A 49,602-nucleotide genomic window follows, 5' to 3' on the forward strand; every position below is an offset into this window, starting at 1 on the left:
AATGCTCGCGGTGCGAGGTGTTAGCGCACGCTTCGCGAGCCAGTGGAATGGTTATCTGAAATACTAAACGTCTTGAATAGCCCCGATGGGAGTGGCATTCTTTTATAAACCCGTCAGGTTTGTAAAAGATATAGCGGACAGCGGGACTAAACGTTTTATGGAATGCAGAATATCTGCTTCTAAAAAAAATTATTCTTTGGGTTGAGACTTTTGAATTTTGATTTTATTAATCCAGTGTTCGTTGAGTTTGTCGAAATCGATGGCTTTTTTGGCTTCTTGTCTGGAGAGTTGGCCTTGGTTGAATGCAGCATTTAAGATTCCTTCTATTTGGTAATCTTCTTTTACGTCGTAAGGTTTGTATTGCGTTTTTAAATTGATGTCGAATAAATAAGCGGTGGAGTTTGCCCAAAAGGCTTTCCAACTGCTTTTGTATTCTTTAATTAAATCGAAAGTAGTGCTTCCGGTTTGGCGGTAAATTAATTTTACTAATATTTGACCGTCTTTACGAGATAGTTTTTTTAAACGTGGTTCGAATTCTTCTTCTAAATATTTTTCTACAATTTTAAAGTATTTCTTTTTTTCACGATTGGTTTTCAGTTTTGCCATCGTGGCATTTAACTGTGTTAATTTATCTGCCGTAATTTTTGCATACGGATACACCTTAAAAATTCTTCTCTTTAATATTAACTTGGCTTTTTTATCTTCGTCGGTGGTGTAAACGTTATCGGGCGTGAAAATGATTTCTCTTAATTCGATGGAATATATAATAGACGAGTCTTGTGCCGTCATTCGTAATGTATCGGTTTCGGTTTGGGCAAACGAAAAAGTAGCGATGAATAATAAAAAACTACTTAATAATGATTTGTACATGATGATTGATTTTAACTTTTTAACTTACTGCAAAAAGTAAACCAAAAATATCGAAATTATGCGAAACTCTAATATCTTATTTTTAAATTAGCAAAAAATTATATTTTAAGATGAGTACAAAATCGATATTAAAGAAGTCGTCGATGACTTTTTTGGAAAATTATTTGAATAATGCCTCTCCAACCGGACATGAAGCGGAAGGACAAAAAATTTGGATGGACTATCTAAAACCTTACGTTGATACCTTTATTACCGATACGTATGGAAGTGCCGTTGGTGTTATTAATCCGGATGCTCCTTATAAAGTAGTGATTGAAGGTCATGCGGATGAAATTTCGTGGTATGTGAATTACATTACTGATGACGGATTAATCTACGTGATTAGAAACGGAGGTTCGGATCATCAGATTGCGCCATCGAAGCGTGTGAACATTCATACGAAGAAAGGTATTGTTCGTGGTGTTTTTGGTTGGCCAGCGATTCACACACGTGGAAGAAGCGGAAAAGCAGAAGAAACGGCAAAAATTGAAAACATATTTATTGATTGTGGTTGCTCAACGAAAGCCGAAGTAGAAGCTTTAGGCGTTCATGTGGGTTGTGTGATTACATATCCTGATAATTTTGAGATTTTAAACCACGATAAATTTGTGTGTAGAGCCATTGATAACCGCATGGGTGGTTTTATGATTGCCGAAGTAGCGCGTTTATTAAAGGAGAACAAAAAGAAATTACCTTTTGGATTGTACATCGTAAACTCGGTGCAGGAGGAAATTGGTTTGCGTGGTGCCGAAATGATTACCCAACGCATTAAACCAAACGTTGCAATCGTAACCGATGTTTGCCACGACACCACTACTCCAATGATTGACAAAAAAATTGAAGGCGATTTAAAAATGGGACGCGGACCTGTGATTGCTTACGCTCCAGCGACACAAAACGTGTTACGTGAAATGATTGTGGACACAGCAGTTGAAAACAAAATACCTTTCCAACGCCATGCGACTTCTCGCGTTACGGGAACCGATACCGATGCTTTTGCATATAGCAATGGCGGTGTTGCCTCAGCTTTGATTTCGTTACCGTTGCGTTATATGCACACCACCGTAGAAATGGTACACCGCGACGACGTAGAAAATGTAATTAAATTGATATACGAAACGCTATTGAAAATTGAAAATAACGAAACGTTTAGTTATTTTAAATAATAAAAATGTCAGTTCGAGCAAAGCGAGAACCGATTTTTACGCATAAAACCTAAAATCCTCATTTGTTTGAGGATTTTTTTTGTGATTTTTTTTCAGTTTTTGAAAATATGCAGAAAAACTACAGCAACTAGGTGGTGAGAATTTTGTTATATTGTATTGTATTGAATTTAAACTCATTATACGCAAACAACTACTAATTAATAAGTCTGATTTAGTTTAACTTACTAAAAAGTAATATATTATTTAAAAAAAATAAAACTGTATCAATATGACAAATGAAGAAAAATTGCAGAAAATAATAGCTGCATACACACCTTTGGATTATACAAAAATTAATCTTAAAAGAACAATTAAGGACAATTACATTGCTACTGAATTCAAGGATAATTTTTGCGATGATATTTGCATTACTTGGCGAAAAATTAATGCTACGCAATTACGAAATGATATGTTTGTAAATTTAAAAACTGGCGAAGATATTTTAATAATCCTTAAATACATTATGCTATGAAGTTAAATACCACTCTACTATTTATTGCTGTATCAGTAAATTTAATTAACAAAGCTGTTGGACAAGACTTTATTAGAATTGGAGCAGCACATGATTTTTCAAAAAACAAAGTTGTTCAAACTTTTTCATTTGACTTCAATAGGACAGAAAAAATAGATGAGAAAAAAGGTAGATTTCTACTTTTCGACCATAATAATTTTTACATACTTCCTACTTCAGATGTTAATATAGGCGATGGTATTACTTCATCTGAAAACAATATTTTGTTTCAAATTAATATGGGTAAAGCTTTTTATGGAAAAGAATGGAAAAATAAAGACAATCTAAGAACATCTGCTTGGAATAAAGCGATGGAATTTAATCCATCTTATAATTCTGACAAACTTTTTCAAGAAAAATTAGTTTTTGGACAATTTAAGTTTTTAGTCAATCTAATTTCTCAGAAACATAAAGATAAGTCTGAAAATACATATATACAAAATGTACATTCATTAACTTTTGGTGGGTTTTCAAATATTGGCTACAGATATAGCAAAACATATGACACAGATAATTTGTATTCAAATGCAGGAATATTGATGGACTACAAAACTAGAATTTTAAATTCTAAAAATGTAGACAACTGGATTTTCAAAGTGACGGGGAATTATTATCATATAATTTCAGATGTCCAACAACTGACAAATGATAATTTTGGAGGAATAATAAAGTCATCTATTGACAGGCTGATTTTTAAAAATACATACATTGGACTTTCTCATAAATATGGAAATGACAATCCAAATTACAAATACGTTAACACATTGGAGATATCTACAAAAATAAGGTATTGACAAAAAAGACACCTAAACCTTGTGCCACAATAAGAACTTTCTATATTAATTCAAGTACTGCATTTAAATCAAAGTTTTGACATAGTTAACACAAAAACATTCATAGTCCTCATTTGTTTGAGGATTTTTTTGTGCTTTTTTGAAATTTTAACACAAACTGCAGAAAAACTACAGCAATTAGGCGGGGAGAATTTTGCTATATTGCAGGGAAAAATCAAACTTAACGAGTAAGAATTTATTTAATTAGTTTTGTTAAATGTATAAACGAGTTAATAGTTATTTTCGAAAAACCCTATAGAAAGCAAAATTTATTAAATTCCTAAATAATTATTATATTAGCTAAATTATTAAATAATTAAAATGAGTAAATTTGAAGATGTTTTGATTAGCGAAGTTGACGACATTATTACGTTACCTTTATTACATACTTGTGATGCATATTCATTGAGAAATATTCTTGAAAGTATGACATTAATTCCAAAAAAATGTGATGTTTTCAGTATAGATTTACTTTACACTTATTATGGTTTACCTTCTTATAGACCTCATGTAGAAAAAGCAACTACAAATCCTGCTTATTATATGATTTGTTTAATTTTAGAATCTGACCAATTTAATGATTTTCACAAAATCTTTCCATTTGATAGTGGTGCATTTGAAAAAGTTCCTGAAATGAAAGAAAGATTTTTTCATCATCAAAGCAGTATTTCTGAATATGAACTCAAAAGCACAATTAAAAGTGCAAAAAAAGTAATTAAAACTTTTTATGATACAAATGACAATTATTTATCTCAAAACCCTCAAATATCAAAAAAATTCAGTCAATTTGATTTTGAAGCTATAAGTTACAGTAATTTAATTAATAATAGCACAGATGGTTTATTAGACGATAGAGCATCAAGTATAGAAATAATTTTTGATAAAAAAATAGAACTAAATAAAAGTACAGTCAAACAAATTATTATTCCAAACTGTTTTAAAGATGACATTAAAATTATGTCATTACTTAAAGATAATTTTGACATTGACAATCCTTTAGGATATGATACGTTTAGAGGTAATCCAAAAGAATATTTTGGATTAATAAGATCAGAATATCTTAACTTTTTAAAAAACTAAAAATGAAATTAAAAGGATACATCAAAGCTATAAAAGAGAATTGCTTCGCTATTCCTATTTACGGCGATGGAACTTCTTACTATTATCATAATATTAGTAACGATTTTAAGATTTTAAGTTTTGAAAAAACCGAAATTTTACATGATTATTTTATCCAAACTTATTTATCAAAAACATTTGACATAAATTCTACCGCTGCTTTAATTTTTGTTGGTTTTGAAAATTTTATTTTATATAACAGTGCTGATGAAGTAATTGACGAAGTAATTTTTTTTCTAAAAGATTTATCTAAAGATGATGAATATGTAAATATTAAAAAAGAAGCTTTTGAATTACAAAAAATTCTCTTTCCTAATAAAGTAATTGAAAATGAAATAGAAAACATAGATTTTACTATTAAAAAAATTAGCGTTAATAATGTAGATAGTAAAGTTTTTGTAAAATATTCATTAGAAGATTATCTCGAAGTAGAAAATAATAGAATTCAAAACAAAGATTTGGACAATATAAAAGAGAAAATAATAAAAAGACAAATTGAAAACTCAATTTTAGATAAAACTTTATTTAATGAAAATAAAGAAGTTCTATTTGAATTGTTTTGTAACTATCTAACAGATAATAGATCAATCTTTGAAAGTTTAATAATTGATACAAATATTGGAAAAAGCTTTACATCATATCTAAGTGAAAAAAGTAAATCTTTTAAACCAATTGAAATGACTTTGGAAGAAGAACTGAAGTTTAGAGTTAATGAACGAAGAAAAAAATTAAAAGATTTCAACTACCAATTTAATTTTGATTTTCTGAAAGAAAATTTAAATAAGGAACTAGCATACAAAAGATATGGAATAGATATAAATTACACCCCTCATTATATTGATCCTAATAGATCAAAAATCATTATTTTTATTGATGATAAAATATTATCCGAAGAGATAACTTTAGAAGAAATAAAAAAAAGTGAAGCAATCAAATCCGAAAGACAAAAAATTAGTAAATAAAACAAAAAAATCCCGCTTTCGCGGGATTTTCTTTTATCTTCTTTTACGAGCGTCTTTGACCAGTTTTATAATTTCTTCTGATTTAGATTTCTCGGCATACTCTAAAATAGAAACACCGTTATCGTCTAAGGCTCTGTAATCGGCGCCTTTTCTAATTAAGTACAGCGTAATTTCTGATTGTTTGTACATAATAGCGTACATCAAAGGCGTTTTACCGCGTTCGTCTTTTTTGTTTACATCTACTCCTAGTTCTACTAACTCTTGTACTTTTGTAAAATCGCCTTTACTAATGGCTACATTTAACTGTGATGGCGATGGTTTAGCAACGGCAACATAAGTTGTGTTTGTTGTTGTGTTTTCACTTGCTTGTAACGCATTTGTAAACAACATGGCTACTGCGGGTAAGATTACCCAAAATCTGTTCGTTTTTTTCATGATGATTGATTTTTAATGATTGATATGAATAGGACGAACTCTTGTAGTATTAGTTACAGCTTTTTAAAATTCTAACATAACTTTAACAAACGGCATGAAAAAAAGCCGATGAAACACCGACTTTTGCTTTTACTGTATGATTGACTATCTATTCTGTAAATAACTCAAAACGTTTTGCTCAATTCTTTCATTGATGTTTGAAATATCAGCTTTTACGAATTTTTCTCCAATGATGTTTTCGAATAACTCAATGTAACGTTCTGAAACCGTTTCTATGTATTCGTCGGTCATGTTTGGAATTTGTTGTCCTTCTTTTCCTTGGAACCCGTTTTCAATTAACCAACGACGTACGAACTCTTTTGACAATTGTTTTTGTTCTTCGCCATTCGCTTGTCTTTCTGCATAACCTTCTGCATAAAAATAACGAGAAGAATCTGGTGTGTGGATTTCGTCGATTAATACAATTTGTCCGTCTTTTGTTTTCCCGAACTCGTATTTCGTATCTACAAGAATTAAACCGCGAGATGCTGCAATTTCAGTTCCTCTTTGGTATAACGCTCTGGTGTATTTTTCTAAGGTTAAGTAATCTTCTTCGGTTACAATTCCGTTGGCTAAAATAGCTTCGCGTGAAATGTCTTCGTCGTGCGAACCGTTATCCGCTTTCGTAGTTGGCGTGATGATTGGTGTTGGAAATTTATCGTTTTCTTTTAAACCTTCTGGCATTTCCACACCGCAAAGGATTCTTCTTCCTGCTGCATATTCACGCGCTGCATGTCCTGATAAATAACCACGAATTACCATTTCTACTTTAAACGGCTCACATAAATGTCCTACCGCCACGTTTGGATCTGGAGTTGCTACTAACCAATTGGGTACAATATCAGAAGTTAATTCCATGAATTTAGTAGCGATTTGATTTAGGATTTGTCCTTTGTATGGAATTCCTTTTGGTAAAACCACATCAAATGCCGAAAGACGGTCGGTAGCGACCATCACTAATAAGTCATCATTGATATTGTAAACTTCTCTAACTTTTCCACGGTAAACCGATTTTTGACCTGGAAAATTGAAATTGGTAGTCGTAATTGTATTCATTATGTTGTGTTGTTGTTTGTCGTGCAAAAGTAAACTATTTATTTTCTTCCAAAAATTATTTAATAAAAAAAGAGAAGCTCTTTCGAACTTCTCTTTGCATTTTTTTTTACTTCTATTTAAACATAATGTTATACGTAACCCCAACACCTAAAGAACGAATGGTAATGTCTTCGGCAAAGGTGTTTTGGTAATAACCGTAAATATTCCATTTTTTGTTGTGATATCCGATTTGGGGATTAAAATACAATCCGCCTGAATTATCAACGTTAGTTAGGAATCCGTAACCAAAATCGGCACCTACAAAAACGCCTTCGGTTTGAAAATAGTAACGGGCAAAACCAGCTAATGGAATCACTCCGAAATCATCAACCTCATCTTTTCCAAAAAAATGATTGTACCCAGAAGCAATACCAATTCCAAAATGCGGATTGAACAAATATTGTCCTCTCACATCCACTCCCACATTGAAAGACGCAATATCTTTTGCATCTCCCATTGGCACACCAGCAGTTAATCCTGCTTTAAACCAAGAATTCCTAGTTGTGATATCCACTTCTGGAATTTCTTGTGCATAACTTAAACCATAACATAACGTGGCTACAAACAAAACGACTTTTTTCATACTTGTAAATTTTAGGGTTTACAATTGGAACGATGAAAATTGGGGTTTTATTTTTGCAATTGGCGAATTATAAGATTTTTTTAACTTTTATGAGGTTCTCATTTTTGAGGAATAGGAATAAAAAACTAAACCCCTCGAATTCGAGAGGTTTAAATTATAAGTAGTTTATTTTCTAAACACTTATCTAATCATTATTCTCAATACTCTTATACGCATCAATAATTTTCTTCACTAATCTATGACGAACGATGTCTTTATCATCTAAGTAAATGATTCCGATGCCTTCTACATCTTTCAATACTAAAAGCGCTTCTTTCAATCCCGAAATTGTTCGTCTTGGTAAATCCACCTGACCTGGGTCTCCCGTGATGATGAATTTAGCGTTTTTTCCCATACGGGTTAAGAACATTTTCATTTGGGAATGCGTGGTATTTTGCGCTTCGTCTAAGATTACGAAAGCGTTATCTAACGTACGTCCACGCATAAAAGCTAATGGTGCAATTTGTATGATGCCTTTTAACAAATAGTCTTCTAAGGTTTGTGGTGGCAACATATCGCGCAACGCATCGTATAAAGGTTGCATGTACGGATCTAACTTTTCCTTCATATCACCCGGTAGAAAGCCTAAGTTCTCCCCTGCTTCCACAGCCGGACGCGTTAATATAATTCGCTTAACTTGTTTTTCCTTTAATGCTTTAACGGCTAGAGCGACACCTGTATACGTTTTTCCAGTTCCTGCGGGTCCAACAGCGAAAACCATGTCATTTTTGTGCACATAATCGACCAATTTTTGTTGGTTAGGCGTCATGGCTTTGATTAACTTTCCTCCTATTCCATGCACTAAAATCTTATCGCGGTCGTGCATGTGTTCGGCATCATGTTGATGACTCGTTTCTAAAACCCTCAAAATAACATTATCATCAATACTGTTGTAACGCGTAAAATGATGCATCAATCTTTTGAAGCGATTTTCAAACTCATCCAAGATTTCTGGCTCACCAAACGCTTTAAGAGTAGTTCCTCGGGCTACGATTTTAAGTTTTGGATAATACTTCTTAATAGTTTCAAGATGAGCATCTTGCGCACCCCAAAATTCTTTTGGAGCAATGTCGACTAATTCAATGATTCTTTCGTTCAAAGGCTTTCTTTTTTTAATTATTTTTGAAACGCTAAAATTATAGTAGCTTTGCAATCAAATTTAGTAAAAACTACTGTTGGATTTCAAATAAGTTATAAACAAAAAAATGTCAATAATTACTTTAACTACCGACTTTGGACACAAAGACTACTTCGTAGGTGCTTTGAAAGGAAAAATATTGTCGGAACAGAAAGAAGCCGTTATTGTAGACATTTCGCACGAGATTGATTTATTCAACACATTAGAAGCGAGTTACTGTATTGAAGCCGCTTATCACAACTTTCCAAAAGGTACCATTCATATTATTGGCGTAGATAGTGAACGTGTGGGCGATACCCAACATATTGCGATGCAATGGGACGATCATTATTTTATTTGTGCCGATAACGGAATTTTAAATACCTTAATTCAGAAGAAAATTCCACAGAAAATCGTAGCCATTACCATCCACGACCGATTGAATACAGATGTTAGCGATATGGATGTTTTCGTAGCAGTGGCGTGTCATATTGCACGAGGTGGTTTATTGAATGTGATTGGTAAAGAAATTCCATCGCTGAAACCTGTAAGTGTGTTAACCTCATCGATTACTGATGATTTATCGGAAATAAAAGGACAAATCGTTTATATTGATTCGTTTGGAAATTGCGTTACTAATATTTCGCAAAAGCAATTTAACGATACGATTAGAGGTCGAAAGTTCGAAATCGTTATTAAAAACAAAAAGTTCAGTCGTTTGCACAAAAGTTATTCAGATTTTCCTGTTTCTGATGTGAAACAATTGAAAGATTTAGAAGGTGATTTCTTAGCGTTATTCAACGAAAACGGCTATTTAGAAATTGCGATATATAAAAGTAACCCAAAAACGGTAGGTTCGGCAGCGACCTTGTTAGGATTGCATTTTAGAGATACGGTATCCATTAAATTCAAATAAAAATATGTTCATAAGAATTGTAAAAATGCGTTTTCAAGAAGACAAAATCGAAGCTTTTTTAAATAATTTTGAAGAAGTGAAACACCACATACGAAACTTCGAAGGAAACCGTTTCTTAGAATTGTATCAAGACAAAAACGACAAACGTATTTTCTTTACCTATAGTTATTGGGAAAACGAAGAAGCATTAGAAAATTACAGAAAATCGGCTTTGTTTGATGGCGTTTGGACATACACAAAAACTTTATTTAGCGATAAACCAGAAGCTTGGAGTGTGGATAGATTGGTAACATTAGAATAAAACAGTTAAACAAATAAACGTTTCAACAGTTAAACAATAAAAAATGAAAGCATTATTATTACGAGAAATAAAATCCTTTTTTGGTTCGCCGATTGGATATTTAGTCATCGGGATTTTTCTTTTACTCAACGGATTATTTCTTTGGGTTTTTGAAGGCGAATTCAATATTTTAAACTCGGGTTTTGCCGATATGAGTCCGTTTTTCAAATTGGCACCATGGATTTTAATTTTCTTAATTCCTGCCGTAACTATGCGTAGTTTTTCGGATGAGAAAAAACAAGGAACGATTGAATTGTTGTTTACCAAACCGCTTTCTAATTGGGACATCGTAAACGGAAAATTCTTAGGTGCTTTGGTTTTAATTGTTTTAGCGATTGTACCAACAATTATTTATGTGTTAACGATTTCGCATTTTGGAAATCCGCAAGGCAATATTGATATGGGAAGTACTCTTGGTTCGTATTTCGGATTGTTATTCTTAATTGCAGCTTACACGGCAATTGGAATTTTTGCTTCTACTTTATCAGACAATCAAATTGTGGCGTTTATAATTGCTGTTTTTTGTTGTTTCTTTTTCTATTTCGGATTTGATGGCATTGCTTCTTTCCTTGGAAATTACAGTTCAATGTTTGCTGCTTTAGGAATGGATTATCACTTTAAAAGTATGAGTCGCGGTGTGTTAGACACACGTGATATTGTGTACTTTGTGAGTGTGACGTTTTTATTTTTATCGGCAACGGTTTATCAACTTAAATCTTTGAAATGGTAATGAAAGAAAACAAATCAAAAGCTTTAAAGCAATTAGGAATTGTATTTTTAGCCATCATCGTTATCAATTTAATCAGCAACTTCTTTTTCAAGCGTTTCGACTTAACGCAAGACAAACGTTATACTTTATCGGAAACGACATTAAACATTATAAAAGATGTGGAAAGTCCGTTATACATTGAAGTGTATTTGGAAGGAAATTTTCCGCCAGAATTCAAGCGTTTACAAAATGAAACCAAACAACTTTTAGAGGAATTCACAGCTTATAATTCGAACATTATTTTCAACTTCAAAAATCCGATTGAAAAAGAGGAAACGCGAGTAGAAAAAATGAAAGAATTCTACGCGAAAGGCATGCAACCATTGAGTATCACTGTGGAAGACAAAGGAAAACAATCGCAAGAAGTAGTTTTTCCTTGGGCACAAGCGACTTATGGCGATAAATTCACGAAAGTGGCTTTATTAAAAAACTTAATGGGTGCTTCTACTGAAGAAAAAGTAATTAGTTCGGTGCAGCATTTGGAATTTGGTTTTGCGGAAGCCATCAATAAAATTTCGAAAGAAAAACAAAAGAAAATTGCCGTAATCAAAGGCAACGGAGAAGTTTTAGAACCTTTCATGGCCGATTTCTTAAGAACAGTTAAAGAAAGTTATTATATCGGACCTTTTACATTAGATTCGGTAGCAAAACAACCAATACAAACTTTAGAAGCGCTAAAAAAATACGATTTAGCAGTAATTGCAAAACCAACTGAAGCTTTCACGGAAGAAGAAAAACAAGTATTAGACCAATTCATCATGAATGGTGGAAAAACCTTGTGGTTAGTCGATGTAGTTTCAGCAGACATGGATAGTTTATACAACGAAACTGGTACTATTTTAGCATCGCAACGCGAATTGAATTTGACTGATATGTTCTTTAAATACGGTATCAGAATCAATCCGTTATTGGTAAAAGATGAATATGCAACGCCTATTAAATTAGCATCAGGAAATCAAGGAAGCGAAACGCAAATGCAAGAATACAGTTGGAAATTTTCGCCTTTCGTTTATCCAACTTCTACCAATCCAATCGTGAAAAACATGGAAGGGATTAAGTTTGAATTTGCTTCTCCAATTGAAATCTTGAAAAACGATATTAAGAAAACCGTTTTATTGAGTTCGTCTGAATATTCGAAAACCATTGGAACACCAACGCCAGTTTCCTTAGACATGGTTACAGAAGAAACTACAGAAGAAGAATATTTAGGAAAAGGATTGCTTCCAGTAGCGGTTTTAATGGAAGGAAAATTCAAATCGATGTATCAAAACCGTGTGTTACCTTTTAAAGACAATTCGTTCCAAGCGATTGGAAAAGAAAACAAGATGATTGTAATTTCGGATGGTGATGTGATTAAAAATCAATTAGACAAAGGAGTACCTTTAGAATTAGGTTTCGACAAGTGGACCAATCAACTATATGGCAACAAAGAGTTCTTAATGAACTGTGTAAATTACCTTTTAGACGACAACGGACTTATTAACATCCGAAGCAAAGATGTCGATTTACCACTTTTAAACAAAGAAGAAGTATATAAAAATTATACTATGGCACAAATGGTAACTGTCGGATTACCAATAGTTATTTTGGCTATCTTTGGGTTTTTATTCACGTTCTTACGCAAAAGAAAATACAGCCGCTAGTTGTTAATAAAATTGTTTTTGCGTTTGAGCAGAATTAGAATATATTTGTGAAATATAAAATCAAATCACGATTTTAAAATACAAGATGATGAAGTTTATAGTATCGAGTTCGTATTTATTAAAACAATTACAAGTTTTAGGAAGTGTTATCAACAGTAGTAACACCTTGCCTATCCTTGATAATTTCCTTTTTGAATTAGACAACAACCAATTAAAAGTTTCAGCTTCTGATTTAGAAACAACAATGACGGCTACGTTAGAAATTGATTCTACAAGTCAAGGAAGTGTTGCTATTCCAGCAAAACTTTTATTAGATATCTTAAAAACATTCCCAGAGCAACCGTTAACATTTACAGTAGAAGACAATTCAACTGTAGAAATTAGCTCAAACTCGGGTAAATATGCAATTGCTTATGCACCAGGAGAAGAATTCCCTAAAGCAGTAGTTTTAGATGATCCTTCAAAAACATTAGTTCCTGCGGAAGTATTAGCAACTGCAGTAAGTAAAACGATTTTCGCTGCTGGAAACGATGATTTGCGCCCTGTAATGAGTGGTGTTTTCTTCCAATTTTCACCAGAAGGATTAATCTTTGTTGCAACAGACGCTCACAAATTAGTAAAATACGCTCGCACCGATGTAAAAGCATCACAAGTAGCTGATTTTATTATGCCAAAGAAACCTTTAAACATTTTAAAAGGAATTTTAGGCGCTTCTGATGCAGAAGTAACTATCGAATATAACGATTCAAATGCAACGTTTTCTTTCGAAAATTATGTATTAACTTGTCGTTTAATCGATGGGAAATATCCAAACTACGAAGCGGTTATTCCAAAAGAAAATCCAAACAAATTATTAATCAACAGAGTTCAGTTTTTAAACTCGGTTCGTCGTGTAGCTATTTTTGCTAACAAAACAACGCACCAAATTCGTTTAAAAATCGCTGGAACCGAATTGAATATATCAGCAGAAGATATCGATTACTCTAACAAAGCAGACGAGCGTTTGACTTGTGATTACCAAGGAGACGATATGCAAATCGGTTTCAACTCACGTTTCTTAACCGAAATGTTGAATAATTTATCAAGTGATGAAATCCAATTAGAAATGTCAATGCCAAACAGAGCTGGAATTTTAACTCCAGTTGACGGCTTAGACGAAGGCGAAACAGTTACGATGCTTGTAATGCCAGTAATGTTGAGCAACTAATTTACAATATTTGATTTTATAGTCTAACTTAAAATCTTATTACCAACCTTAACTAACTTAAAAACCACTTAGCTCAGGCTTTAGTGGTTTTTTAATTTTATTGGAACACAGATGAAACGGTTTTTTCTTTAAACACATAGTTTTTCACAGAGCTTCACCGAGATTTTTTGAATTGGATTGTGTTGAGAGAGCTACACAGAGACGTTTCACTTTACATAGTTCACAATAGACTATGCGCATCGTTTGTCATGCTGTTAAGCATCTCTTGAACGAGTGATACTTTTTTTGAAAGCAAAGAATGTAAAAGAAAACTCTGTGCTAAACTTAGTGAGACTTTGTGTAACAACTCCAAACAAAAAAACTTTCAACTTCTAACTTCTAACTTCTGACTTTGAATTATCTTTGTAAATTAAATTTAGAACATGATTCCACAAGAAACTATAGTTGCATTAGCTACACCGTCTGGAGCGGGTGCGATTGCTATTATTCGATTATCTGGTAAAGACGCTATTACGATAGCCGCTGACGTATTTCAATCGGTTTCTGGGAAAGATATTACGAAACAGAAGACGCATACGATTCATTTGGGACATATTGTCGACCCTTCGACAAGCTCAGAACAGGCTGGCAAAGTGTATGACCAAGTGTTACTTTCTATTTTCAAAGGTCCGAATTCGTACACTGGGGAAAACGTGATTGAAATTTCTTGTCATGGTTCTACTTTTATTCAACAACAAATTATCCAATTATTGCTTCGTAGAGGCGCTAAAATGGCTCAAGCAGGTGAATTTACCTTGCGTGCTTTTTTAAACGGGAAACTAGACTTATCACAAGCAGAAGCGGTTGCTGATTTGATTGCTTCGGATAACGAAGCGTCTCATCAAATTGCGATGCAACAAATGCGCGGTGGTTTCAGTAACGAAATTGCCAAACTTCGAGAAGAATTATTGAATTTCGCTTCCTTAATCGAGTTGGAATTAGACTTTGCAGAAGAAGATGTCGAGTTTGCCGATAGAACACAATTTCATGATTTATTAGAACGCATTGAGTTTGTTTTAAAACGATTAATTGATTCGTTTGCTGTTGGTAATGTGATTAAAAACGGAATTCCTGTAGCCATTGTAGGCGAACCAAATGTTGGAAAATCGACTTTATTAAACGCTTTATTAAACGAAGAACGCGCCATTGTTTCTGATATTGCTGGAACAACTCGTGATACGATTGAAGATGAATTGGTTATTAATGGAATTGGTTTCCGATTTATAGACACAGCTGGAATTCGTGAAACGAAAGATGTGGTAGAAAGTATCGGAATTCAAAAAACATTTGAGAAGATTGAGCAAGCGCAGGTAGTTTTGTTTATCTTGGATGGAAGATGGATGATGGAAGCTGGAAGTTTAGAAGCGGTAAAAATTGAATTTGAAAAAATTAAAAACAAGTTTCCATTAAAACCTTTAGTAGTCATAGCTAATAAAGCTGATTTGCTTTCAGAAGAACAAAAAAACAATATTCAAGCTACCATTGACGATATACTTTTCCTAAGTGCCAAACAAAAAGTTGGTATTGATGAACTTAAAAATACATTACTCTCTTTTGTAAACACAGGTGCGCTTAGAAATAACGAAACGATTGTGACCAACACACGCCATTATGATTCTTTATTAAAAGCTTTGGAAGAAATTCAGAAGGTGAAATGGGGATTAGATTCGGGAATTTCATCCGATTTAATGGCGATTGATATTCGAAGCGCGTTGTATTTCTTTGGTGAGATTACTGGAGAGGTTACGAATGACGAATTGCTTGGAAATATTTTTGCGAACTTCTGTATCGGCAAATAATGTAAGATAAATTTTACAAAAAATACATCAAAAAACCATAATAAACCCGCATTTTCTGCGGGTTTTTCTTTGTTTTCAATATTTTACAATTTTGTAAAATTATGCACTATTTTTTATAGATTTGTACCTTCCTTGTACCTCGATGAAGGAAAAAAAATTTAATTTTTTAAAAAAGTGAAATTATGGCGCTTATTTCTTCTTATTGATAGGTGAGTAAATTTAACAGGAGGTGAAATTATGGGTGAAATTATGTCTAAAATAATGCAAAATGAAGACAAATATTAGAATCAAAAAGAAGTGCGAGTACTGTAAAGAAGAATTTGTTGCGAAAACAACAAAAACTAGATATTGTTGTCATAGATGCAATCAAAAAGGTTACAAGCAAAACATGAAACAAAATAAAATTGCAACTACTGAAAAAGCAACTAAGCTAGACATAATTAATGTAGATGAATTAAACAAAAAGGATTTTCTAACCGCCAAAGAAGCGGCATACATTTTGAACATGTCGTTACGAACAGTTTACCGATTGATTCAATCGAAAGAATTAAATGCTTATAATTTTTCTGAAAGAAAAACTCTTGTAAGAAGAAAAGATATTGATATGTATTTTGACTTAAGTTTAAATGACATCAATATTGATAAAAGCCATTTAAAAGAATTGATTAATTTAGAGAACTCGTATACCATGGATGAAGTTCAAAAAAAATATAATATTTCTAGTAGCGCATTGTTTAATTTAATTAAGCGTTTGGAGATACAAAAGAAACAAGTTGGAAAACACGTTTTAGTTAGAAAAGAAGATATTGATAAAATTTTTGCTCCATGATAAAAGTTACACTGAGAGAAAAGCCGCTAAAATCTGATAAGTTAAGTTTATACTTGGACTACTATCCTCCTATCACACATCCTGATACTGGAAAAAAAACAAGACGTGAGTTTTTAAACTTATATATTGAAAAAAATCCGAAGACACCAGAGGCAAAAAAGCAAAACAAAGAAACCTTGCAAATGGCAAAAGGTGTTCGTTCCAAAAGAGAAGTTCAACTACGAAATAGAGAGTTTGGATTTAAAGAGAATGTAAACATCAGTATTGATTTTCTAAATTTCTACAAAGACATTGTTACTGGATATTACAACAAAGGAAGTAAATCGCAATACAATAACTGGCAATCGTCATACAATCACTTTGAACATTTTTGTAGTGATAAGATAACAACTGCCGATTTGGATTCCAATTTTGTAAAGCGCTATAGAAACTACTTATTGAATGCCGAAATCAATCGCAATTTAATGGAAGTAAAAAATCTATCTCGAAATACTGCATCAACCTATTTCAAGCATTTTATTTATGTTCTTAGAGAAGGTTATAAAGAAGGATTCATTGAAAAAGATTTGGCCAAAAATGCCGAATACATAAAAGAAGAAGAAACCCAACGTGAATATCTAACAGAAGAAGAACTAAAAAAACTTTGGAATACTCCAATAAAAAAAGAAGTAATCAAACACATGGCAATGTTCTCGGCATTGTCTGGACTTCGCTTTGTTGATGTTAGAAACTTACAATGGAAAAACATATACCAAGACAAACATCAGGGTTATTACATTCAATTGAGAGAACAAAAAACAAATTCCACAAAAAATCATCCTATTAACGAAACTGCCTACTCGATTTTAAAAATGCAGAATACAAATGAAGGTTTCGTTTTTAGAAATATTGAATACACTCAAGTTTCACGCCCCTTGAAAGAATGGTTAACCGCTAGTGGAATCAAAAAGAAAATTTCTTTTCATAACTTTAGACACAGTTACGCTACATTGCAACTTGCCAATGGAACCGACATTTATACCGTTTCGAAATTGTTAGGACATAAAAACGTAACAACCACACAGATTTACACCAAAGTATTAGACAAAAATAAAATTGAAGCTGCTAACCGTATTAAATTAGACTTAGATGGAATTTCTTAAAGATCATAAAAAAATAACTGAAAAAGAAGTAAATACTTTAAAAGAGTATATAATTGATAATTTAAAAAACAGTTTTCAAAAAAATAGAACTTCAGAAAAAGCAATCGAAAAATTAACTAACGACATACACAACAATCTTATAATTAAATCTCTTATTAGCAGATATACTGGTTATTTTGAAAATTGTTATCGAACGCTATTAGAACATAATACATTATATGATCCTAAAAGAACCGATACTATTTATAATACTTTAGAAGAAGAAGTATATGAAATTTTTCAACCAAAATTAGAATTGGCAATAAAACAAGAATATACAAAAGAAGACCTAATTGATTTAAGCTATGAAGAATTTGTATCTCATTTATTAAAATACGCTGTTTTAAAAAATGTCTACAATAAACTAAATTCTGAAGAAGTTTATTTTAAGGAACTTTTGGAGCTTTTCTATGAATTAGATGATTACAGCCAGTTTGATAATTCTCTTCTTAAAGATCATATAGAATTAATAACCTATGGAAGAGTGCAAAAAATATATTTACATTATGGTAAAAAATTAAAAGCTGTTAACACTGATATAAAGAACTCAATAAAAGAAAACCAAAAAGAAATTTCTTCTAAATTTAATAATGAATTATATTCTAAAATAGAAAATTTCAATGAAGACGAAAAAAATATAATTCTACATGCATTTTATAAAGTCATTGAACTTAAAAAATCTCAAGATAAAAAAATAGATTTAGTACAATTCTTAAGAGTAATTAGAATTTGCCAAGGAATTGATGATATCGATTTATTTCATGAAAATTACACTAAGAAATTTTACAAACAAGTTTCTGAAGGTCTTGATTACTCTTCAAATACAACTTATAGGAAAAAATTAAAAAAAGATTTAACAAACAAATTAAAAGATTTGCAAGTTCCTGAAGTTTATAATTACATTAATGACTTAAAAGATTAATCAAAATTTATTATTAAAAAACAGTGTTTTAATATAAAACATGCTTTTAATTAATTGAAAATCAAAAAAATAACTTTCTAAAAGCTTTCTAAAGACTTTCTAAAAGCAAAATTTTACATCAAATTACAAAATACATTTGGCTCAATATTTAAAAATAAAAAATATGAGTCAACAAATTTACATGCTCTCAGAAGAAGGAATAAAAGTACTTGTAGAGCAAATTACGGAGAACATTAAAAACGAGTTACAAATCCAACCTCAAAAGGTAACTCCAGAAGACGAATTCTTAAACATCGATGAACTATCCAACCTCATTGGATTAACGAAGCCGACTATCTATGGTCACGTGCATCGTAACACCATTCCTTTCATCAAGAAAGGTAAGATGCTTCGATTTTCAAAAAACGACATTTTACATTGGTTGCAAGATGGTAAAAGCAAATCAAAAGCTGATATTGACAATCAAGTAAACGAGTATTTAGCTAAAAATCCGCTTTTTAAGCGTTAATCTAACGTAAAACTTACGCTTATGGAAAATTATCTATATACCTGCGCGTATTGTGGAAAACAATACAAACCTAGAAGACGAAGAAAGCAAAAGTATTGCAGTAACAGTTGCAGAACTAATGCGTTCAATGCAAAGAAAAAGAACAGCCTTGTTAAGCCAGAAACCAACAAACCTGAAAACCAATTACAGAAAATTGATAAAATGAGTTGGGCTGGCGTAGGAAATGCAGCCGCAGGAACTTTAGCTGTAAATGCTCTATCTAGTTTGCTAACTAGAGAAGAAAATAAACCTGTTACAAAAAAGGATTTTAAAGAAATCAAAGAGTTATTAATCAAACGCTTTCATCCCATTTCAAATATGCGACCTGATGCCTATGGAAATCAACCCTATTATGATTTGGAAACAAAAAGTGTTGTTTACTTAAAAGCAGGGAATTATGGAATTTAAAAATATAGAAGAAATAGAAAAATCTATTGACAGTGTTGTTTTAAACGACAAACAAAAAGCTATCAAAGAGCTTCACGAGATTATAGAACTATTACCCAATGAAATAAGTAATCTAATCGACTTTGGTTTTCGAATAAACAGAATTCCGAAAGAATATATGTTAACTTCAATTTTGTTTGCATTTAGTAATGCTGTTGGACTAGCCTACGAACTACAAGCTTTAGGACATAGAAACTATGGCAACTTGTTCTTTGCTATTGTTGGAAATCGTGGCGATATGAAATCATTGCCAATGAAAATTGCAACTAGTGTTCTCAATACAATTGACTCTGATACTTACAAGGAAGGTAATAGTTCAGAATCAGAAAATTTAAAACAGAAAAAATTATTAATCCAAAATGCAACTATTCAGGCAGCGCAAACTTCTCATAGTTATAATCCATATTCAGTTGGTATATTTTTGGATGAAATTATGTTCTTAGTTGAAAAAATGGGGAATAAAAACAATTCGGATGGAATGGCTTGGAGAACATTTCTATTAGAAGGCTACAACAACTCAACAATTGACATATTAAGACAAACTACTAGAAGCTTCAGAATTGACAAAAGTTACCCTACTTTATTAGGATCCATTCAAGAACAATTTTTACCAACATTGTTTGGAAATGGTAATCTTGAAAGCGGTTTTATAGATAGAATATTATTTACTACCAAATTAACTGAAAACAATATTTTATCAAAAGAATCAATCCCAAGAGAGGTAATAGGAAATTATGAAAACTTACTCACCAGAGTTTTTAGTTTAAGAAAATTAATAGAAGAAAATGAAGAAATCGAAAGTGAAACACTAGAATTAAATGATGAGGCTGAAAACTTATTATTCAACTACATTCAAAACTTGATTAATCAACAAAAAAAATCAGATTCTATAATCAAAGCATATTTATCAAAATTACAAATTAGCATTTATAAACTAATAATATTGATTCACGCCATTAGAAGTAAAAATTATATTGCATCTATAATAAATTTAGACACTATAAAACTAGCTATTAGAGTTAATGATTTTTACTTCTTAAACTTCAAAATCATCAATTCAGAAAAAGAGAATTCTAAAGACCTAGAATTCAATATAAATGCAGCAATCCGAAAAGCAATTCAGAATAATGCTTCTCAGTCAGATTTTATAAAAGTATTTGGAGTTCCTAAATCCACATTATCAAGAAAATGGAATGAAATTATAAACAACATGGAACTTGAAACTAAATAGTAAAAAGCTCATAAACACTGATTTTACAGTATCTGACAAATTATTCAAATTAAGTTTCAAGTTCCACAATTATTTAAATTATGTTTACTAAAGTCGCCCAAAATCTAAAATTCAATCCCAAAAGAAATTACAAGTTAGTAACTCCTTGTTGCCGCAAAACAAATACCGACGGTAAGTTTGTCAACTATATTGATTATGAAGATTACTATGGTTATTGCCATTCTTGTGGAGTTGCAACTTTACCACCTACAATCTATTTAAATGAGTTTGGTGAGGAGTTTATATGGAATAAATTGGAAAACAAATACATAAAAAATACAATTTCACAAGTTGCAATTCCAGTTGCTGCAAGTTGCAATAAAATTGCAATCCCACAACAATTCATTCCTGAAGAGGAAATATGGTCAAATTATTATACAGAACCTGAAAACAACTTGTTGCAATTTCTTAGAAAAAATTATGATAACGAGTTAGTTGAAGACGCTAAAGAAGTTTATGCAATAAGTACTTCAGATGACGGTGGTACGATGTTTTGGAATATCAACAAAGATTTAAAAATTCAAAAGCTTAAAATTGGATATTATGATAAAAATGGAAGGAGAAAAGATCATTTTAAAGTTCCTTATCTAAACAAGGATGGCTATATCTCATGTTTATTTGGCGAGCATATTTTAGGTTATAACTATTATCAAGACAAAACCGTAATTTTAGTTGAAAGTGAAAAAACAGCAATAATTGGTTATATTTTGATGTCTAAATACATTTGGCTAGCATACGGAGGTTGCAATGGTCTTACAATCGAAAAAGCTCAAATATTAAGGGGTTTTAGAGTACTAATTATTCCAGACATGAGTGAAAATGCCGTAATGGTTGCAACCAAAAAAGTTGCAGAACTAAGACAAAACGGCATTGACATCAAACTTTGGGATATGACAAATGGTAAAACCGATGACCAACTTAATAAAGAAGAAATTTACAATAATGATTTAGAGGATTTTTTTAGGGTATTAAAATTTCAATAAAAATATTTTAAGTTGTAATTATTTAACGGAATACATTTTGATTTTATCGTTATCTTATTAAATATTTACTCAACAATAATCATCAAAAGTTTCACCTCCAAGCCATTCAAGACCTTGTAAAATAGTAAATTGTTTTTCTGCTCCTTGTTTTTCGAAAAAAGTTCCAAGACTAGTATGAACAAAAACATTATTTTGAAAGGTAATCTCAGCTAAAGAATAAGGTTTTATTGGATTTTCTTCACCACTTTTACACATAATCCACAATTTATCTTTGTCATTAGAAATTGCAAAGTGTTCAATTATTGAATTTGTATATTGATTTCGGGAAAATATATCTCCAACCTTCAAATTTTCAGAATAGTCTGTTATCGGCTTATTAGTGATTTCTGTTGGACAACACGGAAATTCACTTGGAGTTTTCCAATTACTTACTTTTTGAACGGCATTAGGAGTTAAGGAATTTATAAACTCAATTATCTCGTCAAAATGTTCTTCAAATTGATTAGGTACACTTCGTTTAAAAATCCATTCTCCTAAAGAACCTCCATTTGATGGTTTATCACTTTCCGTCCAAGCCAATAATCTTTCTTTGCTTAGTTGAGCCTCTTCTTGACTAACTGTTGTCATCCATTTATAATCAGGATTTTGAAATTTATCTCGAAAATCTAAAGGATTATCAAGAAATGCTTCTACACTTCCACAAATAAATGCTATACGTTTTGCTGTTATTGGATTAAGTAAAATGTTTTCTAATCTTGTTACCCAACGTAGATTTTCTGGCCGATTATTTTGTTTGTTTGTGTCTATATGGTCAACAACATGTTCTTTTGTGGGTGGTTCACCATGAAAGGCTGAAGCAACTATTCGATGAACTCTAACCGAAGCTATCTCTAAATAACCTGACTTTTTATTAAGTTTACCAAAAGTCCAATTATTATCGGTTGGTCTAGGTCTTTTCCCATTAATAGGATAACGAAGTACTGCTCCATTGTCACGAACAGAATAACGCTCATTCTTGTAAATGCACTCGTATTCTTCTTCAAAATTGTTTACAGTGACCATGAACTAAGAATTTTTGGATTCATCAAAATCAACCAATTCAATTTTAGTACCAAGAGCTAAACTAATTTTCGAAAGTACATCTAAACCAACAGAATATCGTCCTTGTTCAATTCGACTAAGGTTAGCAGCATCTATATTAGCTAGTTGGGAAAGTGTTTTAGCTTCAATATTTTTTTGTTTTCTTAATTTTCTAATTTTATTTCCTATTCTTACTCTTTCTTGATGAAGATAAATTCTTTCATCATCCTTTTCTCCTTTTACCCCATTTATTGCTAATCCTTCGATATAAGTCATTTGTATCCATATCCAATATTGCATACCCATACCTGTATTTTCTAAAATATTATCATTGAAATATTTTTCATAATAATAAATTAATCTTTCAGTGTAATGTTGTTGAGTTTGTTTTGTTATTGGAAAAAAGGTTTCCCAGATGAATTTCTCTCCGTCATATGCAATGACTTCAATATTAAAGTCATCTACAAATTTTGCTTGTATCATAATTTTTTTGCCGTATTTATCGTGTTGTCGCCACTTTTAATTTTATGAAACAAATATAAGTATAAATTTTATAATTGGCAAATATGCCAATTATAAAAACATATTAAAAATAAAAAGCATTATTACAATTCAAAAACCTCCTTAAACTTGCTCTTCAACTCCAGTCTCAATCCCTCAAAACAATCCAATAACTTATCATGCATCTTTAAAGTTGCAACCGTAATTGATTTGTCTATAATTGGTAGTTGGTTTGCCGTAATGTTTATTTGCTTTTCGTTTGCTAAAGTATCTTTTATATCAATGGTTGCAACCTCTGGTTGTAATTCAGTTGCAACGGAACTTGGATAAAACAATTTAATCTCTTGAATACCGAAACGAACTGCGTAAGCTAATATTTGGTATAAATCGGATTGTGAAATTTCTTTTTCAGATCAAAATCATCATAATAAACTAACTTGAATTTGTGTCAACAAATATTGTTTAAAAATTTATAATCTTAATTAAAAACTTGTGGTTTTCATTTTTAAAGTATTATCACCAATGTTATAAGCATAAACCGAAGCTGGCAAAAAAGTTAACATTAAATCATCTATTTCTTTTGTACCTAGTTTGTCAATCGAAGTAACTAATGAACTCATAAAATCATTGCTTTTACAAAACTGAATTAAACTAGCCAATTCCTGAGGCTTTTCAAAATAACGATTACTCCATTTTATTTCTACTCCCCAAACTGGTTTAAACTTTTTATCATCAACTAATACCAAATCCACTTCGCCATCTTTCCAACGTGCATAGGTTAAATCCAAATTTTCACGGTGCATCCATTGTGATAAAATAGCAGTTTCTACCATATTACCCATTTCATCATCTGTCCCTTTTATTGGAGAAAACAAAGCCGTTCGCAATGAAGGATTAGTTAAATAGACTTTAAAACTAGTTACCCTTTTCATTCTTTTGGCATTAATATCTACTTTATTCAGCACTTTAATTAAAAAGGCTGCTTCTAAATATTCTAAATACTTTTTCAATGTATCCTTTTGGATTCCGCTTTCCTTTGACATGGCTTCATACGAAAACTCATTACCTGTATTGTAAGCAATGTAAGTAAAGAAACGGTTGAGTTCTTGAACATCTTTTATTCCATACAAACTTGGTAAATCACGCAACAAAACTTTATCCACTATGTCGTTCTTAACATAGCGTCCCATATCCTTTTGAATTTTTTCAGACAAAACAACTTCAGGATATCCACCAAAATTGAGATACTGCAAAAATTCAGTATTTAATTCATCTAAATTAAGCGGTAAACAATACGGAATTTCCATTTTACCATATTGGATGTGTCCTTTTTTGATTAAATGATTTTTATTTTTTAAATGAATAAACTCTTGAAAAGTAAGCGGGGGCAACATAAAATCTGTAAATCTTCCTGCTCCGCTTTCTGTACTATGCCATTTTAAAGCTGCGGCAGCCGAACCAGAAACCACAAATTTAGTTTCAGGATAGGCATCAACCAAAACCTTTAAATGACGTTCCCAATCCTTCAAATATTGAATTTCGTCAAAGAATATATAGCATCCCTTTAAATCTGATAATTGAAGCGATTGCAAGCATAAATCAAGTATATCCTGTAAACTGAGTTGCACATAAATTGGGTTGTCGATCCCTACAAAAAATATACGTTGCGGATTGATACCGTCTTCTATAAGTTGCTCTATAGTGTGAAACATCATTACGGTTTTACCTACCCTTCTTGGTCCCATTAAAACAACAGCTCTTCGAATATCAGTTTCTTGAACGAAAGGATAAAATAAATCAAAATACAAACGTTTTGACATTTCTTTGTAAAGCGATGGTATTTCTTTAGTGACCCACCAAGGGTTTTCGTATTGCAAACGCTCTACTATTTTATCTTCAGGAATAAGTCTTGAATTTTTCATTTTTTTCTTATTTATACAAATATAAACAAAATAAGCAGATTTAAATCTACTTATTTTTCAAAATTTAATAACATTAAGTAATTATAAAGCTTTTTTTAAATTTATTTAGTAATTATTTCATGGTATTTAATACAAGGCTAAAGCAGAAATCATATTAAAGGCAACATAACTCCCAACTTATAAACATTGTAATAAGCCTTTATAGGTAGTCTGTTTTCTTTAATATTTTCTATGCTCAAGACATCCAATCCATTTTCCATATCAGGATAAATAATCAAACAATCAATGTTTCTATCATCTGTTACATTTAATTCTTTTCTTACTTTATTCAATCTTGCATAACCTGCAACCTGACGAATGTCTTCATGTAAATGACCATTTTTGTATTTAAGTTTGTATTTAGCATCTATGACCATTTGAAAATTTGGTTTAGATACTAAAATATCTAAAAAATTTCCATGAGTAGAAAATTGATAATGTATCGCTTTTCTATCGTTTGGATTAGCTTCAATCATTTTACTATAGGTATATAACTCAAATAATCTTGGCATATCTATCCAAAAAGGTGGTGTTGCCACTTTATCTTTAGTAGTTTGAGTGATATTATAAGCAAATCTTTTCAATATCATTTTTCCTAAATCTATGGCATTTGCATAATCTTTATAAAATGGATTGTGCTTAATATGCTTTAATTCATAATCATTGACTTGATTAGAAATAAGTTCAAAAGCTGGGCGGCAATAATTAATCGTATGTTGTAATTCTATAAATTTATCACCGAAAAGTTTTTCATGATTTTCGATATAGCTGCTTGCAAATTGCAATACTTTTTTTAGAAAACGATTTTCTGGATGATCTTCACCAAATTGTTGGTATTCACAAAAGGTGTTCGTTAATCTATTTTTAAAAACATTTTGTTTGATGTGTTGCCCTACTAAAATTTTACCCTTAACTCTATTATTTAAGTTTTCTTGAACTTTATAATAATTTTTCTTCAGCCCTTTCCTAACAATAGCTTTTACTAATTGTAGGTACTGAACAACCAAAAATGGCGTTAGTTTATCATCTTTTTGCTGAATTTCAACAGGTTTAGCAACCCAATCTATTTGTACCAAACCTTTTAATTCATTATTACTTTCAGGAACATTAGTAACTTGTAATAACATTTTTAAATAATCCAATTCTTCAATTTCTGTTGGAATATTTTCAAAATCATTCTTTAAAATCTCTTCTTCAGAATCAGTAATTGCATCAAATATTTTAGACGTTCTAGTGTTGAGTTTAGGTTCTACATATAAGTACCTTCCTGTGTTACCTAACCAATCTAAACCAATACAATAATCCGCTTTTAGTTCAAAACCTTGTTCTTTCTTCTCAAAAAGAAAACAATGACTACTATCATTAAAACGTTTAGATTGAATAGCATCATACAACAAAATAGTCTCGTTCAAAGAATCTGAAGACAATTCATTGAAAAGAATTTCGATACTATTATGTTCTGATAATCTAAATTCCATTATAGGAAATTCTTTAATTCCTCAATTTCCTTTTTAATATCTTTACCTTTACCTAATAACACACCATCTTTTACATATTCTAATAATATAGGCTTGATTTCATATTCAAATCGAATATCCATTCCAGCTCCATTATCTTCATTGGATTTATCTATAAAATATGAATGACCTAATTGAACATCTTTAACTTCAAATTCTGGTGAGGTATGTTCTTTGAATAATTTTTCCACTGCCAAGAAAAGTGCTTCATGGAAATTTTCTAATCCTTGTTTTTCTTTTAGATTTTCAGGCAAAATATCCACAAACGCAAAACGTCTTCTAATAGCATAATCAATATGTCCTACCGAGCGGTCTGCCGTATTCATTGTACCAATAATATAAAGATTAGGTGGTAAAATCAATTTATAATCCTCATCTACAGCATACATAGACTCAACAGCTTCACCACGATATTCTAAAGCATAAATTAATTCACCTAACACAGACGAAAGATTAGCACGGTTAATTTCGTCTATAATTAGTACATATTTATTATCATAATCGTTTAATGCATTTTCTGCTAGTATACCCAATGTTTTATTTTCTGCTAAATAAATAATTCCATCACTTTCTTCACTCGTTTTTGCTACAATTCCTCGTACAAAATCTTCATAAGTATATGATGGATGAAATTGTACTAAACATATATATTCATTTATGTTCTCTATATTCTTTTCAACTTCATGAATTGAATTAAGATGATTATCATAAAAATATTTTGCAACGGCATCTTCGTAGGGTTTAAAACCTCCTGTTCTACCTTTAATCTCCCATAATTTACCCTGAAAAGATTCAATTATTTTATTATATGATGGTCTCCAAGGCTGACTAACATCACTTTTTAAGATAACAACATTATCATCAAGAGAAACAACTTCAAATGGAATTTTACTCTTACTTTCTATTTTTTGATTAATTTTTAAAGTAGATTTAATAAAATCTTTTGTCAACTGTTTGGTAACAATAGTTTTAGAATTTATTGTATTTGACTTAATAAATTCTTCAGCAATCTCTTTAGCTAGCTTAGTTTTTCCAGTTCCAGGAGGACCTTGCAAGATGATTTGTTTTTTGTATTCAAGTAATTCAATCATTTCAAATTGTTTTTGATTTTGATTAATATTGTCATTGATTATTTGCTCTTTAAAATTCTTAAACTCATTAAGGATAAATTCATAATCAAATTTTTCAATAAAATTAAGTTTATCTGACTCAGGATTTCTAAGATATTTTAATCCAAATTGAATTTTACTTCCAAATCTTAAAAATAACTGTTTTGCAGATTTTTGATTTTTATGGGAATTATTATAAATAGCAAACCATAAATCTTCTCTTCCTTGGTTTTGAGCTCCATCATAATCAACAAAATTATATTTTGTAATATTTTTTAAATTTAAATCATGTTGCAGCCTTTCAATAATAGTTTTAAAGTATAAATTTACTTTTGTTCGATATTCATCATAAATCAATGGGAATAGCACTCGGAAATTTGAACCCCATGATTGAAAGACATTTTTTTCAAAATCTTGAGTTATGATTTCTTTTTGTTGATTAACAACTTCATTAGAAAGCTTTACATTATTAATTAATTCATTGATAAGTTGGCTTCTTAACTTTACAACTGGTTGAGAATTAAGGTGTTTTCTATTATAATAATCGTATTGTTGTTTTTTTAATTCTAAAACAGGTAGAGTGTTTACAGTTTCTAATAGATATTTCTCCTCTTTAAAACATTTTGAAAAATGATTTTGAAATTGTTCCGCTTTCTCAAGATCAAATTTTATACTTTTAAGAGCTTCATGTCTTTTTTGTAATAAAAAATCAAATGATTGTTCAAATACAGGATTTAAAATTTCATTTTCAAATAAATTAAACTCAACTTCAGGAATTTCAATACATGTTGAATTGTTTCTTGGCATCCACCATTTATTATTTTCCTTGTCAAATTTCTCGGGATTTTTAGCTTTGAACAATACTAAAAACTCTCTAGAAACCCAATTATTTTCTTTGTGATTTTCATTAAAAAATAAAGGTCTATTATCCATGAAAACACCGATAATATCAATTTTTTTATTTGAATTACAGATATATAGAATATCACCTACATCTGCATTTATAAACAAATTAAATTGAGTAGTAACACTTCTCCCTTTAGATGGAGTGTCTTGGTGCACACAGGCTAAATTATTCTTTAAAATTTGTTCGTACTCACTAGATGTAAAAAAATTTTCACCATGCGAAATTTTAATTATTCTCACTTTTTTATTTATTGTTATGATAATTTAAAGTATTAATTACTTTTCTCTTAAGTTAAATGAATGTCATCATGATTAAAATCAGGAGGTGTATTTTTAAAGGAATTTGTATCTTGACCAAATACTCTCGTTTTTTGAAATTCTCTTAATTTTTTAACATCAATTTTACCCAATAACACTACATTGTTTTCTCCACCTTTTAACCTTAAAATATCTTTTTCTTCAGTCTTTTTTGGAGCAGTTATTCTTGAATCACCAAAATCTGAACTATTCGCTTGAACAAAATAGCAGTGAACATCTCTTGAAACTGTTTCAACAATATTTGAGAAATAATTTACATCATTGTTATATTCAGATGCAAACAACAAATCTACTTTTGACTTAAATAATGCACGATGTTCAATATTTGCTAACTCATAACAATTATAATTTGAAAAGTAAATTCCTTTCCATACAAATAAATTATACAAAGAAATTTTAGGTGTTGGAATTACTTTTCCCTTACTTAAAATCAATTTTGTTTCTCCAGGTGAATAATGATTCTTCAATCTTAGATTTACAATTACATCCTTTATCCCATTATGTTCAAAAGGAAGGCAAGTAGCAAGTAAATTATAACAAATGTTATTAATTCTTATATGCTCTAAGCCTATAATAATCATTCTTTGCTTTCTTCTTGATTCATCAACAATTACTGGTAACCATCTAGCAGGAACACTTACTTCTGGCAACAGAAGAACATCTGCTTTAACTTTTTCGGCATCGTTTAAAACATCAATTAATTCCTTTCTTCTTTTTTTATCAGTATTAGATGTTGAAAATAGCGATTTGTAAATATTATCAGAATTAACTTTTATGTTGGCAACTGCAACTTTAAACTCAGGGTCTAATTGTCCTGAATTTGGAATAAGTAATTTGTTATAACCCAACTTCTTCTCATTACAACTTCTGTATCCATCTATTAATTCAAAATAATTTTGCTTTAAGGTTTCTTTGTTAGATGTTGAATTATTTATGTGATTGTTTCTTAATTGATAATTTACATTATAAAAATCATCAAAAACTTCATCATAAATTGTTTGTTTAAAGTTATCTTGAAATCCATTAACTTCAAGTAAATATGAATCATTTGGCGCATTGTTTTCTAGTAAATGGAATAAAAATTTATTAATATTAAATTCATAATAATAAATAAATCTAGGCGCGTACTTTAATTTATGTTCGTTAAATTTTAAACTTTCTAACGACAAGTTATCTAAAGTTCTTAAAAAATTATAATTGACTAAATTAACTTTATTTGACGATACAATTTCTAAATAATTCAAAAGAGGTACAACAACCAAGCTATTTCTTAAAAGATTTGAAAATATATAGTCTTTTACAGACTTATCAATTAAAGTAAAATCTTTATAAAACCATGAAAAGTTATAATTTGAGCATCTATTCTCCCAAGTATTTGCATTTATGAAATTTGGATTTAGTGCTAGTGAAAGTGAGCAACAATTTATTAAGTATTCTCCTAAATATTTTTTCACTTTTTTTATAGTGTCTCCATTTAATTTTGTTTCAGAACTATTTTTAATTTTGTCAATTGAAGATAATGTTTCTTTTAAAAAAGACCAAAATGCTTCCTTATCATTAGTTATTACAAAATAAGTTAGAACCTTTTCCCACATTGAGGAAAATTCAAGATTTACTATTCCTTTGAAAAAAGTTAGAATCTGTTCCGTTGTCTTTTCATCCTTTGAGCTATCTGATAGTAAGCTAACTTTAATTTTTTTTGCTAAAAAAATCGATGCACCGTACTTGCTCTGCTTTATATCAACAACGCTTCTTAGTTTATTAATTGTATCCGAATAAGTTAATTCATAAACACTTTCGTCAAAATCGTTACTAATATCATCCTCATTTGGTAAAAACCAAAATGCACTACTATTTTGCTCAATTTTTTTCTTAAACATGTCAAGAACTGACTTTGACTCTTTACTTTCAAAGGAGTAAACAGCTATTTTGTCCTTTTGAATTCTAATTTTTTCATTTTTGGAAAAACTGTATATCAAATCAATATTTTCTTCTTTTTTATCATTTCTTTCAATAATATTAGAATTGAAAATTTTTCTTTGTACAAAAAATTTATCCATAAATTGTTCTAAAGAAGATTTAAATTTTTTATTAGAAATTTCTTTAGAAATTTTAGTATTTGATAATACTATCTGAATATCATCGACATATCTTCCATAATAAGCTGGAGATAATTCCGTTTTTATTAAAGTATCAAAATCTTTTAAATACCAATTTGCAAGAATACCTGATGACAATAATCCAATTGGTAAAATAAAATTGCGCTTTTCTTTTTCTGGGAAAATACTTGAAAATTTATCATGGATTCTAAATAAATAAGGAGTTAATAAGATTCTATCTGAATTTAATCTCTCTCTAATTGTTCTCTCTAATTTATTAATTAAATCAATATCAAAATTAATGTTATAGTAATACTCTTTTATGTCAACTGAAATAATTACAACGTCTATATCTTTCTCAAGAATATTTTTTGCAATATCAATACCGGTATCTCTCCATTTTTGATATTGTTCAAAATATGGTTTAAATAATCTTAAACCTTCTTCAACTTTTCCATTTTCTGAATTTAACTCAAGAAAATAGGCAAAATTATCTTTACTGTAATCTTTATGTAGAGTATAACCTTCCTCTAAAATCCACACAATAGAAATTAAATATATTTCAATATCACCTTTAAAGAAATAGTTTACCTTCTCTAATTCGTAATTTTTATCAGTAAAATTATTTGAAATAATTAAATCTTCATTTCTTTTAGGTCTACCAAACTTTTTTGGTGCTATATCATAATTTATACTTTTAAGAAGATTTTCGAAGTAATCATTATTATCTACAGGAGAATTTAAAAATATAACTAAATCATCTAATCTCTTATCAAAATTATCAGCAGACTCAAATGCTGCTAACTCTTGTCTTAAAAGTAATGAGAAGTTATCATAATAAACATAACTCTTGAATTTTCTGTAAGCTAAATCTATTTTTTCTCTCGTAAATCTCATATCTAACTCTTTTTATATTCAACCTTATCCTCCGCAACCATCCCCAACTCACTATTCTCAACCTCATAACCACCCACCGTAACCTGCCCATTCATCAACATAGGCAACAACCAATCACGTAACGAGGCGAGTTCTTGGTTTTGTTTTTTAGTTTCTGCAATTCTTTTTGATATTGACTTGTAGATTTTATCAAATTCATACAACAATTCTTTAGGCGGTATTTCAGCCTTGTACCAGAACATACCGTCAAGATTTAAATGGAGAACAATAGTTCCTGAGGCGTACCATTTTATATAATTATGGTAATGATTTGAATTAAACAGCATCATTAAATACGATTCAGTAAGTTTTTTACTTGGAATCACTTTTGCTATATCCATAGATATTACTAGCTCCGAATAATAATCAGGGACAATAATTGCTTTTCCAATTATATCCGCATTTCTTGTTACATCCGTAATCGCTATTAATAAATCACCTTCAGAGATTAAGTTTTTCTCTGCATATTTACCTGAAAACTTTTTAATTCCCTCAGGTTTATATGTTCCATCTAAATTAAATGAATTAAGACTTATCATAGATACACCATCCCCTTTAATCTCCGAACTTTTATAAGAGATACCTCTTTGGATACTTAACTCATTGCCTAACTCTTTCACCTCCCATCCCTCAGGAATCTCCCTTTTCAATTCCTCATTCCAAACCATTTTACCACCAGAAGTTTTATAGGGTTTACCATTAGCATTTGGAAAATCAAACTGAACAAACCAATAATCATACAAAGTCTTAGCCATAGCTTCTAACTCTGCATTGATTTTGTTGTTCAACTCGATTTTAGCATCTAAATCAGAAAGGACTTTGGCGATTTTTTGTTGTTCTAATAATGGCTTATATATTATATCTATTTCACCAAAATTTTTCAGAATAATTCTTGGCAATGCACTACCAGAAACATATTTTTTAGCAACTGTTTCTTTTACAGAATTAGAATGTAAATAGTATTTTAAATAATCAGGGGAGATTTTTTTTAGGTTAGGTCTAAGAATTCCTATTGATGATAAAATTGCTTGTTTTTTTTCTTCTTTAATTACAAAAACATGTTTTAAATAACTACCATCTTTTGCAATTAAGACATCATTAAGCAAGGGAACACAATCGTTTCTTAACATCTTATCATATTCCTCTTCTGATATATATTTACAATCAAGATATGAAAATCCATTGTGTTCCATATCTTTTACAGATAGCATAGGTAAACCATTATCAATACCGACAGGACTATAATGAGAGCCATCTGTAATTCTTTCACAAACGGTATTTAATTTTACAAAGTTCAAATTAGTCATATTTCAAACCTTTCAAATTATTCTTTATTTCCTTTTCCAACTCTTTACTTTCCGCAAACAAATTGGCTAAATTACTTTCAAACGTTTTCATTTTAGCATTAAACTCTTCTGAAGATATATCCACATGTTCAATTTTAACCTCAAAATATTGCCCTGCGCTAAACGAATAATTTTTGACTTCAATTTCGGCTTTGGTTACTACCACTGATAAATCCTCAACGGCTTGTTTGTTATTAAACGTATCAATAATGAGTTGTTCTTCTATTGGAGTTAAAACGGTGCGTTGGTTTTTACCTTCTTTTACGGTTTCGCCTAATTTAGAAGCATCTAACAAAACAATATGTTCACTATCCGCTTCTTTGTCTAAAAACAAAACCGAAACATTAGTTCCAGTACTAGCAAAAATATTAGAAGGCATACTCACCACACCTCGTAACCAACCATTGGTAATCAAACGTTCTCTGATTTTCTTTTCAATACCACTTTGAGCCGTAATAAATCCTGTTGGCAACACAATAGCCGCTTTACCTGTATCACTCAAACTAAACATAATGTGTTGGATGAATAACAAATAAATGGCCATCGATTCTTTTTTGGTCTTCGGAATATTAGGAATCCCCGCAAAGAATCGTTTTTTAAATACATCTTTCTCCAAATCGGCATGAAAATCAGAAAAATCCAATTTAAATGGGGGATTCGAAACGATATAATCAAACTTAGTATCTAAATATGTAGGTTGCGCTATGGTATTGGTTTTAATGATGTTTGGTATCGAATGTGTTAAGTTATTCAATACCAAATTCAAACGCAACATATTACTCGATTTCTGCGAAATATCTTCCGAATAAATCGTACAATTTTCTTCTCCAATTTGATGGGCTAAACTCATTAAAAGCGTCCCCGAACCCGCACTTGGGTCATATACTTTAACTCCTTTTACAGGGGTTGGCACCATAATTTGTGCCATAATACGAGCTACCGCATGAGGCGTATAATATTCGGCATACTTTCCACCAGAGTCGGTATTGTAATCCTTGATTAAGTATTCAAAAATGGTTGCAAAGAAATCGTATTTCTGCTCAAACATCTCTTCAAAACTAAATTCAAACAACTTATTAATTAACGCTTTAGCAAAAGCGTCACGTTGCGAACTATCCGAAATAAACTGCGTTAATTCATCAAACAAAGTATCTTTTGCTCCCGAGAAAGATTTTACCGAGAATACTTCGGCATTTTCAATCGAAATCTGACGTAAGGTATCGTCAAAGGTTTTCGCAAAATCACTGTCGTTTTGTTTCACAAACAAATGCGAAATCAAATGCTCTGGACGTAAACGAGGAATATTAGGGTCTAAACTCGCAATTAAGAATTGGTATTCGTCTTCACTTAAATCTAATAAAGCTTTGGAGAAATTCTCCGCTTCGTCTAATTCTGGTTTTTCTTGTTTCACCGCATAGCGAAACTTATCATTTAAGAACTTGTATAAAAATACTTGGGTAATAATTTTAAATTCGTTTCCATCATTTCCCAAGCCATAATTTGCACACACACTTTTTAAGTTGTCAATCAGTGCTTTTGTTTTGGTCATGAAGTTAATATCCTGCGTCATTTTCTATCGGTATTGGTATTGTTGTAAATATTCGTTCACTATTAAATTATTGATGGTTTCAGTAGTAGGAAAATCCAACGGAATGTTTTCATTTTTCTTAAATTCCTGAACCACTAATTGCAATAAATAACGTTTAAAGAAAGCTTCATTTTTCATGATGTCTTCTTGTCCTTCTAATTTGTTATCTACTTGTTGTTTTACCTGCATTAATGCTTTATGCAATTGCATTTCTTTAGCGTTAAGTGTAGCTTTTTCGCTCAATCGCTTATGAATTCGGGTGTATTTTTCATCATTAATATACTTTGCTTTTAACAGTGCATTTTTACGATTTAGTTCTTTGGCTTGGTCGTAGATTTTTTGGAGTAAATGCATGTTTTCAATCATGTCGGCTTGCGTAACTTCACTCAGATTTTTCTTTTTGAAAATACGTTCTAGCTCTTCACGCAAACTTACAAATTGTGGATCGATTTGGTCAAAATTGTTTTGAAGCGATTCCCTTGTTTTGCGTAATATATTTTTGAACTCATCGGCTAATACTAACTCGCTTTCATCTACTTTGATAAATTGAAAGATGACATCTTCTAAAGCGGTGTTCAATAAATTAGCGGAAGCTTCTTCATTACCAATGCTTTCCACAAAATTTAAGTTATCTAATCGGCTTTGTGCTTCTAGTAACAAGCGATTCCAAATATCAAAATCAGCTATACCATCTAAAGCTTCATAACCATTAACTGCAATAATGTTTTTCAATTCTTTAGCCGTACGCAAGGCTTTAATTAATCGCAATAACTCGTTTTTGTCGGTAAGTTGGGCAATTTGTTGTGAAAACAACTCTCTATTTTGCGTATCGTAATTGAAAAGCGTTTCTTTAATTTCCTGAATTTCCTTTTGGATTTCTTCTTCCGATTTAAACAAATGCGAATACATTTCCATTTCATCGCCTAGCTGTTCTTGCAATTCATCAAAATACATTTTATTGGTTCGGTCAAAAGCTTTTGAAATATCAGCAAAATCAACTACATAACCGTATTGATATTTTTTATAAGGTCTATTAACACGAGTCAAAGTTTGTAATAAATTGTGGTCTTGAATAACACGAGCCAAATATAATTTCTTCAATCGTTTGGCATCAAAACCAGTAAGTAACATATTGTAAACAAACAACAAATCAACTTTACCCTTTTTGTAGGTAGAAATTAATTCTTTACGAATGGCTTTGTCGTTTTCATCATGCAAGATTAAAGCAGCAGTCAATTTTGGTTCATCGTGATTACCATATTTTTCAGGCGGTTCGGCTGCCATTAAAATACTAGCATCGGTTTCTTGTTCTCCATATTTTTCCTCAAACAATCTAAATAATTCTTTCGCTTGATTCGCTGAATCACAAACTATCATTCCTCCTAAAGAAGTGTCTTGTTGTTCACGTCTGAATTTAATTAAATCCGTTACGATATAATCTAGTAATGGTTGCGCAAATTTTGGATGTGCATAAATCTGACGTGTGCTAATATCGCCTTGCAAAACTTTGATTTGATCCATTACTTCTTTCATTTCCATTTTGAAATTGCCTTCAATTTGTTCACGAATCAATCGTAAGGTATAACCATCAGCAATTGACATGTTGTAGTAATACTTGTGAAAGTAATTACCAAATAACATTTTAGAATCGTACTCTTTAGCAACTTCTTTTAATAATGGCGTTCCAGTTAAGGCAATAATCACAGCAGAACGGTCTGAATTAATCAGATTCGCTAAATAATTCCCTTTGGGATTATAACTTCTGTGTGCTTCATCTAAGAAATAAACACGTTGGATGTTAATGTCATAGCTAATATCCTTAACAGCAATAGCATCTTCCGAAAATTTCTGAATATTCACCACCGTAATTTCAGGAACTCCGCTATCATTATGAATCGCACCCACTACTTTTAAGTCGGCTATAAAATCTTGCTTGGAATTTACTTGTTTTACTTTCAAACCTCTATTAGCAAATTCGCTTGAAGCTTGAATTAATAAATCCAATCGGTCAACAATAAAATAGAATTTTGGAATGACTTGTTTCTTGGCGAAATAATCCGTTAAGTGCTTAACATTATAATACGCCAAAGCCGTTTTTCCTGAACCTTGCGTATGCCAAATAATCCCTTTGTTTTGTCCTGCATCAATTTTAGTTGCAATAGCTTGTGTGGCAAACAACTGAGGATAACGCATGATATGCTTTTGATACGCTACTTTTCCTGTTACTTCTTCTTCCACATAAACAATAGCGTATTGTAAAACAAATTTCAAACGTTCTTTACTAAATAAAGAAGTTAAAATTCGATTCGTTGGTGTATTCGGTTGTTTATTGGTAATGTATTCAGGGCTATTTTTAATAACAATCAAGTTGTTATCTTTTAAAAGTTCGTTTTCAGTTTTTTCGTCGACATCCTTCAACTTTTGTTGTACTGGATAATCTAAATCTTCTCTGAAATAATTGAATTGAACGTTCTCATAAGCTGGCGTAGCATAGAAAGCCCCAAAAATAGGTTCTACGATTCCATCTTCATATTCCATATTGTTAGAGAAAACCAACAACTGCGTAATATTAGCAAAACGTCTAAAGTGTTTGTTTTTGAAACGCTCATTAATTCGAGTTCTTTCTTTGATAACGCCTTCTTGATTATGTGGTTTTTTTACTTCAATAAAAGCCAAAGGCATACCATTAATTAAAACCGTAATATCAGGTCGAAATTCTTCGTCACCCGATTTACAAGTTAATTCTGTGGTAACGTGAAATTCGTTGTTGCTGAAATTTTCAAAATCAATTAATTTAACTCCAGAAGTCGAAGTCAATCTCTCGTAAAACTTTTTTCCCAAGTCTTCATAATCCAACTCCAGATTGATTTCATCTAAAATTCGTTGAGCCTCTTGTTCGGTTATTCCATTTAAAGCCGAAATCTTAGGAATGAAAATCGAAGAGAAAATATTATTACTTTCAATTCTATTCTGCTCATTCAAAGGAATATACTGATACCCCAAACGTATTAAATGTAATAAGGCTGGTATTTTTACACGAGAATCTTCGTTGAATTTCATTAATGAGTAATAGTTTTGTTTATAGTTTTCCAAACTTAACAATAAAATTTATCTTACACAACGTAAAACTGTGCAATTTAAGACTGAATGAAAATACTCAAAACTTTAGGAAAATCACGTAGAAATACTTAATCTATTTAAAAATCACCAATTCAAATGATATTTTACACCTCTTCCCTCTCCTTCTCTTATGAAAGCTCCCTTTTCGAAAAGTAGTTGTAAGTCTCTAGTTGCAGTTGCTTTTGATGTTTTGGTTATTGACATGTATTTTTTGGCGGTCATACCACCTTCAAAGCCAGCTTTCCCTTTTTCAGTCATTTTTTGCAAAACTTTTAGTTGTCGCTCGTTTAACAGGTTCTTGAAACGATCAAAGAAAAGGGCTTTTTCTACGACAAATAAAACGGTTTCTTTTACTTCTTTTTGGGCTTCAATTAAAATAGTAAAAAAATAGTGCAACCATTCTGCAACGTTTTGCTGTCTTTGAGTTTGTTTTAGTGTTTCGTAATAGCTCGTTTTATTTTCTTCAATTTTTTTGGAGAGACTAATCAAAACAGGTTTTTCCAATGTTTCGGCTAGTGCTTTTTCTGATAAAGCTCTACCTATTCTACCGTTTCCATCCTCAAAAGGGTGAAGCGTTTCAAAATACAAATGCGCTAAGGCAGAACGTAACATGGCTCTACCCACTTGCCCTATTTCGTGATAAGGAAAGTTTTGATACCAATTTTCAAAATCAATTAAAAGTTTTTGCAAATCTTCAGAGGGTGGTGCTTCAAAATGCACTTCTATTTTACCTGCTCTTCCCGAAATGATTTGCATTGGTTCGGTGCTGCTTCTCCATTCTCCTTCTTTTACGGTTTTGTCAAACTTCATTAAAGTTTGATGCCATTGTTTAAGCATTTGTAGTGTCAACGGCTTTTGATAATCCTCTCGCACTTGCAACATTAATTCCGAAATGGCTTGCGCTTTTTTATCTTTTGAAAGTGTTGGATTATTTGAAATACCTAATTGCTTTTGTAGGGACGACATTACATCTTCTCTACTAAAGTATTCGCCTTCGATTTCAGATGTTTTTAGTGCTTCGGAAATTACAATTTGAAGTAAAATTTCTTTTTTATTTTCCTCTGATACATTTACAAACAAACCATTTACTTCACCAAGTTCTGTGGCAAATTCTTGAATTTGACCGATTAAATTATCCACTTTGAATTGGAAATTTGGAAAATCTTTATGCCGCCAAAAATACTCCATGAGCCGTTTAGTTTTACTATTCGGCTCAAATATACAAAAAAAATGAGCCGATTAACACAAATAATCGGCTCAAAATATTAGTCTTAACTTTATACTTATAGATTATCTAAAAAAACATTTTACTTTTTTTCTATGACACAGCATATTTTAAAAATCTAATTGAATTTTGGTGAACAATCTAATACGTCCGAATATGGTTCAATGTACTTCCAAAAAGCTTTACCAGCACTATTTAAATATTCCATTGAATACTTTAATTTTGTATCAGAACCAACTTTATAAATATACTCATTACAATTATATGAGTATTCGTTTGGTTTAAAACAAACTATCGCAAAATAATGATATTGATAATCAATATAAATTGAATAAAAGGTAACTTTAGAAATTGCTGTACTCGTATAACTATTATATGTAGTCCCGTAATCTTTAGATTTAACAAATTCCATTATTTCTTTGCATGTTTGAGCATTTATTTGTGAACTTGACACAATCAATATAAAAACAATCAATATTTTTTTCATCTACTTTTATTTAGTATTTATTGAAATATAAAAATAACCAAAAAAGTTGACATTTAGGCTATAAAATATTAACATTTATAAATTGAAAAGAGAAATTATTGGAGAAATTACAAATGATTAAAAATTTATTATATTTGTTTTGAATTATCAAAACAAAAATTAGCACTCGATTTCAGAATTTGTACCTCGCTTGTACCTCCATTTGCGAGATATTGTAAATATTAACAATGTTAATTTCTGTATTGGGAAATAAAAACTTTACACTTAATTATACTTTCACGAAAAGATAAGCTTAGACCGAACACATCTATTATTAGATTTTTTCTATACATTTGTACCGTACCTCCGATATCTATTAAAAAAGCGAACCTTCTTTTGTAAAAATTACTAAAGATGAACGACTATCAAATTATTTTTCAAAAAAGAGCTACTGACTACCATTTTGCTATGCAAAAGTTTCCTGAAGCAAGAAAGCACGAGTTTAACAACTTATTTTCAGGAATACATTTTGAAAATAATATTCATTTGTTAGACGTTCCTTCTGGAGGTGGTTACTTACGAAATTATATACCTAAAAACACAAAGGTCACTTTGGGTGATTTTTCTGAAGGTTTTGCCATTGATGAAATCCAATTGGTAACTCCTGAAAAGTTACCGTTCGAATCAAACACTTTTGATGCTGTCTTTTCATTGAGCGGCATGCATCACTTGGATGATGTACCTCAATTTGTTAGAGAATGTTTACGTGTTACTAAAACTGGAGGTTCTTTCACTTTTGCAGATGTAAAAAAAGGAACTAATGTAGATACTTTTCTAAACGAATTTGTAAATACTTATAATTCACTCGGTCATAAAGGCGATTTTTTCAATGAAACTTCTTTTGAAACTTTTGCAGACATTCAATCCTCTATAAGCAATTGTCAATATAAAGAATATCCATTTCTTTTTACTACTATCTCAGAAATGACAACTTTTTTCAAATTATTTTTTGGACTTGATAAAGCTTCAGACTCAATTATCCATAAAGGAATTGAAGATATCTTAGGTATTAAAACCACATCAAAAGGTATAGAAGTCAATTGGGGCTTACTCTGCTTTCAATTAAAAAAAGAATAAAACTCTTTAAAACTGATTTTGCAATCGGAACCATGAAGTTCTTATAGCGCTCTTAATTCCTCTTCTTATGGTTTTCCAACTTTTGGGCTTGGTTTGTAAATGAGTAAGTAGATTTTTTATTGCTTCTAATTTAGCTGTCTCTAATGCTGCATCATAAAACACAAAAGGTTTTGTTTCTTCCTTAACCATTTCGTTATAAATTTCTAACCAATAAAAATAAACTGCTTGATTGAATACTTGCTTCTCAATTACTTCTATTAATTTATCATAAAAAATGGCAACGGAATTGTCTTTAGATGGAATTTCAAATCCAAATTCTCTTGGATCTTTACCAAGAACAATCAGTGTAATTATTGCTCTGTAACATTTGGTGCAATGGGAACAATTTAATTTAGTATTTAAATGGTGATAACAAACACGAAAAGGAGTTGGGATTTTCTTTTCTTCAAAATAATCACAAAGCAGACGCATTTTATCAAAACGATTAGCTTCTTGACCATGATGAATTACATTTGTATTTCCCCAAGCTATAAAATTATCAATATAACTAGAACCCCAAGGCATGGTTTCCTTTGTTGAATCTAATGTTGAACCGATATATACTTTTTCAATTCCGTTTTTATAAGCAATAGGTGCTAAAAGAGATGTCAGCGATAATCCATGCTGAAGAAGCGTCCACCAATCTTGTGTATTGTTATAAATTAACTTCTCAACCTTAAATGTATAAAAATCACGGACATTACTTCTCAAGAAAAGTTTCGGATTATCAATGGTTAATGGTAACATTCGATTAACCTCTTGAATTTTTTGCCATTGAGACGTATTGTCAATTTCTATATCCGCACCATGTATCGTAACCAATTGAATTTTATCGCTATCCAATCGAGAATAGGTATAAAGTGCATCTACTCCACCACTAAAAAGCATGGCAGATTGATTCGTGTTATAGGTAATTGTTTCGAAATTTTCTACCAATAATTGTGATTTCTTAGTAATGATTTCAGGATAAAACTTGGCAAATTCTTGTTTGATTTTTTCAATACTCAAATAGAAATTTTCATCTAATGTCTTTACTTTTAAAGTAGCTCCAAGAAACCAACAAATTGGATATAAATTAGCAACAAAAGGAATGTTTAAAATCGAATCTGGAATATCTGACAAATCAAAATCATACTGAACAAACAAATTTTCATTGAAATAAGGTTGAAACTTTACTTCTGTTTCTTGAAAATATTCTACCTTATTTTCATTCAAATTTCTAATAGTCTTGGTTAATATGATATTTTTTGACATAAATTTATTGGTTTTTAACTTTAAAAATCCTACTTCCCAAATTTACAAACTTATCTTGCCAAACTAACATTTTTCAATTAGAATTCTTAATTTTGAGAGTCATTTTTCATAAATTGAATTTACAACTCTTATTAAATCTCAAAAGAGGATAAAATAAATGGATTCACTCACTCAAATCGTCCTAGGAATTGCTACAGCCGAATTGGTTGCAGGTAAAAAATTGCAAAACAAAACCTTTTTGTATGGCGCTATTTTAGGAACGATTCCCGATTTGGACATTGTAGTTGGTAAATTCCTGAGTGATGTGGATGGAGTTGCCATTCACAGAGGTTTGAGTCATTCCTTACTTTTCTTTGTGTTTTTATCGCCTATTTTGGGTTGGGTAATTTCTAAAATTGAAAAGAATACGATTAACTTCAAAAGTGCTTCTTTATTAGTGTTTTGGTGTTTGGTTACCCATGTTTTATTGGACTTATTTACCTCTTGGGGAACGCAAATTCTTTGGCCTTTAGATTACCGATTTGCCTTAAAAACCATCTTTGTAATTGATCCATTGTATACGATTCCGCTATTGATTAGCTTGATTTTTGTTTGGAAAAACAAAGACTCTCTAATACGAAGAAAATATGTAATTCGTGGATTGGTTATCAGTTCATCTTATTTACTTTTGACTTGTGTTTTAAAACTTTTTGCGGTGTACCAATTCGAAAAGGCGTTAAAAAATCAGAAATTGACGTATCAAGAATTGATTGTAAAGCCCACAGCTTTTAATTGTGTTCTTTGGAATGCTAACATATCTACTACAAAAGGGTATTATTTGGCTGATTATTCTCTATTTGATTCTCAACCAATTCAGTTTACTTTCTATCCAAAAAATCTAAAATTAGAAGAAAAATTAGTAAATTCGTATGATTTTCAGCAACTTAAAAAAATTAGCGAAGATTGGTATTTGATTTCCGAACAAAATAATCGCTTGTATTTTAATGATTTGCGATTTGGTTTGTTAAACGACAATCCAGAAAATCCACAATTTGCTTTTAGTTATGAATTTAAAGTGAATTCTAATGAAAATTTAACAGCTCATGAAGTTCCAAAAGCCAAACGAGATGGTAAAGCATTGCTAAAAAAGATTTTTACACGATTAAAAGGTAATTAACGTATGTCAAAATATTCGGTAGTTTTTCATCCTTCTGAAACCGTTATTGAGGCGGTCAAAGAACTCAAAGAACAATTGAGTGCTAAAATTGGATGGTTTCCGAGTAAGAATTCTTTAGCTCATGTGACCATTTGTGAGTTTGAATATGAAGATGAAACATATAAAAATATAAAATCGAGAATCGCCAATTACTGCCGCTATCAAAATCCTTTTAAAGTAACGTTCAATGCCTTTGAAAATTACACTAATGGTGCTTTTTTCATCGCTCCAAATTCCGAAAGCAAAACTAAAATGGCTGAAATCATGAAGGAAATTCCGAAACAAATTCAATTTCCAGTGAGTCATAAAAGTTCGGAACCGCATATTTCAATTGGTAGACAACTTACTGAATCACAACTGAAAATTGCCTACAGTTTGTTTGATTCTGTGGATTTGAATTTCACATGTGAAAGCATCACTATTCGAATTTTTAATCCCGATAGAAAACAATATGATGTACTAGAAACGATTCCATTTCTGAGTAAAATCGAACCTAAAAAAGAACAATTGACCTTGTTTTAATTATTCTTTCGTACTCATTTTAATCTGCAAATGATTCAACAACACTTGATATTTACTGATTTCTCTCAACACGATTTCGTCATCAGAAGCATCCATCATATCGTCTAAATCATCACTCACTTCAATTAATTTAATACTGGCTTCCGAAAAATTCTTAATCGCCATGTTATCAATAATCGATTGAATGTCTTTTTTTATTTCTGAAAATCTATCTTCCATTTCTATTTATTTTCCTCGTAACAAATTAATACTTACCGTTGCATAATCGGTTTCGGGATATTTTTTAAAGTAGTTGACATCCGAATGTAATCCTGCTTCAGCTGCTATTTTTTGCAACACCTCAATCTCAACAATAAACTGATCCGAAAAACCGTGTGTAGCATCATAAGCTGTCGCTGCTGTTTTTCCTAGATTTTGAGCAGTTAATTCGGGCGCTACCGTATGCAATTCGATAATTAAAAGTCCAAATTTACGAACATACGGACTCCATTTCATAAAATGCTCCAACAAATTATCTTCCACATCGTTATTTGAAATGTGAACACCTCGATGAGCAAAAGCTCCGGTAGAAGTACTAACTCTATTTTTTGTTTCATTTTTCGGGTCTTCCCAAATGCGATTGTGGTCTAAAAATGTTCTCACATTCAACAAATCTTTCAAATCGATATTATAATTCTCTTGCAAATCGCTATTCAATAAATCCGGATTTCCAATATCGCCCCAAATGACTTTTGCCCAAATATCAGCTTTAATCAAATTCGCTCTCGTAACTTTCAAAGCCGCTTGATTATAATCCGCTCCCACCAAAAACAATGGGTAATCATCTAACATTTTACCTCGTAAGGTTTGTCGTTCGATGACTTCAAAAATATGTTGCAAAAAGGCGCCATTTCCGCAACCCATATCTAAAATCCCTTTTGGTTGTTCGGCAATGGGTTTATTAAAAAGTTCGATGATAATGTCGTCAATTACTTTGAAATAGGTTGCATGCGCACCACCACTTCCCCAAACATTCATTTCGCGATTGACATGAATTTCGTCTTCATTTTTACTAATGTTTCGCAACTCACTTGCATTTCCAAATAGCAAACTATCGATATGCTTGAACATCGGAAGATACGAAACCGTTACACCATAAGCCGAAGCCCGTTTGGCAAAGAAAAAACCATCTTCGGTAAATTGATAATTGTCGTTTTTCTTGGAAAACCAACCCAAATGCACAAAAAAATCCAGAATTTTAGCAAATGCTTCGGGATGTTTGTGAAATTCATCCGCACGGAACGAACTCTCCATGAAATATTTGTGAAACATGCCCGTCATTCCTAAATTGACAACAATTGGCCCTACCAAATAGCCTTCAATATGAGTTAGCATTTGCTCTTGAATCATTCTCAAATTCTCATCTTCCTCAAAATGAATATGATAATTTTCGGTGAATTTCTTTAAAATAGGCTCCAATAAAGCAATAGAATCCACATCCATTTTATTAGCAGTAAAAACAGAAGTTTTGGTTAACAATTGAAACGTATCCTCATATATGGGAACAAGCGAAAACGCAAATTCGCTACTAGGTAAAGTAGTGATCGTAACATTTCCCGATGAATTGTCTACTTCGTATTTTAGAAACCCTTGCGATGCCAAAACGCGAAATGCTACATTTAAATAGCCTTCGTTCGCTTTAAATTCATGTGTTAATTGTGCTAAAGTTGAAGTTTTCTCCTTTAAAAGATATGCTAAAATTCCTTTTTTGAACAAAGAATAAGCAATGGGAACAACAACTAATCCGTCTAAATGTCTGAAAATAGCTTCGCGTAATTGGTTTCGTTTCATCATAAATCGAGTGGTTTATTCTCAAATTTATGAAAATTCTGATTCACTTTACAATAAACTTCTTTTTATCTCAGCAAAAGAAGTGGAAGTTTGAATAAGTTTTGAGATGATTTCTTTTCGAAATTGTTCCAAATCATCATAATTAAGATATTTCGCCCAAGTGTCTGATTCCAAAATTTCTTTTATTTGACGGATGACTTTTGCGGTTTCGGAAGCATTTCGTAAAACAGCTTTTCCGTCGTAATTCGGATTATTTTTGTGTTGAAAAGTTGCTTCTTTAGTTTCAAAATTCACTTCTACATAAAATAGTTTTTCAGTTTCGTTATTCGGATTGAAATCGGTCCATTTGGCATAACCAATTCGATTTTGACTATTATTGATTTTTGAACTTGAATTTGAAATTAATCGCCATCTACAATTTGCTGCTCTTCCCCAGTGGTTGGAAATACGATAAACTCCTTCCTCCGTAAAACAATATCCACTTCCCGATTTACTTTTGTAATGCCACTCGATATTTGGAATCGCAGCTGTATCTACTTCGATAAACTCGCAAAAAGTATGTTTGTGGAAATTGGTTTTATTGTATTTTTTCAAGGCCATAAAGTGTCTATTCGATTTCTTTGTAACAAAAGTAACATTTGATTTTTAAAGAATCGTCGTATCTTTACAAAAAAAGGATTACAAATGAGAGCTATTTTAGATCAAGCCTACAGTTATATTTTTGAAGAAGCTTTGTTGGACGAAATTGCAAAAGTTGCCATTTACAAAGAATTTAAGACCGATGATTACCTGATTGAAATTGGGGATTACATCAAAACGATGCCACTTTTATTAACTGGCGCGATTAAAATATTAAGAGAAGATGAAAATGGCGATGAATTATTATTATATTTCTTAGAACGTGGCGATACTTGTGCCATGACATTAACCTGTTGCATGGGACAATCGAAAAGTCGTATTCGAGCTATTGCCGAAACCGATGGCGCGATGCTAATGATTCCTGTTGAAAAAATGGAAGAATGGTTGACAAAATACAAAACGTGGAGAAACTTCGTTTTTGATAGCTACAATGTCCGTTTGAACGAGATGTTAGAAGCAATTGACACCTTGGCTTTCATGAATTTAGACGAGCGTTTGTACAAATATTTAACTGATAAAGCGAAAGTAATTGGCGATACCGAAATTAAAAATACGCATCAAGAAATTGCTTACGAAATGCATACTTCTCGAGTAGTAATTTCTAGATTATTGAAAGCATTAGAGTTGCAAGGAAAAATCAAATTACATCGAAATAAAATCGAAATCCTTCAATTCTAATGGAGATTTTAGGCTATGTTGGTGCGTTGTTTATTGGATTAGTTTTAGGACTAACAGGCGGTGGTGGCTCTATTTTAACCGTACCGATTTTAGTGTATTTGATGAGCATAAATCCCGTTACAGCAACCGCTTATTCGTTATTTATTGTTGGAACAACTTCTACTTTTGGAGCGATTCAAAACTATCGAAAAAACTTAGTTGACATCAAAAACGGATTTATTTTTGCGATTCCATCATTCATAGCAGTTTATTTAACTCGAAAATATATTGTACCCGAAATCCCTAAAGTAATAATCGAATCTCCTTTTCTAATCACAAAAGACACCTTTTTGATGTTGTTTTTCGCCGTGATTATGGTTTTTGGAGCTCTTTCAGTATTAAAAAAGAAAAGTCAAAACACTAATAGTGAAGAAAAAAGGAATCTTATTCTAATCGGAATTCAAACCTTCACTATTGGAATTATTATAGGATTAGTCGGAGCAGGTGGCGGATTTTTAATAATCCCATCCTTAATATTATTTGCTAAATTACCGATGCGAAAAGCCGTTGGGACTTCCCTATTCATCATCGCGATGAACTCATTGGTAGGATTTATCGGTGATGTGCAGAATTTGGAAATCGATTGGACATTTTTGTTAACATTTTCGGCTATTTCGGTAGTTGGAATATTTATTGGAATGTACCTTACAAAATATACGAATGAAAGCCAATTAAAGAAGATTTTTGCTTACTTTGTATTGTTCATGGCGGCAATTATCTTGTTAAAAGAAATGTAAATGTAACTTTGGGTACAGAAGAAATAAATTTTAGAACGTAAATTTGTAAAAAATATAGAGTTATGAAAATCGAACAAATATATACAGGATGCATTGCTCACGCAGCGTATTACATCGAAAGCAATGGTGAAGCAGCCATTGTTGACCCATTGAGAGAAGTACAACCTTATATCGAAAAAGCTAGTAAAGACAACGCTAAAATCAAATATATTTTCGAAACGCATTTCCATGCAGATTTCGTTTCAGGACATTTAGATTTGGCCAAGAAAACTGGTGCTTCTATCGTTTATGGTCCAACAGCAAAGCCAAATTTCGATTGCATTGTTGCTACTGATGGACAAGAGTTCAAAGTAGGTGGCGTAACAATCAAAGCGATTCACACACCTGGACATACGTTAGAAAGTACGTGTTATTTAGTTACCGATGAAACTGGAAAACAACACGGAATTATTACGGGAGACACTTTATTTATTGGAGATGTAGGTCGTCCTGATTTAGCTCAAGAATTGGTAGAAGATTTAACGCAAGAAATCTTAGCAGGACATTTATTTGATTCGTTACGTAATAAAATTATGCCTTTGAGCGATGATTTAATTGTGTATCCAAATCACGGTGCCGGAAGTGCTTGTGGAAAAAACATGAGTAAAGAAACTACCGATACTTTAGGCAATCAAAAGAAAGTCAACTATGCTTTAAGAGCAGATATGACAAAAGAAGAATTCATCAAAGAATTATTAGATGGATTAACGCCTCCTCCGGCTTATTTTCCTCAGAATGTATTAATGAACATTCAAGGTTATGAAAGTTTGGATGCCGTAATGTCAAAAGCAGAAACACCTTTACATCCAAAAGAATTTGAAGCCGTTGCGAATCAAACTGATGCTTTGGTTTTAGATGTTAGAAACGAGAATGATTTCGTAAAAGAACATGTTCCAGGTTCCATTTTTATTGGATTACACGGACAATTTGCGCCTTGGGTCGGTGCTTTAATTAGAAATACCAAACAACCAATTTTATTAATTACACCTGAAGGAAAAGAAGTAGAAACCATCACCAGATTATCGCGTGTTGGATTTGATAACACCTTAGGATTCTTATTAGGTGGAATCGAAGCATGGAAAGCAGCAGGTTACGAAATCGATAGTATTGAATCGATTTCACCAGAAGTTTTCGCAGCACAATACGAAACCGCGCAAGTTATCGACTCCAGAAAACCTGGAGAATTTACTGCTGAACATGTGGTAAATGCTAAAAATATTCCATTAGATTACGTCAACGAACAATTAGCAGAAGTACCAAAAGACGAAAAATTCTTCATTCATTGCGCGGGAGGTTATCGTTCGGTAATTATGTCGTCTATTCTAAAAGCAAGAGGCTACCACAACATGATTAATGTAGAAAAAGGAATGGCAGGCATCAGAACGACAGATGTTCCTTTAACTGCTTACGTTTGCCCTAGTACGTTGAAATAAGAAAATTTTAGATAAAATACAAAATCCGACTTCACAAGAGTCGGATTTTTTTATGGGCGTTCCCTAAGGGTCGGGCTATCCGCACTCGCTTTACTTAAAATCCTGAGGTATTTTAAGTAAGAGCTCAAACAATTGCTACACACGAGCTT

The 49,602-nt window shown here is 31.3% G+C and carries 44 protein-coding genes; 24 read left to right on the plus strand and 20 right to left on the minus strand.

The genetic code is table 11. The features are described 5' to 3' along the window. Positions 1-189 precede the first annotated feature (189 nt). Positions 190-870: a DUF4294 domain-containing protein gene (locus tag B0I03_RS12635; protein WP_111567802.1), complete on the minus strand. Its 681-nt coding sequence runs from the start codon at positions 868-870 to the stop codon at positions 190-192. Between the two features lie 110 nt (positions 871-980). Between B0I03_RS12635 and B0I03_RS12640 the strand changes: the two genes are divergently transcribed. The 5 genes from B0I03_RS12640 to B0I03_RS12660 all read left to right on the plus strand — a co-directional run bounded on the left by B0I03_RS12640 (position 981) and on the right by B0I03_RS12660 (position 5,539). Next, complete coding sequence (locus B0I03_RS12640) at positions 981-2,075, plus strand: M42 family metallopeptidase (RefSeq protein ID WP_111567803.1); 1,095 nt, start codon at positions 981-983, stop codon at positions 2,073-2,075. 268 nt (positions 2,076-2,343) lie between these two features. Continuing rightward, on the plus strand, positions 2,344-2,586 hold the full coding sequence (locus B0I03_RS12645) for a hypothetical protein (protein WP_111567804.1): 243 nt from the start codon (positions 2,344-2,346) through the stop codon (positions 2,584-2,586). Next, positions 2,583-3,419 carry a hypothetical protein gene (locus B0I03_RS12650; protein ID WP_111567805.1) on the plus strand — a complete coding sequence of 279 codons (837 nt, stop codon included), beginning with the start codon at positions 2,583-2,585 and terminating at the stop codon, positions 3,417-3,419. Before B0I03_RS12645 ends, B0I03_RS12650 begins: the two co-directional genes overlap by 4 nt. Positions 3,420-3,779: 360 nt before the next feature. Continuing rightward, positions 3,780-4,538 carry a hypothetical protein gene (locus B0I03_RS12655; protein ID WP_111567806.1) on the plus strand — a complete coding sequence of 253 codons (759 nt, stop codon included), beginning with the start codon at positions 3,780-3,782 and terminating at the stop codon, positions 4,536-4,538. 2 nt (positions 4,539-4,540) lie between these two features. After that, positions 4,541-5,539, plus strand: coding sequence for a hypothetical protein (locus B0I03_RS12660; protein WP_111567807.1), 999 nt, complete (start codon positions 4,541-4,543; stop codon positions 5,537-5,539). A gap of 33 nt (positions 5,540-5,572) precedes the next feature. On the opposite strand, the gene B0I03_RS12665 is transcribed toward B0I03_RS12660, so the two are convergent. The 4 genes from B0I03_RS12665 to B0I03_RS12680 form a co-directional block, all read right to left on the minus strand. Further along, a complete protein-coding gene (locus B0I03_RS12665) occupies positions 5,573-5,974 on the minus strand; it encodes an ankyrin repeat domain-containing protein (RefSeq protein WP_111567808.1) in 402 nt (133 codons plus the stop codon). A gap of 144 nt (positions 5,975-6,118) precedes the next feature. After that, complete coding sequence (locus B0I03_RS12670) at positions 6,119-7,069, minus strand: phosphoribosylaminoimidazolesuccinocarboxamide synthase (protein ID WP_111567809.1); 951 nt, start codon at positions 7,067-7,069, stop codon at positions 6,119-6,121. A 112-nt stretch (positions 7,070-7,181) separates the two neighbouring features. Beyond that, entirely contained in the window at positions 7,182-7,691 is a 510-nt protein-coding gene (locus tag B0I03_RS12675) for a hypothetical protein (RefSeq protein ID WP_111567810.1), read from the minus strand. 184 nt (positions 7,692-7,875) lie between these two features. Continuing rightward, a complete protein-coding gene (locus tag B0I03_RS12680; protein ID WP_111567843.1) occupies positions 7,876-8,829 on the minus strand; it encodes a PhoH family protein in 954 nt (317 codons plus the stop codon). 106 nt (positions 8,830-8,935) lie between these two features. Here B0I03_RS12680 and B0I03_RS12685 point away from each other — a divergent pair, with 106 nt between their 5' ends. The 13 genes from B0I03_RS12685 to B0I03_RS12745 all read left to right on the plus strand — a co-directional run bounded on the left by B0I03_RS12685 (position 8,936) and on the right by B0I03_RS12745 (position 21,739). Further along, positions 8,936-9,763: an SAM hydrolase/SAM-dependent halogenase family protein gene (locus B0I03_RS12685; RefSeq protein WP_111567811.1), complete on the plus strand. Its 828-nt coding sequence runs from the start codon at positions 8,936-8,938 to the stop codon at positions 9,761-9,763. Positions 9,764-9,767: 4 nt separating this feature from the next. Continuing rightward, on the plus strand, positions 9,768-10,064 hold the full coding sequence (locus B0I03_RS12690; RefSeq protein ID WP_111567812.1) for a putative quinol monooxygenase: 297 nt from the start codon (positions 9,768-9,770) through the stop codon (positions 10,062-10,064). Positions 10,065-10,107: 43 nt separating this feature from the next. After that, complete coding sequence (gldF, locus tag B0I03_RS12695; RefSeq protein WP_073584278.1) at positions 10,108-10,833, plus strand: gliding motility-associated ABC transporter permease subunit GldF; 726 nt, start codon at positions 10,108-10,110, stop codon at positions 10,831-10,833. Next, positions 10,833-12,515 carry a gliding motility-associated ABC transporter substrate-binding protein GldG gene (gene gldG / locus B0I03_RS12700; protein WP_394338077.1) on the plus strand — a complete coding sequence of 561 codons (1,683 nt, stop codon included), beginning with the start codon at positions 10,833-10,835 and terminating at the stop codon, positions 12,513-12,515. Before gldF ends, gldG begins: the two co-directional genes overlap by 1 nt. A gap of 88 nt (positions 12,516-12,603) precedes the next feature. Continuing rightward, complete coding sequence (gene dnaN / locus B0I03_RS12705; protein WP_111567814.1) at positions 12,604-13,722, plus strand: DNA polymerase III subunit beta; 1,119 nt, start codon at positions 12,604-12,606, stop codon at positions 13,720-13,722. 422 nt (positions 13,723-14,144) lie between these two features. After that, positions 14,145-15,560 carry a tRNA uridine-5-carboxymethylaminomethyl(34) synthesis GTPase MnmE gene (gene mnmE, locus B0I03_RS12710; protein ID WP_111567815.1) on the plus strand — a complete coding sequence of 472 codons (1,416 nt, stop codon included), beginning with the start codon at positions 14,145-14,147 and terminating at the stop codon, positions 15,558-15,560. A 388-nt stretch (positions 15,561-15,948) separates the two neighbouring features. After that, positions 15,949-16,389 carry a helix-turn-helix domain-containing protein gene (locus tag B0I03_RS12715; RefSeq protein WP_181452398.1) on the plus strand — a complete coding sequence of 147 codons (441 nt, stop codon included), beginning with the start codon at positions 15,949-15,951 and terminating at the stop codon, positions 16,387-16,389. Then, a complete protein-coding gene (locus B0I03_RS12720) occupies positions 16,386-17,531 on the plus strand; it encodes a tyrosine-type recombinase/integrase (RefSeq protein ID WP_111567817.1) in 1,146 nt (381 codons plus the stop codon). The genes B0I03_RS12715 and B0I03_RS12720 overlap by 4 nt, the downstream gene beginning before the upstream one ends. Next, positions 17,518-18,492 (plus strand): hypothetical protein, encoded by a 975-nt coding sequence (locus tag B0I03_RS12725; protein ID WP_111567818.1) that lies wholly within the window; start codon positions 17,518-17,520, stop codon positions 18,490-18,492. Before B0I03_RS12720 ends, B0I03_RS12725 begins: the two co-directional genes overlap by 14 nt. Positions 18,493-18,655: 163 nt before the next feature. After that, the gene (locus tag B0I03_RS12730) at positions 18,656-19,000 is read left to right on the plus strand and encodes a helix-turn-helix domain-containing protein (protein WP_111567819.1); all 345 of its coding nucleotides are present in this window, start codon (positions 18,656-18,658) and stop codon (positions 18,998-19,000) included. Positions 19,001-19,021: 21 nt separating this feature from the next. Next, positions 19,022-19,447, plus strand: a complete 426-nt coding sequence (locus B0I03_RS12735) for a hypothetical protein (RefSeq protein ID WP_111567820.1) — start codon at positions 19,022-19,024, stop codon at positions 19,445-19,447. Further along, positions 19,437-20,717, plus strand: a complete 1,281-nt coding sequence (locus B0I03_RS12740) for a DUF3987 domain-containing protein (RefSeq protein WP_111567821.1) — start codon at positions 19,437-19,439, stop codon at positions 20,715-20,717. The genes B0I03_RS12735 and B0I03_RS12740 overlap by 11 nt, the downstream gene beginning before the upstream one ends. An 80-nt stretch (positions 20,718-20,797) precedes the next feature. Continuing rightward, positions 20,798-21,739: a DUF6371 domain-containing protein gene (locus tag B0I03_RS12745; protein ID WP_111567822.1), complete on the plus strand. Its 942-nt coding sequence runs from the start codon at positions 20,798-20,800 to the stop codon at positions 21,737-21,739. A 69-nt stretch (positions 21,740-21,808) separates the two neighbouring features. On the opposite strand, the gene B0I03_RS12750 is transcribed toward B0I03_RS12745, so the two are convergent. The 11 genes from B0I03_RS12750 to B0I03_RS12810 all read right to left on the minus strand — a co-directional run bounded on the left by B0I03_RS12750 (position 21,809) and on the right by B0I03_RS12810 (position 39,857). Then, positions 21,809-22,801, minus strand: a complete 993-nt coding sequence (locus B0I03_RS12750; RefSeq protein WP_111567823.1) for an HNH endonuclease signature motif containing protein — start codon at positions 22,799-22,801, stop codon at positions 21,809-21,811. Between the two features lie 3 nt (positions 22,802-22,804). Next, on the minus strand, positions 22,805-23,302 hold the full coding sequence (locus B0I03_RS12755) for a helix-turn-helix domain-containing protein (RefSeq protein WP_111567824.1): 498 nt from the start codon (positions 23,300-23,302) through the stop codon (positions 22,805-22,807). Between the two features lie 500 nt (positions 23,303-23,802). Next, positions 23,803-25,242 carry an ATP-binding protein gene (locus B0I03_RS12765; RefSeq protein ID WP_111567826.1) on the minus strand — a complete coding sequence of 480 codons (1,440 nt, stop codon included), beginning with the start codon at positions 25,240-25,242 and terminating at the stop codon, positions 23,803-23,805. A gap of 149 nt (positions 25,243-25,391) precedes the next feature. Beyond that, a complete protein-coding gene (locus B0I03_RS12770; protein WP_111567827.1) occupies positions 25,392-26,759 on the minus strand; it encodes a 5-methylcytosine restriction system specificity protein McrC in 1,368 nt (455 codons plus the stop codon). Continuing rightward, complete coding sequence (locus B0I03_RS13285; RefSeq protein ID WP_245903049.1) at positions 26,759-29,053, minus strand: AAA family ATPase; 2,295 nt, start codon at positions 29,051-29,053, stop codon at positions 26,759-26,761. The genes B0I03_RS12770 and B0I03_RS13285 overlap by 1 nt, the downstream gene beginning before the upstream one ends. 47 nt (positions 29,054-29,100) lie before the next feature. Continuing rightward, the gene (locus B0I03_RS12785) at positions 29,101-32,127 is read right to left on the minus strand and encodes an RNA-directed DNA polymerase (RefSeq protein ID WP_111567828.1); all 3,027 of its coding nucleotides are present in this window, start codon (positions 32,125-32,127) and stop codon (positions 29,101-29,103) included. Positions 32,128-32,129: 2 nt separating this feature from the next. Then, positions 32,130-33,473, minus strand: coding sequence for a restriction endonuclease subunit S (locus B0I03_RS12790; protein WP_146603298.1), 1,344 nt, complete (start codon positions 33,471-33,473; stop codon positions 32,130-32,132). Further along, complete coding sequence (locus B0I03_RS12795; RefSeq protein ID WP_111567829.1) at positions 33,466-35,082, minus strand: HsdM family class I SAM-dependent methyltransferase; 1,617 nt, start codon at positions 35,080-35,082, stop codon at positions 33,466-33,468. The genes B0I03_RS12790 and B0I03_RS12795 overlap by 8 nt, the downstream gene beginning before the upstream one ends. Before the next feature lie 3 nt (positions 35,083-35,085). Continuing rightward, positions 35,086-38,160: a type I restriction endonuclease subunit R gene (locus B0I03_RS12800; RefSeq protein WP_111567830.1), complete on the minus strand. Its 3,075-nt coding sequence runs from the start codon at positions 38,158-38,160 to the stop codon at positions 35,086-35,088. A 144-nt stretch (positions 38,161-38,304) separates the two neighbouring features. After that, positions 38,305-39,408 carry a Fic family protein gene (locus B0I03_RS12805; protein ID WP_111567831.1) on the minus strand — a complete coding sequence of 368 codons (1,104 nt, stop codon included), beginning with the start codon at positions 39,406-39,408 and terminating at the stop codon, positions 38,305-38,307. Between the two features lie 155 nt (positions 39,409-39,563). Continuing rightward, positions 39,564-39,857, minus strand: a complete 294-nt coding sequence (locus B0I03_RS12810) for a hypothetical protein (RefSeq protein ID WP_245903051.1) — start codon at positions 39,855-39,857, stop codon at positions 39,564-39,566. Between the two features lie 468 nt (positions 39,858-40,325). On the opposite strand from B0I03_RS12810, the gene B0I03_RS12815 reads away from it, so the two are divergent. Next, a complete protein-coding gene (locus tag B0I03_RS12815; RefSeq protein ID WP_111567833.1) occupies positions 40,326-41,048 on the plus strand; it encodes a class I SAM-dependent methyltransferase in 723 nt (240 codons plus the stop codon). A gap of 6 nt (positions 41,049-41,054) precedes the next feature. Here B0I03_RS12815 and B0I03_RS12820 read toward each other — a convergent pair whose 3' ends face one another. Then, a complete protein-coding gene (locus B0I03_RS12820; protein ID WP_111567834.1) occupies positions 41,055-42,341 on the minus strand; it encodes a hypothetical protein in 1,287 nt (428 codons plus the stop codon). Between the two features lie 157 nt (positions 42,342-42,498). On the opposite strand from B0I03_RS12820, the gene B0I03_RS12825 reads away from it, so the two are divergent. Both B0I03_RS12825 and B0I03_RS12830 read left to right on the plus strand, forming a co-directional pair. Then, on the plus strand, positions 42,499-43,497 hold the full coding sequence (locus B0I03_RS12825; protein WP_111567835.1) for a metal-dependent hydrolase: 999 nt from the start codon (positions 42,499-42,501) through the stop codon (positions 43,495-43,497). A 3-nt stretch (positions 43,498-43,500) separates the two neighbouring features. Further along, positions 43,501-44,058 carry a 2'-5' RNA ligase family protein gene (locus B0I03_RS12830; protein ID WP_111567836.1) on the plus strand — a complete coding sequence of 186 codons (558 nt, stop codon included), beginning with the start codon at positions 43,501-43,503 and terminating at the stop codon, positions 44,056-44,058. Here B0I03_RS12830 and B0I03_RS12835 read toward each other — a convergent pair whose 3' ends face one another. From B0I03_RS12835 to B0I03_RS12845, 3 genes are read right to left on the minus strand one after another with little or no spacing between them, the layout of a single operon-like run. After that, the gene (locus B0I03_RS12835) at positions 44,059-44,277 is read right to left on the minus strand and encodes a hypothetical protein (RefSeq protein ID WP_111567837.1); all 219 of its coding nucleotides are present in this window, start codon (positions 44,275-44,277) and stop codon (positions 44,059-44,061) included. 6 nt (positions 44,278-44,283) lie between these two features. Next, positions 44,284-45,891: a class I SAM-dependent methyltransferase gene (locus tag B0I03_RS12840; protein WP_111567838.1), complete on the minus strand. Its 1,608-nt coding sequence runs from the start codon at positions 45,889-45,891 to the stop codon at positions 44,284-44,286. A gap of 45 nt (positions 45,892-45,936) precedes the next feature. Next, on the minus strand, positions 45,937-46,488 hold the full coding sequence (locus B0I03_RS12845; RefSeq protein WP_111567839.1) for a hypothetical protein: 552 nt from the start codon (positions 46,486-46,488) through the stop codon (positions 45,937-45,939). A gap of 84 nt (positions 46,489-46,572) precedes the next feature. On the opposite strand from B0I03_RS12845, the gene B0I03_RS12850 reads away from it, so the two are divergent. The 3 genes from B0I03_RS12850 to B0I03_RS12860 all read left to right on the plus strand — a co-directional run bounded on the left by B0I03_RS12850 (position 46,573) and on the right by B0I03_RS12860 (position 49,453). Continuing rightward, complete coding sequence (locus B0I03_RS12850) at positions 46,573-47,205, plus strand: Crp/Fnr family transcriptional regulator (RefSeq protein ID WP_111567840.1); 633 nt, start codon at positions 46,573-46,575, stop codon at positions 47,203-47,205. Next, positions 47,205-47,981 (plus strand): sulfite exporter TauE/SafE family protein, encoded by a 777-nt coding sequence (locus tag B0I03_RS12855; RefSeq protein WP_111567841.1) that lies wholly within the window; start codon positions 47,205-47,207, stop codon positions 47,979-47,981. The genes B0I03_RS12850 and B0I03_RS12855 overlap by 1 nt, the downstream gene beginning before the upstream one ends. A gap of 62 nt (positions 47,982-48,043) precedes the next feature. Next, positions 48,044-49,453, plus strand: coding sequence for an MBL fold metallo-hydrolase (locus B0I03_RS12860; protein ID WP_111567842.1), 1,410 nt, complete (start codon positions 48,044-48,046; stop codon positions 49,451-49,453). Positions 49,454-49,602 lie beyond the last annotated feature (149 nt).

Origin of the sequence: Flavobacterium aquaticum (assembly GCF_003259835.1) — a bacterium.
Lineage (GTDB): Bacteria > Bacteroidota > Bacteroidia > Flavobacteriales > Flavobacteriaceae > Flavobacterium > Flavobacterium aquaticum.

Excerpts from the sequence above, each read along its gene's own strand:
- B0I03_RS12635 (WP_111567802.1), bottom strand. The coding sequence starts at position 870 with ATGTACAAATCATTATTAAGTAGTTTTTTATTATTCATCGCTACTTTT.
- B0I03_RS12640 (WP_111567803.1), top strand. The coding sequence starts at position 981 with ATGAGTACAAAATCGATATTAAAGAAGTCGTCGATGACTTTTTTGGAA.
- B0I03_RS12645 (WP_111567804.1), top strand. The coding sequence starts at position 2,344 with ATGACAAATGAAGAAAAATTGCAGAAAATAATAGCTGCATACACACCT.
- B0I03_RS12650 (WP_111567805.1), top strand. The coding sequence starts at position 2,583 with ATGAAGTTAAATACCACTCTACTATTTATTGCTGTATCAGTAAATTTA.
- B0I03_RS12655 (WP_111567806.1), top strand. The coding sequence starts at position 3,780 with ATGAGTAAATTTGAAGATGTTTTGATTAGCGAAGTTGACGACATTATT.
- B0I03_RS12660 (WP_111567807.1), top strand. The coding sequence starts at position 4,541 with ATGAAATTAAAAGGATACATCAAAGCTATAAAAGAGAATTGCTTCGCT.
- B0I03_RS12665 (WP_111567808.1), bottom strand. The coding sequence starts at position 5,974 with ATGAAAAAAACGAACAGATTTTGGGTAATCTTACCCGCAGTAGCCATG.
- B0I03_RS12670 (WP_111567809.1), bottom strand. The coding sequence starts at position 7,069 with ATGAATACAATTACGACTACCAATTTCAATTTTCCAGGTCAAAAATCG.
- B0I03_RS12675 (WP_111567810.1), bottom strand. The coding sequence starts at position 7,691 with ATGAAAAAAGTCGTTTTGTTTGTAGCCACGTTATGTTATGGTTTAAGT.
- B0I03_RS12685 (WP_111567811.1), top strand. The coding sequence starts at position 8,936 with ATGTCAATAATTACTTTAACTACCGACTTTGGACACAAAGACTACTTC.
- B0I03_RS12690 (WP_111567812.1), top strand. The coding sequence starts at position 9,768 with ATGTTCATAAGAATTGTAAAAATGCGTTTTCAAGAAGACAAAATCGAA.
- gldF (WP_073584278.1), top strand. The coding sequence starts at position 10,108 with ATGAAAGCATTATTATTACGAGAAATAAAATCCTTTTTTGGTTCGCCG.
- gldG (WP_394338077.1), top strand. The coding sequence starts at position 10,833 with ATGAAAGAAAACAAATCAAAAGCTTTAAAGCAATTAGGAATTGTATTT.
- dnaN (WP_111567814.1), top strand. The coding sequence starts at position 12,604 with ATGAAGTTTATAGTATCGAGTTCGTATTTATTAAAACAATTACAAGTT.
- mnmE (WP_111567815.1), top strand. The coding sequence starts at position 14,145 with ATGATTCCACAAGAAACTATAGTTGCATTAGCTACACCGTCTGGAGCG.
- B0I03_RS12715 (WP_181452398.1), top strand. The coding sequence starts at position 15,949 with ATGAAACAAAATAAAATTGCAACTACTGAAAAAGCAACTAAGCTAGAC.
- B0I03_RS12720 (WP_111567817.1), top strand. The coding sequence starts at position 16,386 with ATGATAAAAGTTACACTGAGAGAAAAGCCGCTAAAATCTGATAAGTTA.
- B0I03_RS12725 (WP_111567818.1), top strand. The coding sequence starts at position 17,518 with ATGGAATTTCTTAAAGATCATAAAAAAATAACTGAAAAAGAAGTAAAT.
- B0I03_RS12730 (WP_111567819.1), top strand. The coding sequence starts at position 18,656 with ATGAGTCAACAAATTTACATGCTCTCAGAAGAAGGAATAAAAGTACTT.
- B0I03_RS12735 (WP_111567820.1), top strand. The coding sequence starts at position 19,022 with ATGGAAAATTATCTATATACCTGCGCGTATTGTGGAAAACAATACAAA.
- B0I03_RS12740 (WP_111567821.1), top strand. The coding sequence starts at position 19,437 with ATGGAATTTAAAAATATAGAAGAAATAGAAAAATCTATTGACAGTGTT.
- B0I03_RS12745 (WP_111567822.1), top strand. The coding sequence starts at position 20,798 with ATGTTTACTAAAGTCGCCCAAAATCTAAAATTCAATCCCAAAAGAAAT.
- B0I03_RS12750 (WP_111567823.1), bottom strand. The coding sequence starts at position 22,801 with ATGGTCACTGTAAACAATTTTGAAGAAGAATACGAGTGCATTTACAAG.
- B0I03_RS12755 (WP_111567824.1), bottom strand. The coding sequence starts at position 23,302 with ATGATACAAGCAAAATTTGTAGATGACTTTAATATTGAAGTCATTGCA.
- B0I03_RS12765 (WP_111567826.1), bottom strand. The coding sequence starts at position 25,242 with ATGAAAAATTCAAGACTTATTCCTGAAGATAAAATAGTAGAGCGTTTG.
- B0I03_RS12770 (WP_111567827.1), bottom strand. The coding sequence starts at position 26,759 with ATGGAATTTAGATTATCAGAACATAATAGTATCGAAATTCTTTTCAAT.
- B0I03_RS12785 (WP_111567828.1), bottom strand. The coding sequence starts at position 32,127 with ATGAGATTTACGAGAGAAAAAATAGATTTAGCTTACAGAAAATTCAAG.
- B0I03_RS12790 (WP_146603298.1), bottom strand. The coding sequence starts at position 33,473 with ATGACTAATTTGAACTTTGTAAAATTAAATACCGTTTGTGAAAGAATT.
- B0I03_RS12795 (WP_111567829.1), bottom strand. The coding sequence starts at position 35,082 with ATGACGCAGGATATTAACTTCATGACCAAAACAAAAGCACTGATTGAC.
- B0I03_RS12800 (WP_111567830.1), bottom strand. The coding sequence starts at position 38,160 with ATGAAATTCAACGAAGATTCTCGTGTAAAAATACCAGCCTTATTACAT.
- B0I03_RS12805 (WP_111567831.1), bottom strand. The coding sequence starts at position 39,408 with ATGGAGTATTTTTGGCGGCATAAAGATTTTCCAAATTTCCAATTCAAA.
- B0I03_RS12810 (WP_245903051.1), bottom strand. The coding sequence starts at position 39,857 with ATGGAATTTGTTAAATCTAAAGATTACGGGACTACATATAATAGTTAT.
- B0I03_RS12815 (WP_111567833.1), top strand. The coding sequence starts at position 40,326 with ATGAACGACTATCAAATTATTTTTCAAAAAAGAGCTACTGACTACCAT.
- B0I03_RS12820 (WP_111567834.1), bottom strand. The coding sequence starts at position 42,341 with ATGTCAAAAAATATCATATTAACCAAGACTATTAGAAATTTGAATGAA.
- B0I03_RS12825 (WP_111567835.1), top strand. The coding sequence starts at position 42,499 with ATGGATTCACTCACTCAAATCGTCCTAGGAATTGCTACAGCCGAATTG.
- B0I03_RS12830 (WP_111567836.1), top strand. The coding sequence starts at position 43,501 with ATGTCAAAATATTCGGTAGTTTTTCATCCTTCTGAAACCGTTATTGAG.
- B0I03_RS12835 (WP_111567837.1), bottom strand. The coding sequence starts at position 44,277 with ATGGAAGATAGATTTTCAGAAATAAAAAAAGACATTCAATCGATTATT.
- B0I03_RS12840 (WP_111567838.1), bottom strand. The coding sequence starts at position 45,891 with ATGATGAAACGAAACCAATTACGCGAAGCTATTTTCAGACATTTAGAC.
- B0I03_RS12845 (WP_111567839.1), bottom strand. The coding sequence starts at position 46,488 with ATGGCCTTGAAAAAATACAATAAAACCAATTTCCACAAACATACTTTT.
- B0I03_RS12850 (WP_111567840.1), top strand. The coding sequence starts at position 46,573 with ATGAGAGCTATTTTAGATCAAGCCTACAGTTATATTTTTGAAGAAGCT.
- B0I03_RS12855 (WP_111567841.1), top strand. The coding sequence starts at position 47,205 with ATGGAGATTTTAGGCTATGTTGGTGCGTTGTTTATTGGATTAGTTTTA.
- B0I03_RS12860 (WP_111567842.1), top strand. The coding sequence starts at position 48,044 with ATGAAAATCGAACAAATATATACAGGATGCATTGCTCACGCAGCGTAT.